Annotated in this window: 50 protein-coding genes and 1 pseudogene (2 of these 51 cut by a window edge); 28 read left to right on the forward strand and 23 right to left on the reverse strand. The window is 69.4% G+C overall.

The genetic code is table 11. The annotated features are described in order from the left end of the window. Positions 1-319 carry the end of an SIR2 family protein gene (locus ABDW61_RS11240; protein WP_343638676.1) on the forward strand. It extends 1,289 nt beyond the left edge of the window, so only the last 319 of its 1,608 coding nucleotides appear in the window; its start codon lies off the left edge, out of view; it ends in the stop codon at positions 317-319. A gap of 205 nt (positions 320-524) precedes the next feature. On the opposite strand, the gene ABDW61_RS11245 is transcribed toward ABDW61_RS11240, so the two are convergent. Together ABDW61_RS11245 and ABDW61_RS11250 are read right to left on the reverse strand one after the other, a co-directional pair. Continuing rightward, entirely contained in the window at positions 525-1,739 is a 1,215-nt protein-coding gene (locus tag ABDW61_RS11245; RefSeq protein WP_343638678.1) for an XRE family transcriptional regulator, read from the reverse strand. Beyond that, a complete protein-coding gene (locus ABDW61_RS11250; RefSeq protein ID WP_343638679.1) occupies positions 1,723-2,496 on the reverse strand; it encodes a hypothetical protein in 774 nt (257 codons plus the stop codon). The genes ABDW61_RS11245 and ABDW61_RS11250 overlap by 17 nt, the downstream gene beginning before the upstream one ends. A gap of 479 nt (positions 2,497-2,975) precedes the next feature. Here ABDW61_RS11250 and mraZ point away from each other — a divergent pair, with 479 nt between their 5' ends. The 19 genes from mraZ to ABDW61_RS11345 all read left to right on the forward strand — a co-directional run bounded on the left by mraZ (position 2,976) and on the right by ABDW61_RS11345 (position 25,304). After that, positions 2,976-3,404, forward strand: coding sequence for a division/cell wall cluster transcriptional repressor MraZ (mraZ, locus tag ABDW61_RS11255; protein WP_343638680.1), 429 nt, complete (start codon positions 2,976-2,978; stop codon positions 3,402-3,404). 5 nt (positions 3,405-3,409) lie between these two features. Next, complete coding sequence (gene rsmH / locus ABDW61_RS11260; RefSeq protein WP_343638681.1) at positions 3,410-4,405, forward strand: 16S rRNA (cytosine(1402)-N(4))-methyltransferase RsmH; 996 nt, start codon at positions 3,410-3,412, stop codon at positions 4,403-4,405. Further along, complete coding sequence (gene ftsL / locus ABDW61_RS11265; RefSeq protein ID WP_343638682.1) at positions 4,402-4,719, forward strand: cell division protein FtsL; 318 nt, start codon at positions 4,402-4,404, stop codon at positions 4,717-4,719. Before rsmH ends, ftsL begins: the two co-directional genes overlap by 4 nt. Continuing rightward, positions 4,716-6,500: a penicillin-binding protein 2 gene (locus tag ABDW61_RS11270; protein WP_343638684.1), complete on the forward strand. Its 1,785-nt coding sequence runs from the start codon at positions 4,716-4,718 to the stop codon at positions 6,498-6,500. The genes ftsL and ABDW61_RS11270 overlap by 4 nt, the downstream gene beginning before the upstream one ends. A 16-nt stretch (positions 6,501-6,516) precedes the next feature. Beyond that, positions 6,517-8,028, forward strand: coding sequence for a UDP-N-acetylmuramoyl-L-alanyl-D-glutamate--2,6-diaminopimelate ligase (locus tag ABDW61_RS11275; RefSeq protein ID WP_343638686.1), 1,512 nt, complete (start codon positions 6,517-6,519; stop codon positions 8,026-8,028). Next, positions 8,025-9,518 carry a UDP-N-acetylmuramoyl-tripeptide--D-alanyl-D-alanine ligase gene (gene murF / locus ABDW61_RS11280; protein WP_343638688.1) on the forward strand — a complete coding sequence of 498 codons (1,494 nt, stop codon included), beginning with the start codon at positions 8,025-8,027 and terminating at the stop codon, positions 9,516-9,518. The genes ABDW61_RS11275 and murF overlap by 4 nt, the downstream gene beginning before the upstream one ends. Then, positions 9,508-10,686, forward strand: coding sequence for a phospho-N-acetylmuramoyl-pentapeptide-transferase (mraY, locus tag ABDW61_RS11285; RefSeq protein WP_279759781.1), 1,179 nt, complete (start codon positions 9,508-9,510; stop codon positions 10,684-10,686). The genes murF and mraY overlap by 11 nt, the downstream gene beginning before the upstream one ends. A gap of 16 nt (positions 10,687-10,702) precedes the next feature. After that, on the forward strand, positions 10,703-12,670 hold the full coding sequence (gene murD / locus ABDW61_RS11290) for a UDP-N-acetylmuramoyl-L-alanine--D-glutamate ligase (protein WP_343638690.1): 1,968 nt from the start codon (positions 10,703-10,705) through the stop codon (positions 12,668-12,670). Then, the gene (ftsW, locus tag ABDW61_RS11295) at positions 12,667-13,941 is read left to right on the forward strand and encodes a putative lipid II flippase FtsW (protein ID WP_343638691.1); all 1,275 of its coding nucleotides are present in this window, start codon (positions 12,667-12,669) and stop codon (positions 13,939-13,941) included. The genes murD and ftsW overlap by 4 nt, the downstream gene beginning before the upstream one ends. A 79-nt stretch (positions 13,942-14,020) precedes the next feature. Next, positions 14,021-15,139 (forward strand): undecaprenyldiphospho-muramoylpentapeptide beta-N-acetylglucosaminyltransferase, encoded by a 1,119-nt coding sequence (gene murG / locus ABDW61_RS11300; RefSeq protein ID WP_343638693.1) that lies wholly within the window; start codon positions 14,021-14,023, stop codon positions 15,137-15,139. Then, complete coding sequence (gene murC, locus ABDW61_RS11305; protein ID WP_343638695.1) at positions 15,136-16,584, forward strand: UDP-N-acetylmuramate--L-alanine ligase; 1,449 nt, start codon at positions 15,136-15,138, stop codon at positions 16,582-16,584. Before murG ends, murC begins: the two co-directional genes overlap by 4 nt. Beyond that, positions 16,581-17,588, forward strand: coding sequence for a D-alanine--D-alanine ligase (locus ABDW61_RS11310; RefSeq protein WP_343638697.1), 1,008 nt, complete (start codon positions 16,581-16,583; stop codon positions 17,586-17,588). Before murC ends, ABDW61_RS11310 begins: the two co-directional genes overlap by 4 nt. Positions 17,589-17,620: 32 nt before the next feature. Beyond that, positions 17,621-18,457 (forward strand): cell division protein FtsQ/DivIB, encoded by an 837-nt coding sequence (locus tag ABDW61_RS11315; protein ID WP_343638699.1) that lies wholly within the window; start codon positions 17,621-17,623, stop codon positions 18,455-18,457. Positions 18,458-18,465: 8 nt separating this feature from the next. Beyond that, positions 18,466-19,695 (forward strand): cell division protein FtsA, encoded by a 1,230-nt coding sequence (gene ftsA, locus ABDW61_RS11320; protein ID WP_067276931.1) that lies wholly within the window; start codon positions 18,466-18,468, stop codon positions 19,693-19,695. A 123-nt stretch (positions 19,696-19,818) separates the two neighbouring features. Beyond that, positions 19,819-21,054, forward strand: coding sequence for a cell division protein FtsZ (gene ftsZ, locus ABDW61_RS11325; RefSeq protein WP_343638700.1), 1,236 nt, complete (start codon positions 19,819-19,821; stop codon positions 21,052-21,054). Positions 21,055-21,312: 258 nt separating this feature from the next. Then, positions 21,313-23,421 (forward strand): sensor histidine kinase, encoded by a 2,109-nt coding sequence (locus tag ABDW61_RS11330; RefSeq protein ID WP_343638701.1) that lies wholly within the window; start codon positions 21,313-21,315, stop codon positions 23,419-23,421. 24 nt (positions 23,422-23,445) lie between these two features. After that, complete coding sequence (gene lpxC, locus ABDW61_RS11335) at positions 23,446-24,381, forward strand: UDP-3-O-acyl-N-acetylglucosamine deacetylase (protein ID WP_343638702.1); 936 nt, start codon at positions 23,446-23,448, stop codon at positions 24,379-24,381. A 313-nt stretch (positions 24,382-24,694) separates the two neighbouring features. Continuing rightward, a complete protein-coding gene (locus ABDW61_RS11340; RefSeq protein ID WP_343638704.1) occupies positions 24,695-24,973 on the forward strand; it encodes a hypothetical protein in 279 nt (92 codons plus the stop codon). A gap of 145 nt (positions 24,974-25,118) precedes the next feature. Next, positions 25,119-25,304 (forward strand): hypothetical protein, encoded by a 186-nt coding sequence (locus ABDW61_RS11345; RefSeq protein WP_343638706.1) that lies wholly within the window; start codon positions 25,119-25,121, stop codon positions 25,302-25,304. A 209-nt stretch (positions 25,305-25,513) separates the two neighbouring features. Here the strand turns inward: ABDW61_RS11345 and ABDW61_RS11350 are convergent, their stop codons facing one another. The 5 genes from ABDW61_RS11350 to ABDW61_RS11370 form a co-directional block, all read right to left on the reverse strand. Next, the gene (locus tag ABDW61_RS11350) at positions 25,514-27,298 is read right to left on the reverse strand and encodes an ABC transporter ATP-binding protein (RefSeq protein ID WP_343638708.1); all 1,785 of its coding nucleotides are present in this window, start codon (positions 27,296-27,298) and stop codon (positions 25,514-25,516) included. Further along, a complete protein-coding gene (locus tag ABDW61_RS11355; RefSeq protein WP_343638711.1) occupies positions 27,285-29,036 on the reverse strand; it encodes an ABC transporter transmembrane domain-containing protein in 1,752 nt (583 codons plus the stop codon). Before ABDW61_RS11355 ends, ABDW61_RS11350 begins: the two co-directional genes overlap by 14 nt. A 235-nt stretch (positions 29,037-29,271) precedes the next feature. Continuing rightward, a complete protein-coding gene (locus ABDW61_RS11360; protein WP_343638712.1) occupies positions 29,272-30,180 on the reverse strand; it encodes an anti-sigma factor in 909 nt (302 codons plus the stop codon). A gap of 10 nt (positions 30,181-30,190) precedes the next feature. Then, complete coding sequence (locus tag ABDW61_RS11365; RefSeq protein ID WP_343638713.1) at positions 30,191-30,724, reverse strand: sigma-70 family RNA polymerase sigma factor; 534 nt, start codon at positions 30,722-30,724, stop codon at positions 30,191-30,193. A 128-nt stretch (positions 30,725-30,852) separates the two neighbouring features. Further along, positions 30,853-31,221, reverse strand: coding sequence for a hypothetical protein (locus ABDW61_RS11370; protein ID WP_343638859.1), 369 nt, complete (start codon positions 31,219-31,221; stop codon positions 30,853-30,855). Between the two features lie 193 nt (positions 31,222-31,414). On the opposite strand from ABDW61_RS11370, the gene ABDW61_RS11375 reads away from it, so the two are divergent. Then, a complete protein-coding gene (locus tag ABDW61_RS11375; protein ID WP_343638715.1) occupies positions 31,415-31,753 on the forward strand; it encodes a DUF805 domain-containing protein in 339 nt (112 codons plus the stop codon). Between the two features lie 82 nt (positions 31,754-31,835). Beyond that, positions 31,836-32,342, forward strand: coding sequence for a cupin domain-containing protein (locus ABDW61_RS11380; protein WP_343638716.1), 507 nt, complete (start codon positions 31,836-31,838; stop codon positions 32,340-32,342). Positions 32,343-32,352: 10 nt separating this feature from the next. On the opposite strand, the gene ruvC is transcribed toward ABDW61_RS11380, so the two are convergent. The 3 genes from ruvC to ABDW61_RS11395 are packed head-to-tail and all read right to left on the reverse strand — an operon-like array spanning position 32,353 to position 34,526. Continuing rightward, a complete protein-coding gene (gene ruvC / locus ABDW61_RS11385; protein ID WP_343638861.1) occupies positions 32,353-32,901 on the reverse strand; it encodes a crossover junction endodeoxyribonuclease RuvC in 549 nt (182 codons plus the stop codon). A 12-nt stretch (positions 32,902-32,913) separates the two neighbouring features. Next, complete coding sequence (locus ABDW61_RS11390; protein ID WP_343638718.1) at positions 32,914-33,900, reverse strand: phosphatidate cytidylyltransferase; 987 nt, start codon at positions 33,898-33,900, stop codon at positions 32,914-32,916. Then, positions 33,897-34,526: a lysophospholipid acyltransferase family protein gene (locus ABDW61_RS11395; protein ID WP_343638720.1), complete on the reverse strand. Its 630-nt coding sequence runs from the start codon at positions 34,524-34,526 to the stop codon at positions 33,897-33,899. Before ABDW61_RS11395 ends, ABDW61_RS11390 begins: the two co-directional genes overlap by 4 nt. Positions 34,527-34,807: 281 nt before the next feature. Between ABDW61_RS11395 and ABDW61_RS11400 the strand changes: the two genes are divergently transcribed. Beyond that, complete coding sequence (locus ABDW61_RS11400; protein ID WP_343638722.1) at positions 34,808-37,759, forward strand: hypothetical protein; 2,952 nt, start codon at positions 34,808-34,810, stop codon at positions 37,757-37,759. On the opposite strand, the pseudogene ABDW61_RS11405 reads toward ABDW61_RS11400, so the two are convergent. The 7 genes and pseudogenes from ABDW61_RS11405 to ABDW61_RS11435 all read right to left on the reverse strand — a co-directional run. Continuing rightward, positions 37,721-37,993 (reverse strand): annotated as a pseudogene (locus tag ABDW61_RS11405) (GMC oxidoreductase); the annotation flags it as partial. The gene ABDW61_RS11400 and the pseudogene ABDW61_RS11405 overlap by 39 nt on opposite strands. 57 nt (positions 37,994-38,050) lie before the next feature. Then, positions 38,051-39,460 carry a coniferyl aldehyde dehydrogenase gene (locus tag ABDW61_RS11410; protein ID WP_343638724.1) on the reverse strand — a complete coding sequence of 470 codons (1,410 nt, stop codon included), beginning with the start codon at positions 39,458-39,460 and terminating at the stop codon, positions 38,051-38,053. A gap of 198 nt (positions 39,461-39,658) precedes the next feature. After that, positions 39,659-40,183, reverse strand: coding sequence for a porin family protein (locus ABDW61_RS11415; protein ID WP_343638726.1), 525 nt, complete (start codon positions 40,181-40,183; stop codon positions 39,659-39,661). Between the two features lie 332 nt (positions 40,184-40,515). Beyond that, the gene (gene purH / locus ABDW61_RS11420) at positions 40,516-42,096 is read right to left on the reverse strand and encodes a bifunctional phosphoribosylaminoimidazolecarboxamide formyltransferase/IMP cyclohydrolase (protein WP_091731371.1); all 1,581 of its coding nucleotides are present in this window, start codon (positions 42,094-42,096) and stop codon (positions 40,516-40,518) included. A gap of 117 nt (positions 42,097-42,213) precedes the next feature. Next, positions 42,214-42,447, reverse strand: coding sequence for a helix-turn-helix domain-containing protein (locus tag ABDW61_RS11425; RefSeq protein WP_343638727.1), 234 nt, complete (start codon positions 42,445-42,447; stop codon positions 42,214-42,216). After that, complete coding sequence (dusB, locus tag ABDW61_RS11430) at positions 42,444-43,529, reverse strand: tRNA dihydrouridine synthase DusB (RefSeq protein WP_343638730.1); 1,086 nt, start codon at positions 43,527-43,529, stop codon at positions 42,444-42,446. The genes ABDW61_RS11425 and dusB overlap by 4 nt, the downstream gene beginning before the upstream one ends. 71 nt (positions 43,530-43,600) lie before the next feature. Continuing rightward, entirely contained in the window at positions 43,601-44,509 is a 909-nt protein-coding gene (locus ABDW61_RS11435) for a transporter substrate-binding domain-containing protein (RefSeq protein ID WP_343638731.1), read from the reverse strand. A gap of 21 nt (positions 44,510-44,530) precedes the next feature. Here ABDW61_RS11435 and ABDW61_RS11440 point away from each other — a divergent pair, with 21 nt between their 5' ends. Further along, entirely contained in the window at positions 44,531-45,046 is a 516-nt protein-coding gene (locus ABDW61_RS11440; RefSeq protein ID WP_343638732.1) for a YqaA family protein, read from the forward strand. A gap of 47 nt (positions 45,047-45,093) precedes the next feature. Further along, positions 45,094-46,590: a carboxypeptidase M32 gene (locus tag ABDW61_RS11445; RefSeq protein ID WP_343638733.1), complete on the forward strand. Its 1,497-nt coding sequence runs from the start codon at positions 45,094-45,096 to the stop codon at positions 46,588-46,590. 145 nt (positions 46,591-46,735) lie between these two features. Here the strand turns inward: ABDW61_RS11445 and ABDW61_RS11450 are convergent, their stop codons facing one another. Continuing rightward, positions 46,736-47,371: a DUF642 domain-containing protein gene (locus ABDW61_RS11450; protein ID WP_343638734.1), complete on the reverse strand. Its 636-nt coding sequence runs from the start codon at positions 47,369-47,371 to the stop codon at positions 46,736-46,738. 204 nt (positions 47,372-47,575) lie between these two features. Further along, entirely contained in the window at positions 47,576-48,208 is a 633-nt protein-coding gene (locus ABDW61_RS11455) for a phasin family protein (protein ID WP_343638735.1), read from the reverse strand. A 149-nt stretch (positions 48,209-48,357) separates the two neighbouring features. Between ABDW61_RS11455 and ABDW61_RS11460 the strand changes: the two genes are divergently transcribed. Further along, positions 48,358-49,452 (forward strand): zf-TFIIB domain-containing protein, encoded by a 1,095-nt coding sequence (locus tag ABDW61_RS11460; RefSeq protein WP_343638736.1) that lies wholly within the window; start codon positions 48,358-48,360, stop codon positions 49,450-49,452. 9 nt (positions 49,453-49,461) lie between these two features. Here ABDW61_RS11460 and ABDW61_RS11465 read toward each other — a convergent pair whose 3' ends face one another. After that, on the reverse strand, positions 49,462-50,442 hold the full coding sequence (locus ABDW61_RS11465) for a hypothetical protein (protein ID WP_343638737.1): 981 nt from the start codon (positions 50,440-50,442) through the stop codon (positions 49,462-49,464). Between the two features lie 272 nt (positions 50,443-50,714). Further along, entirely contained in the window at positions 50,715-51,755 is a 1,041-nt protein-coding gene (locus ABDW61_RS11470; RefSeq protein ID WP_343638738.1) for a zinc-binding alcohol dehydrogenase family protein, read from the reverse strand. 136 nt (positions 51,756-51,891) lie between these two features. On the opposite strand from ABDW61_RS11470, the gene ABDW61_RS11475 reads away from it, so the two are divergent. Continuing rightward, on the forward strand, positions 51,892-52,827 hold the full coding sequence (locus ABDW61_RS11475) for a LysR substrate-binding domain-containing protein (protein ID WP_343638739.1): 936 nt from the start codon (positions 51,892-51,894) through the stop codon (positions 52,825-52,827). Between the two features lie 21 nt (positions 52,828-52,848). Here ABDW61_RS11475 and blaOXA read toward each other — a convergent pair whose 3' ends face one another. Together blaOXA and ABDW61_RS11485 are read right to left on the reverse strand one after the other, a co-directional pair. Further along, positions 52,849-53,778, reverse strand: coding sequence for a class D beta-lactamase (gene blaOXA, locus ABDW61_RS11480; protein WP_343638740.1), 930 nt, complete (start codon positions 53,776-53,778; stop codon positions 52,849-52,851). A gap of 102 nt (positions 53,779-53,880) precedes the next feature. Next, positions 53,881-55,425, reverse strand: a complete 1,545-nt coding sequence (locus ABDW61_RS11485; protein ID WP_343638742.1) for a hypothetical protein — start codon at positions 55,423-55,425, stop codon at positions 53,881-53,883. 133 nt (positions 55,426-55,558) lie between these two features. On the opposite strand from ABDW61_RS11485, the gene ABDW61_RS11490 reads away from it, so the two are divergent. Further along, positions 55,559-56,027, forward strand: the 5' portion of a protein-coding gene (locus ABDW61_RS11490; protein WP_343638744.1) for a hypothetical protein. 233 nt of this gene lie beyond the right edge of the window; 469 of the gene's 702 nt are visible here — the first part of the coding sequence; the start codon lies at positions 55,559-55,561; its stop codon lies off the right edge, out of view.

Consider the following 56,027-nt stretch of genomic DNA (forward strand, 5'->3'; position numbering starts at 1 on the left):
CGCTCCAACGTTGGTCACGAAGAGCCAGGCAGCCTCGCTCGCCAGCTGGGACAACGGGTTGAAGGCGTTCATCGACAACAACGCGGTCCACGTCGTTCTGGCTCTCGCTGGGAGGCTTCCGCAAGACCAGATGGACGTTGCGGTGCTCGAGTCGTTCCTGAAGCAGAACATCGACCAGTTGACTTCCTCCCAGACGACGAACTATTGCAAGCTCATTTGCATCCTGGACTTCTTGAAGTACGCGCCCGGCTCCCTGTTCGGCCAGGCCCCGAAGGTGAGCCGACGCAAGACGAGGCAAGTCATCGCGGACATCGAGTAAGCGGGGCTCGACGGCATCGAGAGGGGATGTCGCAAGGTGGCTCGCCCTCGCTCGAGCCAGGGGGCCGTGGCCGGCCCGCGCAATGGGTCGCGGGTTTCGCACGGCCAAAATCGCCGAACGCGCGACGCGGGTACGAGCTATGTGGCGATGCGCTTCACAAAGTTGGCTGAGGGCGCCATCGCTTTGGCCTCCGTGTGAGTCCCACTTACCGACGGAAACGTCGGAAGTCGATGATGTCTCCGCCCCCAGAGGCGCTTTCGGCGCTACGGCCATCCCTGCCTCGTGAGTCTCTGAGCATAGCGAGGTCCATCACTTGGCCAGGCTGCTCAAAATAGCTCTCGCGCAGATGGCATAGGCGCTCAATGTCTAGCGTGGACATCCCAACGAAAAATGGGATGCGCTCTGCCGAGAGCACACCTTCGCTCACCAGTAGCTCGATAGTTCGACGAAGCAGGCGAGGCTTCTCAGGTGGCCAAGCTTGATCGCCAGGCTCAGCCTTCGCTCCCCAGCGAGCCGACCGTCGCTTGAAGAGCGCCAGCTTCTCGTCGTCGTTGAGGATGCGCAGGGCATGCAGGCGCATCAGCATGGCAGCCACAGAAGCGCCCCAGCGTTGCTTCAAGGTGAGCAGCCCATCAAGATTGACGGGGAGCCTGACCTCATCGGCAAATGACTGGGCCGGAAGTAGCAACGCACCAGCAAATTGGTGCGCCTGCCTCTCCATCAAGTTGTAGGTCTCTTTGTCTGGTGGTGGTGGAAGGTGCTTGTGAAGCACCAGGTGGCCAATCTCGTGAGCCAAGTCGAACCTACTCCGGAACGCGTTGGCCTTGTCAGCGGAGAGGTGCACCAGCGGCCGGTCACCCAGTTCCTCACTCCAGCAAGACAGGCCCTCGATCACAGGGATGTTCGTCTCCTCGCGAACCACCACCACGCCGGCGCCTTCGGCGGCCAGCAGGAGGTCCTGAATCGGGCCTCGTCCAAGCTGCCAGAGCGAGCGACATTCTTCTGCTGCAGACTCAATCTCCACACTGGTGATTTGGTCTGCCTTAATGAACGACCGCAGCGGCAGGTTCAGACGAGGGAAGTCGACATGCTCAGACATGAGCACTGCGATCTCCTGAAGCATCGTCGTGCGGGCCTCAAGCATCTCCCGGCCAGACTTCAACGCCGAAGCGTTGCTTCGGAAGAGAGGTGCCGACACGCGCTTCATAGGCGGCCGGGTCAGCCATTCCGGCTTGACCTTGAGTTCCGCAGCCAGGCGCTCGAACGTCTCAGCTTCAGGAGACTGATCCCCCTTGCACCACTTCGTCACCGTCGACGGGGCAACGCCGACTTGGGCAGCGAGCTGCCCTTTGGTCAAGCCACGCACCGCGAGCAACTGCTCGAGGCGCTCAGGCTGGAGGTCATCAATTCCCTTGGTCATTCCCAGTCTTCTTAATACGGGTGCTCTTGAGCACCGGCTTGACGTTGTCAGGCTGAACAACAGGCGCCGGCACGTCGTATAGCGCCAGAACCTTCGCAAGCGGCTCTTTGTAGAGCCAGGAGCGCAAATCCGGAGCGGGTAGCGCGACCAGAACGCTGGTCAGCTGGGCCATGCCGTTCTCGTCCTGGCCGTCCATCACTCCAAGGATGAACACGCTCGATTCGGAAATTGGCTCATCACCCAGGGCAAACATGTCTCCTTGCACATAGCGGCGAGCGACGGCGGTGTTGATCTTCGCCAACTGCCGACGAGTCTTCCCGCGGCGCAGGTCTGCCCACTTGTGGTCGGGCACGTTCAGCCGGGAGATGTTGCACTTGCCAAGCCGCCCAACGACCACGCGGTTACCGCAGAGCGGGGTAGGGCTTCCACCGTGCGCCTCCAGCGCAACAAAGAACGCCTCGTTCAGCGCGAAGTGCTTGGCTTGGCCTCCAGCGGAACGACGGTGTCCCGCGGAAAACTTCGCCCCTTCCTGCCGGCCTCGCCGGTCTCCATCGCGGTACGCATCCTCCAACGCCATGAAGACGTCCTTCGGGATGTTCTCGACGAGCATGCGCTCAATCTCGGCTTGACCTTTGAATGGGATCTGACTCATGGCATGGCAGAAGATTTCCGGTTCCGCGAATAGTAGCGGAAAAAGTTTCGTGTGGCGGTGGGGATCGCCGCTTTCTTGCGCAATGGCTGTAATTTTATCCAGCACTTGGCGGAGCGCAAGAGCTGCGTCAGAGCTGCGGGGAGCTGGGGTCGTACGAGCAAGGCACCGCGCAGCGCTGGCGAAATTTACTTTGGTATCGCGGCAAAATTTACTTTGGTATTGCCGGAATAGAGTCGAGAAAGTTGTTTAAAAACAATGGGTTGGAGCGCCAGCGCGTGAGCGTCAGGGCGTGTGGAGCTGAGGCTGGGGCGCCATTTCCAATGTCAACAGGCCACTTCCAAAGTCAAAGAGCCTTCGCCATCCCGGTTTCAGGGGGGTACGGCTGCCGATCCGAGTTGATCCATCACTTGCACAGCATTTGTTAAGTCCTTCATTTTGAACGTCTTTTTTTCGAACGGCTGACTTGAGAATGGAAGCTAAGTAGTTGATTTGATTGGGAAAAATCTCGAATTTCCTTGACCCGCCGCCACGCCGCCATTAAAGTGGGAGAAAGTGCAATTCGGTGGGGCAAAGTGGCGAATGTCGTGTTTCAGGGGGCGAGTGCCTTGGCGTTGGACGCCAAGGGGCGCTTGACCGTCCCCGCACGGCACCGCGAAGTCCTGCAGGCGCTGTGCGGCGGCCAGCTCACGCTGACCAAGCACCCGGAAGGCTGCCTGATGGTCTTCCCCCGCCCCGCCTGGGAACAGTTCCGCGACAAGGTCGCCGCGCTCCCGATGTCAGCCGCTGGCTGGAAGCGCGTCTTCCTGGGCAACGCCCAGGACGTCGAGATCGATTCCGCCGCCCGCGTGCTGATCGCGCCGGAACTGCGCGCGTCGGCCGGCCTGCAGAAGGACACCATGCTGCTGGGCATGGGCAGCCACTTCGAGCTCTGGGACGCCCAGGCCTACGCCGCCCATGAGGCCGCCATCATGCAGTCCGAGATGCCCGCGGCGCTCCAGGACTTCAGCTTCTGAGCGCCATGAGCACCGAGCAGTTCACCCACACCACCGTGCTGCTGCACGAGACGGTCGACGGCGCGTTCACCACGCCCGACGGCCTCTACGTCGACGGCACCTTCGGGCGCGGCGGCCACTCGCGGCTGCTGCTGTCCCGGCTGGGGGAGAAGGGACGGTTGATCGCGATCGACCGCGACCCCGAGGCGGTCGCGGCCGCGACCTCCGGACCAACGCGGGTCGACGACCCGCGTTTCCACATTTGCCACAGCGCGTTCGCCGACATGGCCGCGCAGCTCGACGCGCTGGGCATCGGCCAGGTCGACGGCATCCTGCTGGACCTGGGCGTCTCCAGCCCGCAGATCGACAACCCGGAGCGCGGCTTCAGCTTCCGCTTCGACGGCCCCCTGGACATGCGCATGGACACGACGCGGGGCGAGAGCGCCGCCGACTTCATCGCCCGCGCCGAGGTGTCCCAACTCGCACAAGTGATCCGCGACTATGGCGAAGAACGGTTTGCTCTCCCGATTGCAAAGGCGCTTGTGGCTCGCCGGGAAGGCGGGCGCCCTGTACGGACAACCGCCGAGCTTTCCCAAGTCGTGGCTGGTGCAGTCAAAACCCGCGAGCCGGGCAAGGACCCTTCAACGCGCACATTTCAGGCTCTACGGATATTCGTCAACGCCGAGCTTGAAGAACTCCAGCAGGGGCTGAACGCCGCGCTGGCGCGGCTCAAGCCGGGCGGGCGGCTGGCGGTGATCAGCTTCCATTCGCTGGAAGACCGCATCGTCAAGAACTTCATCGCCGCGCACAGCAAGGAGGTCTTCGACCGCCGCGCCCCGTTCGCCGCGGCGCAGCCCACGGCGCTGCGCGCCATCGCGCGGGTCAAGCCCAGCGATGCCGAAGTCGACGCCAACCCGCGCGCGCGCTCCGCGATCCTGCGCGTGGCCGAGCGCACCGACGCGCCGCTCCCGGCGCCGGCTGCTGAATCCACCGGCAAGCAGAAGAAGGGAGGCCGCCGATGATTGGCCGTCTCAATCTGCTGCTGATCGTCGCGGTGATGGTCTCCGGCATCTACATGGTCCGCAGCGCCTACGAGTCGCGCCGCCTGTTCACCGAGCTGGACCGCGCGCAGACCGAGGGCCGCCGGCTCGAGGCCGACTACCAGAAGCTGATGGCCGACCGCCAGGCGCAGGCGACCAACCTGCGCGTCGAGCAGGTCGCGCGCGAGCGCCTGAAGATGCGTCCGATCTCGCCGGCCATCACCTTCAATCCCGACGCGCCCGCCGTCGAGGCCAGCGCCGTGCGCGGCCGTCCGCAGCCGGGAGCGGCCCGATGATCGGCCGGCTCCGCAAGGGATCGCGTAACGCGCCCACGCGCGGCGTCAGCTATTCCAGCAGCCCGCTGCTGGCGTCCAAGACGCCCCCCTGGCGCTCGCGCTTCCTGGTTGCGCTGGTGGGCCTGGCCTTCACCGGGCTGCTGGCGCGCGCCGCCTACATCCAGCTGATCGGCGAGGACTTCTTCCAGCGCCAGGGCGAGGCCCGCTACGCCCACAAGATGGAGTTGCCGGCCAGCCGCGGCAAGATCAGCGACCGCACCGGCCAGGTGCTGGCCGCCAGCGTCGCGGTCCCGTCGATCTGGGCCTTCCCGAAAGAGGTCGACACCGACCCCGACAAGCGCCGCCAACTGGCCAAGCTGCTGGACATGTCCGCCGCCGAGCTCGACAAGCGCCTGGACCCGGCCAACCGCTTCGTCTTCCTGCGCCGCCAGGCCGACGACGAGACCGCCCGCAAGATCAAGGAACTCGGCCTGAAGGGCGTGTTCCAGGACCGCGAGTACAAGCGCCAGTACCCCGAAGGCGAGGCCGCCGCGCACATCGTCGGCTTCACCAACATCGAGGAGCAGGGCCAGGAGGGCATCGAGCTCGCGTTCCAGAAGGACCTGCAGGGCCGCGACGGCTCGCGCGCGGTGGTGCGCGACCGGCTGGGCCGCGTCGTCGAGGACATGGGCGAGCGCATCCCCGCCGCCAACGGCAAGGACATCGAGCTGTCGATCGACGCCAAGGTCCAGTTCTTCGCTTATCAGCGCGTGCGTGACGCGGTGGCCGAGAACAACGCCAAGGCCGGCTCGGTGGTGGTGCTGGACGCCCACACCGGCGAGGTGCTGGCGCTGGCCAACTACCCGAGCTACGACCCGGGCCACCGCCAGAACCTGTCGGGCGAGCAACTGCGCAACCGCGCGCTGACCGACGTGTTCGAGCCCGGCTCGACGATGAAGCCCTTCACGACGGCGCTGGCGCTGGAGACCGGCCGGGTGCGTCCCGACACGCTGCTGAGCACCGGCCCGCGCAGCGTCGTCATCGCCGGCTGGTCGCCGACGGACGCCCACCCGCACGGCGACCTGACCGTGCAGCAGGTGATCCAGAAGTCCAGCAACATCGGCGCCGCGCGGATGGCGCTGATGATGCAGCCGCGCGAGATGCACGAGATGTTCACCGCGATCGGCCTGGGCCAGCGCCCGCAGATCGACTTCCCCGGCGCGGTGACCGGCAAGCTGCGCCCGTGGAAGAGCTGGCGCCCGATCGAGCAGGCGACGATGAGCTATGGCTACGGGCTGTCGGCCTCGTTGCTGCAGCTGGCGCGCGCGTACACGGTGTTCGCGCGCGACGGCGACATCATCCCGATCACCATGACCAAGCGCCCGCCCGACCAGCCGGTGGCCGGCATCAAGGTCTTCAGCCCGAAGGTCGCCGCGGAGGTCCGCGCGATGCTGCAGATGGCCGCCGGTCCCGGCGGCACCGCGCCGCAGGCGATGGTCCCGGGCTACAGCGTCGGCGGCAAGTCCGGCACCGCGCACAAGCAGGAAGGCAAGGGCTATGCGAGCCACAAATACCGTTCCTGGTTCGTGGGCATCGCACCGATCTCCAAGCCGCGCATCATCGTGGCGGTGATGGTGGACGAGCCGAAGAACGGCCAGTACTTCGGCGGCGCCGTCGCGGGCCCGGTCTTCAGCCAGGTCGTGGCGCAGACGCTGCGCCTGATCGGCGAGCCGCCCGACCTGGAGGTCAAGCCGCAGATCGTGGCGCAGCAGAAGCTGCAGGCCGTGGACGAGAGTTTCTGAGCGGGCACGACGAATCATGCTGATGCACCTGAAATCCCCCGAGGCTGCCGCCCGCTGGCTGCTGGAATGGACCCCGAGCGGCCAGTTGCGCACGGACAGCCGCGCCGTCGGCGCCGGCGATGCCTTCATCGCCTGGCCCGGCTACGCGAAGGACGCGCGCCAGTTCGTCGCCGGCGCGCTGTCGGCCGGCGCGGCGACCGCGCTGGTCGAGCACGCGGGCGCGGCCGAGTACGGCTTCACCGACGCGCGCATCGCCTCGCTGCCCGATCTGAAGGCCAACTGCGGCCGCATCGCCTCGGCCTTCTACGGCGAGCCCAGCCAGCGGCTGAGCGTGCTGGCGGTGACCGGCACCAACGGCAAGACCTCCAGCGCCTGGTGGATCGCGCAGGCGCTGACGCTGCTGGGCGCGCGCTGCGGCGTGATCGGCACGCTGGGCGTGGGCCAGCCGCCGGTGCCCGGCGCGACGACCAATGCCTCGATCGAGGCCACCGGCCTGACGACGCCCGATCCGGTCCGTCTGCAGGAAGCCTTCAAGCGCATGGCCGACGACGGCTTCGGCGCCTGCGCGATCGAGGCCTCGTCGATCGGCATCGAGGAACACCGGCTGACCGGCACCGCCATCCAGGTCGCGCTGCTGACCAACTTCACGCAGGACCACCTGGACTACCACGGCGGCATGGAGGCCTACTGGGCCGCCAAGCGCAAGCTGTTCGACTGGGACGGGCTGAAGGCGGCGGTGCTCAACATCGACGATCCCAAGGGCGCGGCACTCGCGGCCGAACTGACGGCGGCCGGCAGGCTCGACGTCTGGACCTATGGCCTGAACCGCGCCGACGCGCGGCTGAGCGCGCAGGACCTGCGCCACGACGCGCATGGTCTCGCGTTCACGCTGCGCGAGGGCGCCGCGGCCGTCGCGGTGCAGACCGGCCTGATCGGCGACTACAACGTCTCCAACCTGCTCGGCGTGATCGCCGGACTGCGGGCGCTGGGCCACGGCCTCGAGGACATCGCGCGCGTCGCCGCGCTGGTGACGCCGGTGCCCGGCCGCATGCAGCGCGTGGGCAACGGCCGCGAGCTGCCGCAACTGGTCGTCGACTACGCCCACACGCCGGACGCGCTCGAGAAGGCGCTTGGCGCGCTGCAGCCGCTGGCCGCGGCGCGCGGCGGCGAGCTGCGCGTGGTCTTCGGCTGCGGCGGTGACCGCGATCCGGGCAAGCGCCCGCTGATGGGCGCGATCGCGGCGAAGCTCGCGGCGCATGTCGTGCTGACGAGCGACAACCCGCGCACCGAGGACCCGGCGAAGATCCTCGCCGACATCGAAGCCGGTCTGCCGGCCGGCGCCCCGCGCGAGGTCATCGCCGACCGTGCCGAAGCGATCGCTCGTGCCATCGATCAGGCGGGCGCGCGCGATGTCGTGCTCATCGCGGGCAAGGGCCACGAGGACTACCAGGAGATCCACGGCGAGCGCCGCGCGTTCTCCGACGTGCAGGCGGCGCGCGCCGCGCTGATCGACAGGGCAGGGCTGTGAGCGACACCACCCCGACCCCCTCGCAAGCCGCGGCGGCGCCTGGCGCGCCGCTGCTCACGCTGGGCCGCGCCCACGCGCTGCTGCAGCCGCTGCTGCCCGCCGTGGCGCTGGCCGGCGATCCGTCGACGCCGCTGCTGCGCGTGCACACCGACACGCGCTCGCTGCGCGCGGGCGACCTGTTCGTCGCGCTGCGCGGCGAGCGCTTCGACGCCAACGACTTCCTGGCGCAGGCGCGCGACGCCGGCGCGGCCGCCGCCATCGCCGAGCGCGGCCTGGCCGAGGCCGGGCTGCCCGGCCTGCTGGTGCCCGACGCGAAGGCGGCGCTGGGTCTGCTGTCGCAGGCCTGGCGCGAGCAGCACCACCTGCCGGTGATCGCGGTCACCGGCAGCAACGGCAAGACCACGGTGACGCAGATGATCGCGTCCATCCTGCGCGCCTGGCTGGGCGAGGCGGCGATGCTCGCGACCGAGGGCAATTTCAACAACGACATCGGCGTGCCGCTGACGCTGCTGCGGCTGCGCCAGGACGAGTCCGTCTGGCACCGCGCGGCGGTGGTCGAGCTCGGCATGAACCATCCGGGCGAGATCGCCCCGCTGGCCGCGATGACGCAGCCGACGGTGGCGCTGGTCAACAACGCGCAGCGCGAGCACCAGGAGTTCATGCACACCGTCGAGGCGGTGGCGCGCGAGAACGGCGCCGTGATCGGCGCGCTGGGCGCCGCGGGTGTCGCGGTGTTCCCGGCCGAGGATCCCTGCGCTCCGGTCTGGCAGGAACTGGCCGCCGGCCGCGCGACGCTGACGTTCGCGCTGCAGGGCCAGGCCGACGTGATGGCGCGCGCGCAATGGGTCGCGCCGACCGACGCGAGCGCGGCGCAGGGCGCCGCCGGCCACTGGGCGATCGAGGTGCTGACGCCGGCCGGGACCATCCCGGTCGCGCTGGCGATGGCCGGGCAGCACAACGTGCGCAATGCGCTGGCCGCCGCGGCCTGCACGCTGGCCGCGGGCGCGCCGCTGGCGGCGATCCGCGAGGGCCTGCAGGCCTTCAAGGCGGTCAAGGGCCGCTCGGCGCTGCAGACGGCGCTGTGGCAGGGCCGCCGCGTCACGCTGATCGACGACAGCTACAACGCCAATCCCGACAGCGTGCGCGCCGCCATCGACGTGCTGGCCGAGCTGCCCGGCCCGTCCTGGCTGGTGCTGGGCGACATGGGCGAGGTCGGCGAGCAGGGCCCGGAATTCCATCGCGAGGTCGGCGCGCACGCCGCCGGCCAGGGCCTGGCCGCGCTGTGGACGGCCGGTGCCGCGGCCCGCGAGGCCGCGTCGGCCTATGGCGCGGGCGCCCGGGCGTTCGACAGCGTCGGCGAGCTGATCGCCGCGCTGAAGGACGCGCCGCAAGTACAGAACATCCTCGTGAAGGGCTCGCGCTTCATGAAGATGGAACAGATCGTGGCCGCCTTGCAGTCCGGCGGCCCAGGAGACCCCCATGCTGCTTAGTCTGGCCCAGTGGCTGCAGACCTATTTCCCTGAACTGGGGTTCCTGCGCGTCTTCCAGTACATCACCTTCCGCGCGGTGATGGCGGCGCTGACCGCGCTGCTGATCGGCCTGGCCTTCGGCCCGTGGGTGATCCGCCGCCTGACCGAGCTCAAGATCGGCCAGCCGATCCGCGAGTACGGCGTGCAGCAGCACCTGGCCAAGAGCGGCACCCCGACCATGGGCGGCGTGCTGGTGCTGATCGGCATCGGCGTGTCGACGCTGCTGTGGTTCGACTGGTCCAACCGCTTCGTCTGGGTGGTGATGCTGGTGACCATGGGCTTCGGGCTGATCGGCTGGGTCGACGACTACCGCAAGGTCGTCAACAAGGACCCCGAGGGCATGCGCTCGCGCGAGAAGTTCCTGTGGCAGTCCATCATCGGCCTGATCGCGGCGATCTATCTGGCGTTCAGCGTCTCGGAGACCAGCTTCCTCGGGGTGGTGCAGCTGTTCTTCCGCTGGGTCACGAGCGGCTTCTCGACCGAGCTGCCGCCCAAGGCCGACCTGATGCTGCCGTTCTTCAAGTCGATCAGCTATCCGCTGGGCGTGTTCGGCTTCATCGGCCTGTCCTACCTCGTGATCGTGGGCACCAGCAACGCGGTGAACTTCACCGATGGCCTGGACGGCCTGGCGATCATGCCGGTGGTGATGGTGGGCTCGGCGCTGGGTGTCTTCGCCTACGTGACCGGCTCGTCGGTCTACAGCCGCTACCTGCTGTTCCCCTACATCCCTGGCGCCGGCGAGCTGCTGATCTTCTGTGCCGCGCTCGCGGGCGCGGGCCTGGCCTTCCTGTGGTTCAACGCGCATCCGGCCCAGGTCTTCATGGGCGACGTCGGCGCGCTGGCGCTGGGCGGCGGGCTGGGCACGCTGGCCGTGATCACGCGCCAGGAGATCGTGCTGGGCATCATGGGCGGCGTCTTCGTCGCCGAGGTGCTGTCGGTGATGCTGCAGGTGACCTGGTTCAAGTACACGAAGAAGAAGTACGGCGAGGGCCGGCGCATCTTCAAGATGGCGCCGCTGCACCACCACTTCGAGAAGTCGGGCTGGAAGGAGACGCAGGTCGTCATCCGCTTCTGGATCATCACGATGCTGCTGTGCCTGGTCGGCCTGGCCAGCCTGAAGCTGCGTTGAACGGGGCGAGACGGCGATGACCCCGATCCAGTTCCCCTCGCTCTACCAGGACCGGCACGCGCTCGTGCTGGGGCTGGGGGATTCCGGGCTCGCGATGGCGGCCTGGGCCGCGCGCCTGGGCGCGCGGGTGACCGTGTGGGACAGCCGCGAACAGCCGCCGCAGCTCGCCGCGCTGCGCGAGCGGCTGCCCGAGGCCGCGTTCGCGCATGGCGAGTTCACGCCGGAGCTGCTGGCCGCGATCGATCACAGCTGGGTGCTGCTCAAAAGCCCCGGCCTGTCGCCGCTGGATGCGCGGCTCAAGCCGCTGCTCGCGCGCGCCGAGGAGATCGGCCTGCGCGTGCGCGGCGAGCTGGAGCTGTTCGCGCAGGCGCTGGCCGAGCTCAAGACGCTGTACCGCTACGAGCCGGGCGTGCTCGCGATCACCGGCACCAACGGCAAGACGACGACCACCAGCATGACCGCGCTGCTGGTCGAGCGCGCCGGCCGCCGGGTCGCGATGGCCGGCAACATCGGCCCGACGCTGCTGGGCACCTTGAGCGACGCGCTCGACAAGGAGCCGATGCCGCAGCCGAAAGACGCGGAGATCGAGGCCGTCGTCGACCTCGCGGTCGAGGCGGTGACCGCGGCCGAGGGCGAGAAAGCGCCCGAGGTGCCGAATGCCGAGGCGCTGCTGGCGCCGGTCGACGCGTCCGCGGAGCTCGATGCGAACGCACCGGCTGAAGCCTCCGGCGACGCGCCGCTCGACGCGCCAAGCGAAGCCTCGACTGAAGCGTCGATTGAAGCGTCGATTGAAGCGCCGACCGACGCGTCGATGGCAGCGCCCGTCGAGGCCGCTGCCGGATCGCTCGCCGCGCGGGCGCCGGTGGACGACCGCAGCGCGCTCGAGACCGTGGCCGAGCTGCTCGACGAGCAGCCGCTGCCGATCAAGCCGCCACCGCCCAAGCCGGCGGAATTCGAGGTGCTGCCGCAGGTCTGGGTGCTGGAGCTGTCGAGCTTCCAGCTGGACGGCGTGAAGGGCTTCGAGCCCAGCGCCGGCGCGGTGCTCAACATCACGCAGGACCACCTGGACTGGCATGGCGACATGCCCGCCTATGCGCGCGCCAAGGGTCGCGTCTTCGGCGAGCACGGCGTGCTGGTGATCAACCGCGACGATCCGGAAGTCGAGGCGCTGGTGCCCGCGCCGATCACGGTGAAGCAAGGCCGCGGCCGGCCGGCCAAGCTGGTCGAGCGCGAGGTGGTCCGCTTCGGCCTGGACGCGCCGCGCCGCCCGGGCGATTTCGGCCTGCTGGTCGAGAACGGCATGGCCTGGCTGGTGCGCGCCCGCGAGCAGGAAGAAGAGCTCAAGGGCCTGAAGCGCCGCAAGGACGACGAGGACGAACTGCTGATCCAGCGCCTGATGCCGGCCGACGCGCTGCGCGTGCGCGGCCGTCACAACGCCGCGAACGCGCTGGCGGCGCTGGCGCTGGCCTCATCGATCGGCTGTCCGCTGGCGCCGATGCTGCACGGCCTGCGCGAATACCGCGGCGAGCCACACCGCGTCGAGTTCGTCACCTCGATCAAGGGCGTCGACTTCTACGACGACTCCAAGGGCACCAACGTCGGCGCGACCGTCGCGGCGGTGTCCGGCCTGGGCGCCGACCGCGCGCCGGCCAAGCTGGTCATGATCCTGGGCGGCGATGGCAAGGGACAGGATTTCTCGCCGCTGGCCACGCCGATCGCGCTGCATGCGCGCGCCGTCGCGCTGATCGGGCGCGATGCGCCGCAGATCGAGGCCGCGCTGCGCGACTGCGGCGTCCCGATGCATCGCCACGAGACGCTCGAGGCGGCGACGCATTGGGCGCTCGCTCAGGCGCAGCAGGGCGACAGCGTGCTGCTCAGCCCCGCCTGCGCCAGCCTGGACATGTTCCGCAACTACGCCCATCGCGCCGAGGTGTTCATCACCACCGTGCGCGAGCTGGCCGAAGACGAGGGGCTGATCGGATGAGCGCCGCATCGGTCATGGGCGGACTCGGCGAGCGCGCCCGCGCGCTGCTGTCGCGCCGCGCGGCGTCGCCGGCGGGCGGCGGCGTGGACGTGCCGGTGCGCGACTGGGTCTCCACCTCGGCCGGGCAGCCGACGCGGCTGCTGGGCTTCGACCTGACGCTGATCTGGGTCGTGCTGGCGCTGCTGGCGCTGGGCCTGCTGATGGTCTATTCGGCCTCGATCGCGCTGCCGGACAACCCCAAGTTCGCCAAGTACGCGCCGATGCATTTCTTCGTGCGCCAGAGCCTGTTCATCGGCATCGGCCTGCTGGCCGGCTGGATCACGGTGATGGTGCCGGTGAGCTTCTGGGAGCGGCATGCGCCCAAGCTCTTCGTCATCGCGCTGGCGCTGCTGATGGTGGTGCTGATTCCGCACGTGGGCAAGGGCGTCAACGGCGCGCGCCGCTGGCTGCCGCTGGGCGTCATGAACTTCCAGCCCTCGGAGCTGGCCAAGCTGGCCATCGCGATGTACGCCGCGAACTACATGGTCCGCAAGATGGAGGTCAAGGAGAACTTCGTGCGCGCCGTGTGGCCGATGGCGGCCGCGCTGGCCTTCACCGGCATGTTGCTGCTGGCCGAGCCGGACATGGGCGCCTTCATGGTCATCGCGGCGATCGCGATGGGCATCCTGTTCCTGGGCGGCGTCAACGGCCGCATGTTCTTCCTCAGCGTGGCGGTGCTGATCGGCGCCTTCGTGCTGATGATCACCTTCAGCGATTTCCGGCGCGAGCGGATCTTCGCCTACCTCAATCCGTGGGACGAGAAGTACGCGCAGGGCAAGGCCTACCAGCTGACGCACTCGCTGATCGCCTTCGGCCGCGGCGAGCTCTTCGGCCAGGGGCTGGGGTCCAGCCTGGAGAAGCTGCACTACCTGCCCGAGGCCCACACCGACTTCCTGCTCGCCGTCATCGGCGAGGAGCTGGGCTTCATCGGCGTGGCGGTCGTGATCTTCGCGTTCTTCTGGCTGTCGCGCCGGCTGTTCCACATCGGGCGCCAGGCCGTCGCGCTGGACCGCGTCTTCGCGGGCCTGTACGCGCAGGGCATCGGCATCTGGATGGGCGGCCAGGCCTTCATCAACATGGGCGTGAACCTGGGCGCGCTGCCGACCAAGGGCCTGACGCTGCCGCTGATGAGCTATGGCGGCTCGGCCACCGTCCTCAACTGCGTGGCGCTGGCGATCTGCCTGCGAATCGACATCGAGAACAGACAACTGATGCGAGGGGGCCGCGCATGAGCGCAGCGCAGGGCCGCCCCAAGCAAGCTCACGTCCCCTCGGGGGACCGGACGCGGCTGGCCGCGGACGAGGGGGCCACATGAGCACGCGTCACCTCGTCGTGATGGCGGCCGGAACGGGCGGTCACGTGATCCCCGGACTCGCCGTCGCGGCCGAGATGCAGCGCCGCGGCTGGACCGTGTCCTGGCTCGGCACCGAGGCCGGCATGGAGAACAAGCTGGTGCCGCCGTCGGGCCTGCCGATGGACCGGCTGTCCTTCGCCGGCCTGCGCGGCAAGGGCCTGAAGCACTCGCTGCTGGGCGTCGTGCGCCTGTTCAAGGCCTTCGCGCAGAGCGCCAACATCTTCGCCGCCCGCAAGGCCGACGCGGTGCTGGGCATGGGCGGCTACGTCTGCTTCCCCGGCGGCCTGATGGCCTGGGTGATGCGCAAGCCGCTGATGCTGGTCAACGCCGACGCGGCGCTGCTGCTGTCCAACAAGGCGCTGGCGCCGGTGGCGAAGAAGATCGCCTTCGGTTTCGACGGCCTGGCCGCGGCGCAGCAGCGAAGAAGCGTGGTCACCGGCAATCCGGTGCGCGTGGAGATCGAGGACCTGCCCGCGCCCGAGCTGCGCTTCGCCGGACGCAACGGCCCGCTGAAGGTGCTGGTGGTCGGCGGCTCGCTGGGCGCGCGCGCGATCAACGACGTGCTGCCACAGACGCTGGCGCTGTGGGATGCGCACCAGCGGCCGCTGGTGACGCATCAGACCGGCGAGGCCAACTTCCCGCTGGTGCAGGCCGCCTACGCCAAGGCCGGTGTCGAGGCTGAGGTCGTGCCCTTCATCACCGACATGGCCACGCGTCTGGCCGAAGCCGACGTGGTCATCTGCCGCGCGGGCGCGGTGACGGTGTCCGAGCTCTGCGCCGCCGGCGCCGCCAGCATCCTGGTGCCGCTGGTCGTGAGCACGACCTCGCACCAGCGCGACAACGCGCAGTACCTGGCGCAGCACGGCGCCGGCACGCATCTGCCGCAGGGCGAGCTGAGCGCGCAATCGCTGTTCGACCTGCTGCAGCAGCCGCGCGAGCACTGGCTGGCGATGGCGTCGAAAGCCCGCTCGCTGGCGCGTCCGCGTGCGGCCTCGCGCGTGGCCGATGAACTCGAGGCGCTGGTCGCCGCCCGGGACGCGAAGTCGGGCGGCTCCGGCACGGGAGCGCGCGCATGAAGCACGCCCTGCAGCGCATCCATTTCACCGGCATCGGCGGCGCCGGCATGAGCGGCATCGCCGAGCTGCTCGTGGCCCAGGGCTATCGCGTCAGCGGCTCCGACCAGGGCGAGGGCGACACCACGCGCCGGCTGCGCGCGCTCGGCGTCGACGTGAAGATCGGCCATGCGGCCGAGCACGTCGGCGACGCGCAGGTGCTGGTCAAGTCCAGCGCCATCAAGGCCGACAACCCCGAGCTGATGGCCGCGCACCAGCATGGCATCCCGGTGCTGCTGCGCGCGCAGATGCTGGCCGAGCTGATGCGCCCGCGCCTGGGCATCGCGGTGGCCGGCACGCATGGCAAGACGACGACGACCTCGCTGCTGACGACGGTGATGCTGGAAGCGGGGCTGGATCCGAGCTACGCGATCGGCGGCCAGCTGCTGTCGTCGGGCGCGAACGCGGCGCTGGGCGCCGGGGCGCACATGGTGGTCGAGGCCGACGAGTCGGACGCCTCCTTCCTGCATCTGCTGCCGCAACTGGCGATCGTCACCAACATCGACGCCGACCACATGGACACCTACGGGCATGACATGGCCCGTCTGCGTCAGGCCTTCGTCGATTTCCTGCATCGCATGCCGTTCTGGGGCGCCGCCGTGCTGTGCGGCGACGACCCCGGCGTGCGCAGCATCGTGCCGATGCTGTCGCGCCCGGTGATCCTGTACGGGCTGGACGAGGGCAACGCGGTGCGCGCGATCGACGTGTCGGCCGAGGCCGGCGGCGGCATGCGCTTCACCGCGCTGCGCCGCGACCGCCAGGGCCGCGAGCTGCCGGCGCTGCCCGTGCTGCTGCGCCTGAACGGCCGCCACAACGTGCTGAACGCGCTGTCCGTGATCGCGATGGCGATGGAACTGGGCATCGAGGACGCGGCGCTGCTGCGCGCGCTGGCCGGCTTCGGCGGCGTGGGCCGGCGCTTCCAGTCCTACGGCGAGCTGCCGGTCACCGCCCATGCCGAGGCCGGCGCGGGCGGCGCGGGCACGATGCTGCTCATCGACGACTACGGCCATCACCCGGTCGAGATGCAGGCGGTGCTGACGGCCGCGCGCGGCGCCTATCCGGGCCGCCGTCTGCTGCTGGCCTTCCAGCCGCACCGCTACACGCGTACCCGCGACTGCTTCGACGAGTTCGCCGCCGTGCTCGCGCAGGCCGACGGCGTGCTGCTGACCGAGATCTATGCCGCCAGCGAATCGCCGCTGCCTGGCATCAGCGGCGAGAGCCTGGCGCAGGCGGTGACGGCGCGCGGCACCGCGGCCGGCTACGTCGGCGACTGGCAGCAACTTCCGCAGGCGATCGCCCACCAGGCGCGCGCCGGCGACGTGGTGATCGTGATGGGGGCCGGCTCGATCGCCGCCGTCCCCGCGCGCACCGTGGCCCTCATGACGCAAGCGAAGGGAGTCCGGACATGAGCACGGACCTCAACACCCCATCCCCCCTCTTCGAGCACCTGGGCATCGCCCGCATCGACGCGCGCGCGCTCGGCAAGGTCGCGGTGCTGTTCGGCGGCGACTCGGCCGAGCGCGAGGTCTCGCTGATGTCGGGCCGCGGCGTGCTGGACGCGCTGCGCGCGGAAGGCGTCGACGCGCACGCCTTCGACCCGGGGGAGCGCAACCTGCTCGAGCTCAAGGCCGAGGGCTTCCAGCGCGCCTTCATCGCGCTGCATGGCCGCCATGGCGAGGACGGCACGGTGCAGGGCGCGCTCGAGCTGATGGGTATCCCCTACACCGGCTCCGGCGTGATGGCCTCGGCCATCGCGATGGACAAGATCACGACCAAGCGGGTCTGGCTGGCCGACCGGCTGTCGACGCCGCGCTGGGTCAGCCTCAAGCGCGACGAGCAGGTGCGCGAGCGCGTGCGCACCGTGCCCGACGAGCTGGGCCTGCCGATCTTCGTCAAGCCGCCGCACGAGGGCTCGTCCATCGGCGCGAGCAAGGTGATGGGCTATTCGGACATGCAGGCGGCCGTCGAGCTGGCCGCGAAGTACGACGCCGAGGTGCTGTGCGAAGAGTTCGTCGATGGCGCCGAGCTGACCTGCCCGGTGCTGGGCGAGGGCGCCGGCGCGATCGCGCTGCCGGTCATCGAGATCCGCGCCGAGGGCGGCAATTACGACTATCAGAACAAGTACTTCACCGACACCACGCAGTACCTCGTCGGTCAGTTGCCGCCTGACGAGCAGACGCGGGTGCAGGACCTGGTGCTGGCGGCCTACCGCTCGCTGGGCGCGCGCGGCTGGGGCCGCGTCGACCTGATGCGCCGCAAGAGCGACGGCCGGCTGTTCCTGCTGGAGATCAACACCTCGCCGGGCATGACCTCCCATTCGCTGGTGCCCAAGGCGGCCGCCGCCGCCGGCATCTCCTATCCCAAGCTGTGCCTGTACCTGCTGTCGCAGGCGCGGCTGGACAGCCAGGCCTGAGCCGCCGCCGACAGGACCTCCGAGCCATCGCCATGGGCGCCACCTTCACCCACACCGCCGCACCGCTGCCGCCGGACATCCGCGTGATGAACGGCGTCGCGGGCTTGCTGCTGGCCGCGTTCGCGCTGGCCGCGGCGGCGGTGGGGCTGCACTGGCTGGCGCGGCAGCCGGCGTTCTCGATCCGCTCGATCACGGTCGAGGGTGACGTCAGCCGCAACAGCAGCGCGTCGCTGCGCGCCAACGCGCTGCCGCGGCTGTCGGGCAACTTCCTGACGATGAACCTGCTGCAGGCGCGCGCCGCCTTCGAGGCCGTGCCCTGGGTGCGGCACGCCGCCGTGCGGCGCGTCTGGCCGCTGCACCTGGTCGTGACGCTCGAGGAACACCGCCCCGCCGCCTATTGGGAAACCAAGGCCGAGAACGCCGACGCCGATTCCGACGCCGTCGTCGATACCCGGCTGGTCAACAGTTTCGGCGAGGTTTTCGAGGCCAATCTGGGCGATGTCGAGGACGAGGACCTGCCGACGCTGGCCGGCCCGGCCAAATCGTCGGCGGCGATGCTGTCGATGTGGCGGCAACTCGATCCGATGACCCACCTGAAACTGGACGAGGGCGTGTCCCGGCTCGATTTGTCGGGGCGCGGGTCCTGGAAGGCCACGCTGGAAAAGGGAGCGGTCGTTGAACTCGGCCGGGGCAGCGAGGGCGAGGTCGTCGCCCGGTATGGGCAATTCATCGCCAGCGTGCCCCGGATCACCGCCCGGTACCGCAGCTCGCTGGTATCGGCCGACCTGCGGCATGAGGCCGGATATGCGGTCCGCCTGGCCGGCGTGACGACGGTTACCAACGCGCCCAAGGGCGCCAAGAAGAATTGAGGACTGGCATGGCCAAGGAATACAAGGATTTGGTCGTCGGGTTGGACATCGGCACCGCCAAGATCATGGCGGTGGTCGCCGAAGTGATGGGCGACGGGCAATTGCGCATCGCCGGCCTGGGCGTGGCGCCCAGCCACGGGCTCAAGCGCGGCGTGGTGGTCAATATCGATGCCACCGTCCAGTCCATCCAGCAGGCGCTGAAAGAGGCCGAAATGATGGCCGACTGCCGCATCTCCCGGGTTTATACGGGGATTACCGGCAGCCATATTCGCGGTCAGAACTCGACCGGCATGGTCATCGTGCGGGACAAGGAAGTCACGCCGGTGGATGTCGCTCGGGTGGTGGAAACCGCCAAGGCGATCAATATTCCGAATGACCAGCGCCTGTTGCTGGTGGAACCGCAGGAATTCGTCATCGACGGCCATGAGGTCAAGGAACCGATCGGCATGAGCGGCGGCCGCCTGGAAGTGAAGGTCCATATCGTGACCGGCGCCCAGAGCGCGGCGGAGAACATCGTCAAGTGCGTGCGCCGCTGCGGCCTGGAGGTCGAGCAACTGGTGCTCAACCCCAGCGCGTCCAGCCTGGCGGCGCTGACCTCGGACGAGCGCGACCTGGGCGTGGCGCTGGTCGATATCGGCGCCGGCACCACCGACGTGGCGATTTTCACCGGCGGCTCGATCCGTCATACCGCCGTGATTCCCATTGCCGGCGACCTGATTACCAGCGATATCGCGATGGCGCTGCGCACTCCGACCAAGGATGCGGAGGAAATTAAGGTCGAGCATGGCGTGGCCAAGCAATTGCTGGCCGATCCGGCCGACCAGGTCGAAGTGCCGGGTTTGGGCGACCGCGCGCCGCGGATGCTCTCGAAACAGGCGCTGGCGGGGGTCATCGAACCCCGCGTCGAGGAGATTTTCTCGCTCGTCCACCAGGTCATCCGGGAATCGGGCTACGAGGAACTGTTGTCCTCGGGAATCGTCCTGTCGGGCGGTTCGTCGGTCATGCCGGGCATGGTCGAGCTGGCCGAGGACATTTTCCTGAAACCGGTGCGCCGCGGGAATCCGACCTACAACGGCGCGCTCTTCGACATGGTCGCCAATCCCCGCTCGGCGACCGTCATGGGATTGTTGGAAGAAGCGCGGCTATCGCGCACGCGGGGATTCAAGGCGGCGCAGCAGGCGGGGTCGGTGAAGACCTTGTTCGGCCGCGCCAAGGACTGGTTCCTGGGGAATTTCTAAGAAGCTGGAACTCACCGGCTCGGCTTTTCTTTACGACGTTCGAGGGTTTTGCCCCCTAAAAAAGGGCCGATCCCACTTCTATTTTGCTGATGGCAACTGCACAATATGGACAGGAGGTTTGATATGGCGATCGAGATGATCGAAGAGTTTGATCAGGGCACCCAGATCAAGGTGATCGGCGTGGGCGGCGGCGGCGGCAACGCGGTCGAGCACATGATCAGCCAAGGTGTCCAGGGCGTGGAATTCATCGTGGCCAACACGGATGCCCAGGCCCTGAATCGCTCCAAGGCCGATCAACTCCTGCAACTGGGCCATACCGGCCTGGGCGCCGGCGCGAAACCCGAGGTCGGCAAGACCGCGGCCGAGGAAGCGGAAGCCCGCATCCGCGAATCCATCACCGGCGCGCACATGCTGTTCATCACGGCCGGCATGGGCGGCGGCACGGGCACCGGCGCGGCGCCGGTGATCGCGCGCGTGGCCAAGGAGATGGGCATCCTGACCGTCGGCGTGGTGACCAAGCCGTTCGAGTTCGAAGGCAACCGGCGCGGCAAGGCCGCGGACCTGGGCCTGCAGGAGCTCGAGGCCAATGTCGACTCGCTGATCGTGGTGCTGAACGACAAGCTGCTGGAAGTGCTGGGCGACGACGTCACGCAGGACCAGGCCTTCGCGCACGCCAATGACGTGCTGAAGAACGCGGTGGGCGGCATCTCCGACATCATCCACATGCCGGGTCTGGTCAACGTCGACTTCGAGGACGTGAAGACGGTGATGAGCGAGCCGGGCAAGGCGATGATGGGCACGGCCGTCGCGGCGGGTCCGGACCGCGCGACCAAGGCCGCCGAAGGTGCCGTGGCCTGCCCGCTGCTGGAAGGCATCGATCTGTCCGGCGCGCGTGGCGTGCTGGTGTTGATCGCGGCGAGCCGCAACAACTTCAAGCTGGCCGAGAGCCGCAACGCGATGACCGCGATCAAGCGCTATGCCGCTGAAGACGCGCACATCATCTACGGCACCGCCTACGACGAATCGCTGGGCGACCAGTTGCGCGTCACCGTGATCGCGACCGGCCTGAGCCAGCGCGCCGCGGCGCGCCAGCAGCCGCAGTTGGTGGTGCAGCAGCCGCAGCTGCGCACCGGCACCGACAACATGCCGGTGCTGACGCAGCCGGTGGTGATGCCGGGTTCTGCCGCCGCGCAGGGCTCGCCTGCCGCCGCGCCGATGACCGCGTCCGACTTCGGTGGCATGAGCGTGCCCAGCGTCTGGCGCCACGGCCGCACGGCCGCGGCGAAGGTCGAGGCGCTGTCGTCCAACGGCATGGACGAGATCGAGATCCCGGCCTTCCTGCGCAAGCAGGCGGACTGAGACCGAACGCTCACTCGAACGCCATCAGCTTCAAGGCCATGCCCCCGTGCGGGGGGCATGGCCTTTTTTCGTTGGCCCTGTGGGGAGCGCCCCCATCCGGGGGTGTCGCTGTTGCAAATGAACGCTCGTGCGTGTCTGTGAAGTTCGGCACACTGGCGCCCCATCACAAGACAGAGCGGATGCATGGTCCAGGGTGAGGTCGGGATGTCGGCGTCGAGTCGGCCGGCCGCGTGCGCGCGGCAGGCAGGGGAGACCTGTGTGCCGGCGCCGCGGCGGGCCTCGGTGCCGGTGGCGACACTGCTGAGGGCGCTGCTGGCGCTGCTCCTGACGCTGGGGCTGCTGCCGCTGGCGGCGGGGCAGGCGGTTCAGCCGGTTCAGGCCACGCAGGCCGCCACCCAGGCGGCGCCGCAGGCGCAGGTCTCGCGCGCGTCGCCGCTGGGCCCGGCGCGGCCGGTGCCCGATGCCGGCCCGGGCGGTGGCGCGCAGCGCGCGACCGAGGCGGAGGTCGCGACCAGCGACTGGACGCAGGATCAGCTCAAGGCCTGGTGGCGCGCGCTGCGCGTCATGGATGGGCGCGATGGCGCGTTGCCGCAGGCGCTGCTGCCGCCGTCGGACGATGCGGCCTGGCACCGCGTGAGCTTGCCCGAGGTGCAGCAGCGCGAGGCGACGGGCACGGCGGGTGACGCGCGTTTCCAGATGCGCTGGTACCGGGTGCGCTATGCCGCGCCGAACGGCCGCTGGCCGACCAGCGTCGCGCTCTACATGCCGCGGCTGGTGGCGCTGGCGGCGGCGGTGCTGGTGAAGACCGACGACGGCTGGCGGCCGGTCTTCGACAACCAGTCCGGCGCGCGCGAGCAATGGGTGCGGCCGCTGTGGGTGGTGCTGCCCTCGGCGCTGACGGAGATCCAGCAGGCGCGTGAGATCGAGGTCGTCATCGCGGTGCCGGTGATGCAGGCGGGCTACTACTCGGTGTCCAGCGTCTGGCTGGGCGCGCGCGAGGACCTGGAGCCGAAACATGACCGCCGCTGGGTGCTGCAGATCGGCGTGCCGCAGGCGACCGGGCTGACGCTGGTGACGCTGGGGCTGTTCGCGCTGGTGCTGTGGCTCAAGCGGCGCGAGGATCCGGCCTACCTGCTGTTCTCGCTGGCGACGGTGGCCTGGCTGGTGCGCAACCTGCATTACCACCTGGACCTGCCGCGCACGCGGGATGCGCTGGAGTGGTTCTGGTGGGTCACGCATGCGTCGATGGCGTGGGTGATGTTGCTGACCTTCCTCTTCGCGCTGCGTTTCGCGAGACAGCGCTTCGCGCGATTCGAGCGCGGCATGGGGCTGTTCGTGCTGGTGTCGAGCCTGGCGTCGATGCCGATGTGGGGCCGCGGGTTCGACGCGCTGGTGCTGCTGCACATCTGCAACGCGGTGGTGGGGCTGGCGGGGACGGCCTTCGTGGCGAGCATCGCGTGGCGGCAGGGCACGCGCGAGCTGCGCGTGATGGCGGCGGCGCTGGTGATCGGCGTGGTGCTGGGCGTGCACGACCTGGGGCTGCTGGCGGGCTGGTGGTGGCCGGAGCATGTCTACCTGATGCCGTTCGCGACGCTGGTGATCCTGGCGAGCTTCCTGTATGCGGTGCAGTACCGCTACATCGAGGCGCTGCGCGGCGTCGAGCGCGCCAACGAGGAGCTGGCGCAGCGGCTGGACGAGCAGAGCGTGGAGCTGCGCGCGCAGCACGACAAGCTGCGCGAGGCCGAGCGCCAGCAGGCGCTGCTGCTGGAGCGGCAGCGGATCATGCAGGACATGCACGACGGGCTGGGCTCGTCGCTGCTGTCGGCGATGGTGGCGGTGGAGCAGGGCTCGATGCCGCAGGAGCAGGTGGTGGGCGTGCTGCGGGAGTGCGTCGACGACCTGCGGCTGGTGATCGATTCGCTGGAGCCGGTCGGCCACGACCTGGTGTCGCTGTTGGCGACGATGCGCTACCGGCTGGGCAAGCGGCTGCAGCTGGGCGGGCTCAAGCTGGAGTGGGACGTGCACGACCTGCCGCCGCTGGACTGGCTGGAGCCGCCGGATGCGCTGCATGTGCTGCGGCTGATGCAGGAGGCGCTGACCAACGCCCTGAAGCATGCGCGGGCGACGCGGGTGCGGGTGGTCACGCGCGATCTGGGCCGGCGGGTGGAGATCCGGGTGGAGGACGATGGCGAGGGCTTCGACGTCGGGGCGATCTCGCAGGGGCGGGGGCTGCGCGGGCTGCAGCGGCGGGCCAAGGTGCTGGGCGGGCTGCTGCGGGTGGACAGCAGCCCGGGGCATGGCACGGTGGTGACGCTGCGGCTGCCGGTGGCGCGGGCGGACCGGGAGGCCGTGCTGCAGCAGGGTTGAGTCCGATTTGGGAGAATGCCGCCCATGCTCAAGCAACGCACCATCAAATCGCTGACCCGCGCGGTCGGGGTCGGCATCCACAGCGGCCAGAAGGTGGAGATCACGCTGCGCCCGGCCGCGCCAGGCACCGGCATCGTGTTCCGGCGGGTCGACCTGGCGCAGCCGGTCGACATTCCGGTGAACACGCACAGCGTCTGCGACACGCGCATGGCCACGACGATCAGCCCGAATGGCGATCCGGGCCAGCCCAAGGTGCAGACGATCGAGCATCTGCTGTCGGCCTGCGCGGGGCTGGGCATCGACAACCTGCTGATCGACATCAACGCCGACGAGGTGCCGGTGCTGGACGGCTCGGCGGCGAGCTATGTGTTCCTGCTGCAGAGCGCGGGCATCGAGCTGCAGAACGCGCCCAAGCAGTTCCTGCGGGTGAAGAAGCCGGTGGAGGTGCGCCGCGGCGAGGGCAAGAGCCTGATGTGGGCGAAGCTGGTGCCGCATCACGGCTACACGCTGAGCTTCCAGATCGAGTTCGACAATCCGGCGGTGTCGGCGACGGGGCAGCATTACGTGTTCGACATGGGCAGCGGCCAGTACAAGCGCGAGATCGCGCGGGCGCGCACCTTCGGCATGACCAAGGACATCGAGCTGATGCGTTCGCGCGGGCTGACGCTGGGTGGCAGCATGGACAACGCGATCGTGGTGGACGACTACCGGGTGCTGAACGCCGAGGGGCTGCGCTACGACGACGAGTTCGTGAAGCACAAGATCCTGGACGCGATCGGGGACATGCAGGTGGTGGGGCATCCGCTGCTGGCGGCGTACACGTCGTTCAAGGGCGGGCATGCGCTGAACAACCTGCTGCTGCGCGAGCTGCTGGCGGACGCGGAGGCTTACGAGATCGTGACCTTCGAGGATGAGCGCGACGCGCCGGCGGGGTTCGCCGAGCTGGCGCCGGCGTGGTGAGGCCGTCGGTCGGACCGACGTCTTCCAGCAAAACAAGCTAAAGGCCCACTCATTCGTTTGGAAGATGCACGCGTTCAGGTTTGCATCGGTCATCGAAGCCGGCGAGTGAAATGAGTGCAATGAAGTGGTCCCGTTGACGAACGCCGTCAGGGGACGGAGGCGGACCATGTGGGTTCGCCTCTCCATCAACTGGAGAACTTCATGACTGCATTCATTGCCTATCCGTCCTCTGTTCACGCGGTCGCGGGACGCGACATCGAGACCGAGGAGCCGGTCGGCATTCAAGAATTGACTTGACGAGCCGTTGATTCACATGGACCACGTGTCTCTTTCCATCGCCTTCAACAGCGGGATCGCTACCGTCCTGGCCATGAAGTATTGCGAGCACCTCTCCTCTCGAGCGGGGTTGTGGAAGCTCGTCGTGTTCATCGCGACCATCTTCATGGCGAACATGGCGCTCATGCTGGATCGCTTCTCGCTGGAAGAGGCGGCAATGAGGGCCAGCAGCGTCGCGGTCGGCTTCATTGCCGTCGTGTTCGTGATGGCGACCCTCCATGCCCGGCGCCGTGAGCGCCTGAAGGCATCGCGCTGAGCGCGCGATGAACGGTCGGCATGGCGCAAGCCATGCCGACCTTGCTTCAGCATGGTTTGGAGAGCATCCCGGGCTATCCTTCAAGCAATTGCTACACGCTCGAAGAAATCGTCGCCCAATTCGCGTCTCACGTGGCTGCCCACCCATGCTGATCGTCCGTACCGTCATCGCCCTGCTGCTGGTCGCAGGCCTGCTGTGCTTCGCCGTGTACATCGGCACGAGGCAGCCAGTCTGGCGCCGCAGGGGCATCCTGCTCATCAAGTGGACCGTCATCGCCGGCATCGGATTCTTCGCGGTGCTGATCCTGGAGCGGTTGATTCTGCTGGTGTGAGCGGGTCGCTCATCGAAGCAGGTCCGCCACTCAGATCAACGTCTTGATGGCGTTGAGTGCGACAAGCAGAATCCGTCCTGCCCTTTGTGGCCATTCCCAGCTTCCAGCCCTTCGGGGAACCTTCTGGAAACCCGCCCTTCGAGGCCTTTGGAAGCCCGGTCGAGAGACCGGGCTTCTGTCGTTTCAGCGCCGGTTTTCCGGAGACCCGCTCACTCCTCCAGCGCCTGCAACTGCACCAGCCGCTGATAGATCCCGCCCTCGATCGTCATCAGCTCCTCGTGCGTGCCGCGCTCGTCCAGATGTCCGTGGTTCAGCACCACGATCTGATCGGCCTCGCGGATCGTCGACAGCCGATGCGCGATCGCGATCACCGTCACCTGGCCTCGCAGCGCGCGCAGCGCCTCGCCGACCTGCGCCTCGGTCGCGCTGTCGATGTTGGCCGTGGCCTCGTCCAGCAGCAGGATCCGCGGATCTCCCGCCAGCGCCCGCGCCAGCGCGATCAGCTGCTTCTGCCCCGTCGACACCGCCAGCCCGCCATCGCCCAGCCGGCTGTCGTAGCCCTGCGGCAAGGAGGACAGGAACTCATGCGCACGCGCCGCCCTTGCCGCCTGCTCCAGCTTCTCGTCCGGAATCGCGCGGCCCATGCGGATGTTGTCCCGCACCGTGCCCGCGATCAGATACGGCTCCTGCGGCACCAGGCCCAGCGCGTCATGGAAGGTCTCGTCGGGCAGTTGCTCGAGCGGCTGGCCATCGATCAGGATGCGCCCCTGCTGCGGCTGGTAAAAGCGCAGCAGCAGCGCCAGCAGCGTCGACTTGCCCGAGCCCGTGTGCCCCGCGATGCCCACGAAGCTTCCGGCCGGAATGTCCAGGTCCAGGTCGCGCAGCACCGGCTGCTCCGGCTTGTAGGCGAACCGCAGATGCTCGAAACGGATCGCGCCCGCCCCGATGCGCAGCCCCGGCTGGACCGCGCGCGGCTCCGACGGCTCGCGCAGCAGCGCGCGCACCCGCGACGCGGCCACCAGCGCCTGCTGCAGCTGGCTGAACTGCATCGTGATCTGGATCAGCGGCTCCACCACGCGCGCGATGTACGCGAGGAACGCGTACAGCAGCCCCACCTCGAGCCCGGACAGTTCCCGCATCCCGAAGCCGTAGATCACCGTCACGATCAGCAGCACGTTGAGCAGGTCCAGCGCCGGCCGCAGCAGCCACGCATTGGCGCGCAGCTCCTGCACGCGCGCCTGCAACTGCGCCTGGTTGGCCGTCTCGTAGCGCGCCGCGAAGCGCCGTGCCGCGCCCGCCGACTGCAGCATCGCCATGCCGGCCATGCTCTCGGCCATCTGCGCGTTGAGCTCGGCGCGCAGCGCCCGGGCCCGCTGCACCGGGCCGCTGCTCGCGCGCTGGTAGAGCCAGATGATCCCGGAACTCGCCGGCACCAGCGCCAGCACGATCAGCATCAACCGCCAGTCCAGCCACGCCATCGCGACCAGCGCGCCAGCGACGACGATCGTTGAATCCAGCATCACGAACAGCACTTGCCGGTACAGGTTGTTGACCGCGTCCGTGTCGTTGGTGATGCGGCTCAGCAACTGGCCGGTGATGCTGCGGTCGAAGAAGGCCATCGGCTGCGCCAGCACATGCGCGTAGACCTGCTCGCGCAGACGCAGCACCGAGCGCTGCGCCACCGCCGCCATGCGCCGCAGCTGCGCGTAGCGCAGCAGGCTCGCGGACCAGCCCGCCAGCAGCATCGCGCCCAGCAGCAGTGCCATCGGGCCGAGCGAGAAGTCGCGCGGCAGCACGTGCGCATCGATGAAGTGCTTGCCGAGGATGGGCCCGACGGCCTCGAGTGCCGCGGCCACGACCAGCCAGCCCAGCCCCTTGATCAGGCCGCGGCGTTCGGGCGCGGCAGCCTGCGCGAGCAGCGCCAGCGCCTCGCGCGGCGAGTGCTCGCCGCTGTTCTTGCGGTCCGTGGCGGACGCGGTCTCAGGCGGCGTCAAGGCTGGCCTCCAGTTGTTGGTAGCGCCACTGGCCGGCATACCAGCCGCCCAGCGCGATCAGGTCCTCGTGGCGGCCGCGCTCGACGATGCGGCCCTGCTTCAGCACCACGATCTCGTCGGCCTCCATCACCGCCGACAGCCGGTGGCTCACCACCGCCAGACTGCGCTCCGGATGCCGCTGGCGCAGCTCGCGCCAGTGGTCGAGGATCTGCGTCTCGGTGCCGCTGTCGACGGCCGACAGCGCGTCGTCGAGCAGCAGCACCGGCGCCTCGGCCAGCAGCGCCCGCGCGATCGCCACGCGCTGGCGCTGCCCGCCCGACAGCGTCACGCCGCGCTCGCCGACCAGCGTGTCGTAGCCCTGCGGCAGGCGCGCGATGTCGTCGTGCACGGCGGCCAGCTCGGCCACCGCCAGGATCTGCTCGCGCGTCGCGTCGGGGCGCGCGAGGGCGATGTTGTCCGCCACCGAGGCCGAGAACAGGAAGGGCTCCTGCGGCACCCAGGCCAGCGCGCGGCGCAGCGCGTCCAGGCGGATCTCCGGCGCGGGCAGGCCGCCCAGCCGCACCGTGCCGGCGCTTGGCTCGTACTGGCGCAGCAGCAGCCGCAGCAGCGTCGACTTGCCCGAGCCCGTCGCGCCGACGATGCCCAGCGTGCGGCCCGGCGGCAGCGTCAGCACGATGTCCTGCAGCGCCGGGTGCGACATGCCGGGGTACTGGAAGCTCACCTGATCCCAGGCCAGATCGGCGTGCGCCGGCATCTCGCGGGTGCCGGTGTCGACGAGGCCCGCCGGCGCGTCCAGCACCGGCTGCAGCCGGGTCCAGGCGGCGCGGCCGCGCTCCAGCAGCGACAGCACCCAGCCGGCCGCGAACATCGGCCAGATCAACTGGCCCAGGTACATCGTGAACGCGGTGAGCTGGCCGATGCTGATGCGCTCCGTGCCCACGAGCCAGGCGCCGACGCCCAGCGCGATCACCGTCGCCGCGCCGAGCGACAGGCCGACGGCGGGTTCGAACATCGCCTCCCAGCGCTGCGCCTGATAGGCGGCGGCGCCGGCGTCGCGGGCCAGTTCGCCGAACTGCTCGCGGCTGCGGCGCACGAGGCCGAGCGCGCGCACGGTGCGCACGCCGGCCAGGCTGTCCTGCACCTGCTGGTTGAGCGCGGAGAAGCGCGACAGCGAATCGGACCAGGCCTTGTGGACCTGCGTCGAGATGCGCCAGAACGCATAGGCCATGAAGGGGAAGGGCACCAGCGCGGCCAGGCCGAGCCGCCAGTCCACGCCGATGGTCATCATCCCCAGCACCAGGATCAGCGTCAGCGAGCCGTCGAAGGCGGCGAGCAGGGCTTCGCCGGCGGCCATCTCGATGGCGTCGACGTCGTTGGTCGCCAGCGCCATCAGGTCGCCGGTGCGCTGGGCATGGAAGAAGGCCGGGCCCTGGCGCGTCAGCTGCGCGTAGAGGCGGGTGCGCAGCTGGCGGCCGAGTTCATAGGCGGTGCGGAACAGCGCCAGGCGCCAGCCCACGCGCAGCAGGTAGATGGCCAGGCCGGCCAGCACGAGCAGGCCGAGTTCGGTGATCAGGCCCCAGCCGGCAAGCCGGTGCGACACCAGCCCGTCGACCACATGGCCGACCTGCCGCGGGATCCAGACCGTCAGGACGGCGATGGTGCTGAGCATCAGCGCGCTGGCGGCATAAGGCCGCCAATGGCCGCGGATGTGGCCGGCGATCAGGCGTGTGAGGGACATGGCGGCGGATTGTGCCCGCCGGTTCTTGTACGGCTGGATGTCAGGGCCATGGCGCTGTGCGAAGACCCCTCACCCCTCCCTCTCCCCCTGACGGGGGCGAGGGTGCAAGAAAGACGCTCCTGCTTTCAGCTCCGTTGCCGGCACGAACTCCCTCGCCCCCCGCGAGGGGGGAGAGGGCAGGGGAGAGGGGGCTGGTCGCAGGGCGACGGTGGTGGTTTGTGACAGGGATGAACAGCTAAGACGCAGGCGGCTTGACTGGCAAGCGATCCGCCATGCCGATGCGTGCGTGGACCAGGTCAGCCAGGATGCGCAGCCGCTTCTCGTCGAAATTCCCGCTCAGCGCATAGGCGAGTGTCCCGTCGATCCAATAGAGGCTGCGCGTGGTCTGTCCCGCTTCGACGCGGCGCGTCAGGCGGAAGGCCACGGGCGCCTCGGGCGATCTCGCGCCGGTGCTGACGTAGAGCGTGAAGCGCTCGCCGGTCTCGTTCTCGTACATGAACTGCGCACGCGCCAGTGGCGCGCCGGGCGCCGCATCGTCGCCCGCCGGCAGCAGGCGGCCGCCGACCAGCTTCCATCCGTAGTCGCGCAACACTGGCGCGTGCAGCGGCTGGCCCAGGCGCTTGCTGAGCCACTGGATCAGGTGATCGGCTTGATCCGCGCCGACCTCGACGGGATGACGCTGCTCAGGCTGATAGACGGCATGGGCGATGGCCGCGTCGCGGACGTAATCGGGCACCGACGGATCGCGGCCCGCCGCGCGCGCGGCCGCCTCGGCGCTGGCGCGTTCCACGGCTTCCTGCTTGGCATGCCACCACGCATGGCCGCCCCAGCCGCCAGCGAGTCCAGCGCCCACGCCCACGGTCAGCAGCAGCGCCGCCGCCCAAGCGCGCGGCCAGCGCGGCGCGTTCGCCGCCTCGGGCCGTAGCGCGGCGGTCAGGCGCGGGGGAATCGGCTCATCGAGCCACTCGCGATGCAGCGCCTGCAGTGATTCGCGCTGCTCCCGCCAGGCCAGCACCTGTTGCGCGGCGCGCGGATGCCGCAGCAGCCGGTCGGCCACCGCGGCGGCGCGGGCGGGGTCGAGCTGACCGTCCACGTAGGCGTGAAGGGTGGCCTCGTCGAGGTCGTGATCGTCGTCGTGCGTCATGGCGTGGCGCTCATTTCACCACCCGCAGCGGGGCGCGGCCGGCCTCGCCGCCGGACATCGACTGACGCAGCCGTTCGCGCGCACGCGACAGCCGCGACATCACCGTGCCCACCGGCACGTCGAGCACGCGCGCCGCGTCCTGATAGCTGAGTTCCTCGACGCAGACCAGCAGCAGGATCTCGCGCGCCGCGGCGGGCAGCGCGGCCAGCGCTCGCTCCAGATCGAGCCGCAGGGCGACCTGCTGCTGCGGTTCGTGCACCAGCGGCTGGGCGGCGTCCTCCTCGTCCAGCGAGTCATGCAGCGCCTCGCGCGCGTCGCGCCGCTGGTTCAGATAGAGGCGGTGCATCAGCGTCAGCAGCCAGTTGCGCAGCGCGTCCTGGCGCGTGGGTCCGGGCTCGGCATGGAACAGCGCGCCCTTGCGGGCCGCGCGTTCGAGGGTGTCCTGGAGCAGGTCGTCCGCGCGCGCCGTGTCGCCGCACAGCAGCCGCGCGTGGCGGCGCAGGCGCGGCAGGAGCGGCAGCGCTTCCTCGAGGACCACAGTCATGGATGAAGATGGATGATGCAAAGTGATCGCGGTGTCGCTTTGGGTGCCTGGCTAGGCGCAAACCGCAGCCATAGCGGCGCTATGGCGAGGATTTGCAACGACGCCAGGTGCCCAAAGCGGCGCCGCGATCAGGGTTTGGCGGTGTGCCAGATCTGGTTGATGCCGTCACCGCCGCGGTCGCCGGGCTTGGCGTCCTTGGTCCAGAAGTACAGCGGCTTGCCCTTGTAGGCCCATTGCTTGGAGCCGTCGTCGCGCGTGATGATGGACCAGTCGCCGCTGGCCTTGTCCTCGGCGCGGGCCATCAGCGGCGGCCAGTTGGTCGCGCAGGGCCCGTTGCAGGCGCTCTTGCCGGATCCGGCCGTGTCCTTGTCGAAGGTATAGAGCGTCATGTCGTTGGCGCCGACCAGCGCGCCGTCCTTGGCCATCGCGGGAGCGGTCTGCGCGGCGGCGAAGCCGGCGGCGGCCATCAGGGCGGCGGCGGCGGCGAACTTGAACATCTGCTTCATGCGAGGTCTCCTGGGTTGGGAACAGGGTGGGGATATGGCATGAACACGGCGCGGGGGCCGTTTATTCCCGGGGACATTCCAACTGACTTTCGGCCATCCAGGGGGATCGCCACGATGGGGGAAGGTCCTTACCATCCGGCGGTCCCGATCCGGGGCGACATGTTCACATGAGAGGGAGAGTGTCATGACCTTCACCGAAGCGATCCAGACCTGCCTGCGCAAGTACGCCGATTTCAGCGGCACGGCCAGCCGGTCCGAGTACTGGTGGTTCGCGCTGTTCCTGGTGCTGGGCTCGCTGGTGCTGGGCATCGTCTCGAACACGCTGAGCCTGATCTTCACGCTGGCGATGCTGGTGCCTTCGCTCGCGGCGGCCTCGCGCCGGCTGCACGACATCGACCGCAGCGGCTGGTGGCAACTGGTCAGCCTGATCCCGGTCATCGGCTTCTTCGTCATCCTGTACTGGCTCGTCCAGCCGACCGCGCCGAATCGCTATGGCAGCGCGTCGGGTGTGCCGGTGGTGTGATGACGGACCGGTCGGCACGCGATAGCCTGCGGCTCGGAGTTCAAGTGAACTCCACACCCGTCGCCGCACAAGGAGACCCCGCATGACCGACCGTGCCAAGGCGCTCGCCGCCCAGCTGATCCGCAACTTCCACGAGGCCGAGCTCACCGAGTTCAAGCGCGAGCCGCTGTACGAGGCGCGCTCCGCGCGGCTCGCGCGCGGCACCGCGGCGCGCAAGCTCGGCGCTTCGTACGACATCGTCGAACCCGGCAAGACCACCTGCCCCTACCACCTGCATTACGCGCAGGAGGAGATGTTCATTGTCCTGGAGGGCACCGGCACGCTGCGCGTGGCCGGCGAGCTGCTGCCCATCAAGGCCGGCGACATGATCTTCATCCCCGCCGGCCCGGAGTACCCGCACCACATCATCAACACCTCCGGCGCGCCGCTGAAGTACCTCTCCATCAGCACGATGGAACAGCCCGAGATCTGCGTCTACCCCGACTCCAACAAGTTCATGGCGGAGCACGGCGCGTCCAAGGCCGAGCGCTCGTTCGAGGCGATCCGCGAACTCGGCGGCGACCTCGACTACTGGCACGGCGAGCCCTGAGCCGGCGCGCTCAGTACGTGCGCGAGCCCTTGAACTGCGCGTGCTGGCGCCGCTGCAGCGTCGTCTGACGGCTCATTGCGTCGAAGGACACGCGCGCATGCGCGTCCATGATCGCGATGCCCAGTGCGTCGGCCGCGTCCTTGCCCGGCTCGCCCGGCAGGCTCAGCAGCCGCGCCACCATCGCCTGCACCTGCGCCTTGGCCGCGCCGCCGTGCCCGGTGATGGCTTTCTTCATCTGCACCGCGGTGTACTCCGACACATGCAGGTCGCAGGACACCAGCGCCGTCAGCGCCGCGCCGCGCGCCTGTCCCAGCAGCAGCGTGGACTGCGGGTTCACGTTCACGAAGATGATCTCCACCGCCGCGCAGGTCGGCTGGTAGCGCGAGACCACCTCGCGGATGCCGTCGTACAGGATCTTGAGCCGGCCCGGCAGATCGCCCGTGGGCAGCCCGTTGGTCTTGATCGTGCCGCTGGCCACATAGGCCAGCCGCGGCCCGTCGGCGTCGATCACGCCAAAGCCGGTCGTCTGCAGACCGGGGTCGATGCCGAGGATGCGCATGGCCATGTCCCCTCAGGTCCCGGCGCGGAAATACCACCGCACCGCATGGAAGAACACCGGCGCCGCGAAGCACATCACCGCGATGCGGTCCAGCAGCCCCACCGCGCCGGTGATCGCGCTGCGGTTGCCCCAGGCGTTGATGCCGGCGTCGCGCTTGAGTGCCTGCATCACGAACGCGCCGAAGCTGCCGCAGCCCGCCGCGATGAACGCGGCGATCGCTGCCTGGCCGGCCTTGAACGGCGTGATCCAGTACAGCAGCGCGCCCGCCAGCGCCGCCGCGAACGCGCCGATCCACCACGCCTTCATCGTGAACGAGCGGCTGATGCGGCGCGCCACCGGCTTGGCGCGGAAGCGGCTGGTGGCGATCGCCTGCGCGATCTGGCCGCAGGCCACCACTGCCACCAGGAAGAACAGCAGGAAGGCGCCGCGGCCCTCGTACTTCGGGAACTCCAGCAGCAGCAGCGCCGGCGCATGCGACAGCCCGTACACGCAGACCATGATGCCCCACTGGATCTTGGCGTTGCGCTCCAGGAAACGGCCCGGATCGTCCGCCAGCGCGCTGGCCACCGGGATCGCCAGGAAGCCGTAGACCGGGATCAGCACCGAGAACAGGTCGAAGTGGCGCGTGCCCACCAGCACGTACTGCAGCGGCAGGATCACGAAGAACGCCATGATCAGCCCGCGATGGTCGGCGCGGCGCGTGTGCAGCAGCGTGATGAACTCGCGGAACGACAGGAACGAGAACACGCCGAACAGCAGCGTCGCGCCCACCGGCCCCGAGATCCACGCGGCCCAGAACAGGCAGGCGCCGACCCACACCATGTTGAGCTCATGGCGGAAGCTGGACCAGCGGCGCTGCCAGGCGTCCTGCTCCTGCTCGGGCCGCTCGCGCAGCGACCACAGCACCGAGCCGATGCTCACCAGCAGCAGCGCGCCGAACAGCACGACGAACAGGAAGGCGACCTGCTCGCTCGGGTTCAGGGACTTGAGCCACCTCATTCCTTCCACCCTCCCGGACGCAGCGCCATGACGGCGGCGCGGGCGCGTTCCAGGAACGCGCGCTTGTCCTCGCCGGGTTCGATCCGGATCGGCGCGCCGAAGGTCACCGTGCACAGGATGGGCACGGGCACGACCTCGCCCTTGGGCATGACGCGCTGGACGTTGTCGATCCAGGTGGGGATCAACTGCACGTCGGGGAACTGCTCGGACAGGTGGAAGAGGCCGGCCTTGAAGGCCTGCGGCGCGCCCTTGTTGGAGCGCGTGCCCTCCGGGAAGATGACCAGCGAGTCGCCCCCTTGCAGCGTCTCGACCAGCGGCTCGAGCGGATCCTCGTCGGGCGTGGCGCGGGTGCGGCTCACGTAGACCGCGTTGAACACGGCGGTGGTGATCCAGGTCTTCAGGCGCGAGCTGGTCCAGTAGTCGCGCGCGGCGATCGGACGGGTGCGCGAGCGCAGCTCTGCAGGCAGCGAGGCCCAGATCAGCACCCAGTCGAAGTGGCTCTGATGGTTGGCGAAATAGATGCGTTGTTCCGACGTCGGCGGACAGCCTTTCCAATGCCCCTGCGCGCCGGTGATCAGACGCGCCAGCCAGGACAGGAACAGGCCGGTGATTTCGGCAAGGACCATGGGGCGGGATTATCCCTGTCCGACGCGGTCAACTCGGCAAGCGAAAAATGCGGGTTGCGTTGATCAGTGTTGAGGGGCCACCCCTTTATTGGGGTCAGTCGTTGATCAATTTGGGTGGGGACACGGCAGAAGTAGGTTATCGATCTGCCGCACACGGACATTCAGACTCCGAACCTTTCTTCACTTCGGATCTACCTGTCATGCAACACCCGTCGCAAGCCGCAGCCCAGACCCCGCCGACCGGCGCGCCCCCGACGCCACGCTCTCCAGCGGAGCGCCCCATGAACCCTCGCAAGCGGCCGATTGACGGTGATCAAGCGGGCGACGATGCGGCAAGCGAAACCGTGCGCTGCGAGATGCGGGTCATGTCGGACGGTTCGACCGAGGACTGCGAGCACCCGGGCATCGCGCCCTGGCTGGTCAGTGGGGCTGGCGGGCTGACGCTGGCGATGATGGGCCTGGCGGGCGGGGGAGGCGGGAGCGGCGCGGGAGCGCCGGCTCCAAGCCCTGCCCCCGAACTGCCACCGCTGGCCGCGGCGCCGAAACTCTCCACGAGCACCGGCGGCGAGGCCGTCAATGGAACGGGGCATGTGCAGGTTCAACTGGCCGAGCCCGGCGGGCGCTGGTTGTACCGCGTCGACGCGGAGACGCGTTGGCGCGAGGGCACGGGCACCCGGATCGACGGATCGACGCTGACGGAAGGCCTTCACTCCGTGGTGGTGACCCAGGTCGATGCGCAAGGCCGCCACGGCGATCCCGCGACGCTGGCCGTGCGGATCGACAACGCGGTGGCGCCGCCCGCGCTGGCGCTCAAGCAGGACACGGGAACCTCGCCCGCGGATGGCCTGACACGGGACGGAACCGTGCGGGTGTCCGGACTCGAGGACGGCGCGGCCTGGTGGTATCGCGTGGACGGCATCGGTGAATGGCAGTCCGGGCAGGGGAGCGAGGTGCAGGTGGACGGCGGCCGGCAGGGCACGCGGACCGTCGAGGTCTATCAGATCGATGCCGCCGGCAATCGCAGCGAAGTGGGGCAGCTCTCCTTTGAACTCGACGCGCTGGCGCCGCAAGCGCCTGGCGTGACCACGTCGACGGGCACGGATCTGATTGGCGTGAACGACGCCGTCCGCATCGATGGCATCGAGCCCGGTTCGCATTGGGAATACAGCGTCAATGACGACGGCTCCTTCCATGCCGCGGAGGGCGGCGTGCTGCCGGCGGGGGTGCTCAAGGAAGGCGCCAACGTGCTGCGGGTCGTGCAGGTCGATGCCGCCGGCAATCGCAGCGAAGTGGTCGAGCGCACGATCCGCTACGACACCACCGCGCCCGACGGGCTGGTCCTGACGACCAGCACCTCGACCGGTGAGATCGGCGCCAGCGGCGAAGTCCGCGTCGCCGGCATCGATCCCGATGCCGCCTGGTTCTTCCGCGTCAACGGGGCGGAGACCTGGACGCGCGGCACGGGCAGCACGGTGCCCGCCTCGGCGCTGAAGGAAGGACCGAACACGATCGAGGCCTACCAGGTCGACGGCGTCGGCCTGAACAGCCCCCGCACCAACCTGGCCGTGACCCTGGATCTGACGCCGCCGCCCGCGCCGATGCTGCAGTCGAGCAACGGCACGGACCTGCTGAACGCCAACGGCTTCGTCAACGTGACCGCGCTGGAAGGCGGTGCGAGCTGGGCGTATCGCCTGAATGGACAGGGCGAGTGGATCGCGGGTGACGGCGGGCGCATTCCCGCGTCGGCGCTGCACAACGGCGACAACGCGATCGAGGTCCGGCAGACGGACAGCGCCGGCAATGTGGGCGCGGTGGCCACGCTGCAGGTGCGCGTCGACCTCGATGCGCCGGAGGCGCTGGCGGTGCAGGTGACGGGCGGCGCTCTGGACGCGCTGCCGATGTCAGGCGCGTTGACGCTGCAGCAACTGGAGCCGGGGGCGACCTGGCGCTATCGCCTCAATGGCGAGACGGTCTGGCGCGTCGGCACCGGGGATCGCCTGGACGCCTCGGCGCTGGCGGAAGGGTCGAACGACATCGAGTTCTTCCAGACGGATTCGAGCGGGCACGACAGCGGCATCACGCGCCTGACCGTGACGCGCGACTCGCTGGCGCCAGACCGGCCGGACCTCGTGACGAGCAACGGCCTGCCGGTGATCAACGCGTCCGGCAGCCTGCTCGTGAATCTGCTGGAGGACGAGCCCACGACCTGGGAGTACCGCGTCAACGGTGGCGCGTGGACGGCGGGGCAGGGGAAATCCATCAGCTCAGCGGTGCTCCAGGAGAACGACAACACCGTCGAAGTCCGGCAGACCGATGCGGCGGGGAATGTGAGCGGAATCGATTCACTGTCGGTGCGGCTGGATACGCAGGCGCCGGACGAACTGCAAACCACCGCTCGCGTGCGAGCCGGTACCGCGGCGCCCAACAAGCTCATCAACGCGACGGGTTATATCTCGCTGGATAACCTCGAAACTGACGCATCCTGGGAATTCAAGATCAATGGTGATCAGTATTGGCGCAAGGGTAGTGGGAAACAATTGAGTACGCGTGTCCTGGATGAAAACGTCAACACGATTGAATTTCGGCAGATCGATGCTGCAGGGAATATCGGCCTCACGCACACGGAAAGTTTCACACTGGACTCCATTGCGCCTTCTGCTCCGTCAATTACCACTTCCACGGGTGGCACGCAACTCGGCTCAAGTTCATACCTCAATTTCGGTGACGTCGAGCCTGGTAGCGTTCTGACGGTCAATATCAACGGAGTGACACACATCTTGCAGGGGAAGACGCCGCGTATCCAGGCGTACGGGCCGCCGGGTACGGGACCCGGAGACAGCGTCGTGACTGCCTTTCAAACTGACGCTGCAGGCAACGTCAGCGCGACACAGAGTCTCTCATTCAACGTCGATGTGGCCGATCCCGTTCAACTCAACTTGATAAAGCATTATGATGGTGATGGAGCGCTGAACTCAAACTTCGACTTGATTCTAATTGGAGGGCTCGAGCCGAACGCCACTTGGTGGTACAGGATCGACGGTGGTATGTGGAATCAGGGCACCGGAAGCAGTCTTGCTGGGGATGTTTTTAAACCTTCCGCAGGAGCTGTTCCTTCGGTTATCGACGCGTATGGGAGAGGCTATTCGCGGGACTTGGAAGCGTATCAAGTAGACCATGCCGGGAATGCCGGACTGCTAAACTTTTTGACGGTCACTTACTACGTTATGCCGTAGCTCTTTCGGCGTTCGCATCTCCCTATGTATCGCGCTTGGGATCGTGCCTTCTAAAAATGTGGTTCCAGCCCTTTCAGCCATCGCCACCACCGGCGTATTCGTATTCCCGCTGACGACGGCGGGCATGACTGACGCGTCGACCACTCTCAGGCCTTGAAAGCCTCGCACCCGGAGCGACGGATCGACGACCGCGAGGTCGTCGATCCCCATCCGGCAGGTGCCCATCGGGTGATCAGCCCAAACCCCAGCGCTGCTTGCGTGCGTGGTCCTCGCCGTCCCGCCCCGCCGCGCTCATGCGATCTTCTTCAGCAGGCCGAGCAGCCGCTCGAAGGTCTTGCCATACGGCGGATGGAACAGCTTCGTCCCCGCGAAGCGCGATTGCAGGAACACCGGCTTGAGCTTGCTGAAGGTGTTGAAGCCCCACACGCCGTGGTACGCCCCCATGCCGCTGGCACCGACGCCGCCAAACGGCTGCTCTTCCTGGCCGAGGTGCCAGATGCAGTCGTTGACGGTGACGCCGCCGGCCACCGTGCGCGCCAGCACGTCGTCGCGCGCGGTCTTGTCGTCGCCGAACCAGTACAGCGCCAGCGGCCGGTCGCCCGCGTTCACCTGCGCGATCGCCTCCGACGGATGGCCGTAGGGCACGATCGGCAGCAGCGGGCCGAAGATCTCCTCGCGCATCACCGCCATCTCGGGCGAGGTGCCCAGCAGCAGCGTCGGCACCAGGCGCCGGTCGGCCGGCTGGTCGTCGTGCGTCGGCCGCAGCGTCGCGCCGCGGGCGCGCGCGTCGTCGAGCAGCCCCTTCAGCCGCGCGTGGTGGCGCGCACTGACGATGGCCGTGTAGTCGGGGTTGCCGTCGATGCGCGGATACAGGCGCCGCATCGCGGCCACGATCGCATCCGCGAGCGGCGCCACCAGTTCCTTGGGGGCGAGCACGTAGTCCGGCGCGACGCAGGTCTGCCCCGCGTTGAGCAGCTTGCCGAAGGCGATGCGCTCCGCCGTGAGGGCGAGATCGGCGCTGCGATCCACGATCGCCGGCGACTTGCCGCCGAGCTCCAACGTCACCGGCGTCAGGTGCTTCGCGGCCGCCTGCGCGACCAGCCGCCCCACCGGCGTCGAGCCGGTGAAGAACAGGTGGTCGAAGGGCAGTTCGGTGAACGCCTTGCCCACGGCCGCGTCACCGGTGACGACGGTCATCTCCTCGGGCGAGAAGTGCTCGGCCACGAGCCTGGCCATCAACTCGGACGTCGCCGGCGTCAGCTCGGAGGGCTTGATCATCACGCGATTGCCGGCCGCCAGCGCTGCCAGCGCCGGCGCCATCGCGAGGAAGTAGGGATAGTTCCACGGCGACACGATGCCGACCACGCCCAGCGGCTGCGGCATCAGCCGGTTGCCCGCGGGCAGGAAGTGCAGCGCCGTCGGCGCGCGGCGCACGGCCATCCAGCGCTTGAGGTGTCGGATCGCATGGCGCGTGCCGCTCTGCACGGTGAAGAGATCGGCCAGCAGGCTCTCGTGCCGCGAGCGGTGGCCGAAGTCGCGCGACATCGCCTCGGCCAGGGCTTCGGCATGCGTCGACGTCATCGCGAGCAGCCGCTGCAGCCGGTCGCGGCGCTGCGCCAGCGTCGGCAGACGCTCGCGGTCGAAGGCGGCGCGCTGCTGCTCGAGCAGCAGATGCAGGCGCTCATGCGGGGCTTGGTCCATGGGGTGTCTCCGCCGTGTTCCATCAGTCGAGGGTTGCCGCAGGCTATGCGCATTCGCGCCAGCGGCCAAGCGCGCGGACCCTGGACTAGAGAGGCGCGACTAACGCGCCGCGCCAATGAAAAAACCCGGCCAGGGCCGGGCTTTTCGAGGCGGGCTCCAGGGAGCCCCCGCTGGACCGCCCTGAGGCGATCGCAACGATCAGAAGCGGTAGCCGACGCTCAGCGTGAAGCCGTCAGCCTTGATGCCGTCCTTCTTGTAATAGCGCATGTAGTCGACAGCGCCGTAGATCGACTTGTCGAAGTTGTACTTCGCGCCCAGGCCGTAGGCGAAGCTGCCGCCGCTTTCCGAAGCGGAGCCGTCTTCGTCAGAAGCCTTGATCTTGCTGTGGGCGTAGCCCAGGCGGCCGAAGACTTCGAACTGGTCGAAGGCGTACTTCGGGGTCACGAACAGGCCGTAGCTGTGCGGGATCTTGATCTTGGCGCCGGCGACGGTGTCGTCCGACACGCCGAAGGCCAGCATGCCTTCGATGGCGACGTTCGGGTGCACGTCGTAGCCGATGATGCCGCGGATGGCGCCCGGCTTGGCCGACAGGCCGCCGTCAGCCTTCACCTTGACGAAGGTGTAGCCCAGTTCGCCGTACAGCGGGGCTTGGGTCTGGGTCTGGGCTTGAGCGGCGCCGGCAGCCAGCAGAGCGGCAGCGACGATGACAGAAATCTTGGTCATTGGAATACTTCTCTCAAAGTGATAAGCATCGCAGCGATGCGGGGGCGAAAGGTATCAACGCCTGACACCCTTCGACAATGCAAGACGTCACAGACAGGTAAAAAAGTGCGTAAGACGTTGTCTGGCGACCACGCATGGCCCCGAACTTGCTGAGGACCCACCCCCTATCGGTGGGTATTGCCTCTCGTCCTTCGTACAAGTGTTGACGCCGTCTTCACACCTGTTCTTGTCATCCGCTGCAGGAGCAGCCGCCCACGAAAAAGCCCGGCGCAGGGCCGGGCTCGTGGCGATCAAGGAGCGGGGCCGGGTCTTGCCCCACCCCGTGCGCGCGGTCAGTGACGGAAGTGCCGCACGCCGGTGAACACCATCGCGATGCCGCGCTCGTTGGCCGCGGCGATGACTTCGTCGTCGCGCATCGAGCCGCCCGGCTGGATCACGCAGGACGCGCCCGCGTCGGCCAGCACGTCCAGGCCGTCGCGGAACGGGAAGAACGCATCGCTGGCCACCGCCGAGCCGGCCAGCGCCAGGCCGGCGTTCTCCGCCTTGATCGACGCGATGCGTGCCGAGTCGATGCGGCTCATCTGGCCCGCGCCCACGCCCAGCGTCATGCCGTTGCCGCAGAACACGATCGCATTGCTCTTGACGTACTGCGCGACGGTCCACGCGAACATCAGGTCATCGAGCTGCTGCGCCGTCGGCTGCAGCGTGGTGACGACCTTCAGGTCGGCCTTGGACAGGAAGTGGTTGTCGGCGGTCTGCACCAGCAGGCCCGAGCCGACGCGCTTGACGTCCTGCGCGTTGCGGCCCTGGTCCCAGGGGCGCGCGCCGCCCGGCGGCAGCGCGATCTCGAGCAGGCGCACGTTGACCTTGCCCTTGAAGATCTCGCGCGCCTCGGCGCTGAACGACGGCGCCATCAGCACCTCGACGAACTGCTTGGACACCAGCTCGGCCGCGGCGCGGTCCACCTCGCGGTTGAACGCGATGATGCCGCCGAAGGCGCTGGTCGGATCGGTCTTGAAGGCCTTCGCGTAGGCATCGGCGGCGCTCGCCGCGACGGCCACGCCGCAGGGATTCGCGTGCTTGACGATCACGCAGGCCGGCGTGTCGAAGCTCTTCACGCACTCCCAGGCGGCGTCCGCGTCGGCGATGTTGTTGTAGCTGAGCTCCTTGCCCTGCAACTGCTTGCCGGTCACCAGCGAGCCGGGCGCCGGATACAGGTCGCGGTAGAGCGCGGCGGTCTGGTGCGAGTTCTCGCCGTAGCGCAGGTCCTGCACCTTCACGAAGCTGCTGTTCATCTGCGCCGGGTACTCGGCCAGCGAGCCGTCGTCCAGGCGCGCGCTCAGGTAGTTGCTGATGGCCGCGTCGTACTGCGCGATGCGGTTGAAGGCCGCCACCGACGCGGCGAAGCGCGTCTTGTCGCTGGTCTTGCCGTGGGCCTTGAGCTCCTCGAGCACCTGCGCGTACTGCGACGCGTCGGTCAGCACCGTCACGTCCTTCCAGTTCTTGGCCGCGCTGCGGACCATGGCCGGGCCGCCGATGTCGATGTTCTCGATCGCGTCCTCCAGCGTGCAGCCGGGCTTGGCGACGGTGGACTCGAACGGATAGAGATTCACCGCCAGGATGTCGATCGTGTCGATGCCATGCTGCTGGATCGCGGCGACGTGCTCGGGCAGGTCGCGGCGCGCCAGCAGGCCGCCGTGGATCTTCGGATGCAGCGTCTTGACGCGGCCGTCCAGCATCTCGGGGAAGCCGGTGTGCTGGGCGACCTCGGTGACCGGCAGGCCGGCGTCGGCCAGCAGCTTGGCGGTGCCGCCGGTGGACAGCAGGCGCACGTTCAGCGCATGCAGCGCCTGCGCGAATTCAACGATGCCGGTCTTGTCGGAGACCGAGATCAGGGCGGTGAGTTGGGCCATGAACATTCCTTCGATGCGGGGGGATTCGGGTTCGACCAAGCGGAACGCGGAGATCCGGCTTTGCCGGGCTCGCGCGTTCGCCCCTTTGAGGGACCGGCGAAAGCCGGTAGGGGTGGTCTAAATCAACTTGTGTTCGACGAGCTTGCGGCGCAGGGTGTTGCGGTTGATGCCGAGCCATTCGGCGGCCTTGCTCTGGTTGCCGTCGCTGTGCTGCATCACGACTTCCAGCAGCGGCTTCTCGACCAGGCGGATCAGCATCTCGTGCATCGAATGCGGGGCCTCGCCGCCGAGGTCGCGGAAGTAGACCTCCAGGTTCTCGCGCACGCAGGTTTCGATCGGTTTGGGCGTCATGCCGTCAGCCTTCTTTCTTGGTCTTCGTCTTGTTCATCATTGGCCGCGTCCAGCGCGGCCATGTAGGGCAGCCGGTCGTGCTCGTCCGCCAGCGCGTCCAGCCAGCCGCCGAGCGCATCGACCTGCGCCTGGCAGCTCTCCAGCAGGTTCATGCGGCGCCGGAAGTCCTCGCCGCCGGGCAGCGCGCGCACGGCCCAGCCGATGTGCTTGCGCGCGCTGCGCATGCCGGTGAGTTCGCCGTAGAGCGCGTAGTGGTCGTGCAGGTGGTCGATCAGCCAGCGCTTGGCGTCGGCGACGCGCGGGGCGGGCAGTTCCTCGCCGGTGGCCAGGAAGTGCGCGATCTCCGCGAAGATCCACGGCCGGCCCTGCGCCGCGCGGCCGACCATGATGGCGTCGGCGTCGGTCGCGGCCAGCACCTCGCGGGCCTTGCGCGGGCTGTCGATGTCGCCGTTGGCGACGACCGGAATCCGCAGCGCGGCCTTGACCGCGGCGATGGTGTCGTACTCGGCGTGGCCGCTGTAGCCCTGCTCGCGCGTGCGGCCGTGCACGGTGACCATCGCGATGCCGGCCGATTCCGCCGCGCGCGCCAGCGCCACCGCGTTCTTCTCGGCCTGGCACCAGCCGGTGCGCATCTTCAGCGTCACCGGCACGCCGCGTGGCGCGCAGGCAGCAACGACGGCCTCGACGATCTCCAGTGCCAGCGCTTCGTCCTGCATCAGCGCCGAGCCGGCCCACTTGTTGCAGACCTTCTTGGCCGGGCAGCCCATGTTGATGTCGATGATCTGGGCGCCGCGATCGATGTTGTATGCGGCCGCCTCGGCCATCATGGCCGCCTCGGTGCCGGCGATCTGCACCGAGATCGGCGCCGGCTCGCCCTCGTGGTTGGCGCGGCGCGAGGTCTTCAGGCTGTTCCACAGCTCCTTGCGCGAGGTCACCATCTCGCTGACCGCATAGCCGGCGCCGAGCTTCTTGCACAGCACGCGGAAGGGCCGGTCGGTCACGCCCGCCATGGGGGCGACGAACAGGCGGTTCGGCAGGACGTGGGAACCCAGCGTGAGCGTGCCGGGCAGCGGCGTGGACATCGGGAACGGAGGCGAAGGCTGCACAAAAAAGAGGCAGGAGTATACCGCTGCCCCCACCGCCGACTCCCTCTTCAGAGCGAGGATTGCTTGCGCCAGAGCATGAAGCCCTGCTCGACGAAGCGGTTCATCACGCGGTCCTGCGACAGCTTGTAGACCGCGCGGGCCAGCCGGCCGCGCAGTTCCGGCGTGTTGCAGCGCGAGCGGTGCGAGAGCGTCACGTAGAGGCCTTCGCGCGCGATGGCCGGCAGCAGCGGCTGGATCGCCACGCCGCCGCCGCGCGCCGCGTAGGCCTCGGCGGGCGTGTCCTCGTAGATCAGGTAGTCGGCGCGGCCGCGCTGCAGCATCAGGATCGCCTGCTCGATGCTGGCGACCTGCGTGATCTTGAGCGACTGGCGGGCGTAGTTGTCGAACTCCACGCCGAAGCTGTTGTTGATCACCGTGACGCCCTGGCGGCCGGCGAGGTCCCCCCAGCGCTTGAACGGCACCGGCGCGGCGGTGCGCGTCCAGATCACGCTGCGCGTTTCGCGGAAGGCGGGGTGGAAGTAGTCCATGTACTCGGTGCGCGGCAGCGTGAAGAAGGCGCCGGCGATCAGGTCGATGCGGCCGGCGCGCATCTCCTCCTGCACGCGGCCCCAGGGGCCGACATAGCGGGTCTCGACCGGGATGCCGATCTCCGCCGCCAGCCACTGCATCAGGTCGGCGTTGGCGCCGACCAGCTTCTGCTCGTCCGACGGATCGCGCCACAGGTAGGGCGGGTACTGCGGGTTGCCGGAGGCCACCAGCAGCGGACAGCCGGCGATCGGACCCTGCGCGGGCGCCGCGGGCGCCGCACCAGGGCCGGGCGCCGCGCTTGCCTGGGGGGCGGGAGCGGTCTGCGCCATCGCGGCGCCGGCGCCGGGCATCGGCCCTGCGGGCCCCGGACCCGCGAGGGTCAGGCCGATCAGCGCGATTGACGATGCAGCGAGGCTGCGCAAGGACATGGTCTTCGGATAATCCCACGCATGGAAGCCTGGCTGCAACACATGGTTCACCTGATGCTGGAGACCCTTGCCCTGCCGCAAGTGGGGCTCGGCGCGGTATTCGTCATCGCCCTGGTCTCGGCCACGCTGCTGCCGATGGGGTCGGAGCCGGTGGTGCTGCTGCTCGTCTCCGCCAAGCCGGAGCTGTTCTGGCCCGCGATCCTGGTGGCGACCGCGGGCAACACCATCGGCGGCGCGATCACTTGGTGGATGGGCTACGGCGCCGAGCGCGCCTACGAGGCCGCCGTGCACCACTCGCCGCGCGACCAGCGCGTGCTGGGCTGGCTGCGGCGCTTCGGCGCCAGGACCTGCCTGCTGAGCTGGCTGCCCATCGTCGGCGACCCGCTGTGCGCGCTCGCGGGCTGGCTGCGGCTGCCGTTCTGGCCCTGCGTGCTGTACATGGCGATCGGCAAGTTCGCGCGCTACGTGCTGATGACCAGCATCGGGGTGTCGATGCTGCCGGCGCAGTGGAAGGCGATGCTGTCGATGGCGGGCTGAGCGCGCCGGCGCGCTTGCACAATGCGGGCTTCGACAGGAGACCCGCCATGAGCACCCCCAGCACCCCGGCGTACGACGCCTTGTGCCAGCGCCACCAGCGCATCCACCGGCTCGCCCATCTGCAGGCGATCGCATCCTGGGATCAATCCGCCTTCATGCCGGCGCGCGGCGCGCAGGCCCGCGCCGAGGCGCTGGCCGAGATGGGCGGCCTGCTGCACCAGATGGGCACCGATCCGGCGCTGCGCCAGCTGCTCGACGAGGCGGCCCAGGAGCCGCTGGACGACTTCCAGCGCGCCTCGCTGCGCGAGATGCGCCGCGTCTGGCGCGCCGCGAACGCGGTGCCGCAGCGCCTGGTCGAGGCGCGCTCGCTCGCGAACTCGCATTGCGAGCATGAATGGCGCCGCCAGCGCGCCGCCAACGACTGGACCGGCTATGTCGAGAACCTGCGGCCGGTCGTGCGCTACGCCCGCGAGGAGGCGCAATACCTCTCCGACGACAGCGGCCTGGGCCGCTATGACGCGCTGCTCGATCACTACGAGCCCGGCATGCGCTCGGCCGAGGTCGATCGCGTGTTCGGCGATCTGCGGCAGTGGCTGCCGGATCTGATCCGCCAGGTGATGGCGCGGCAGGCCGGCGATCGCGTCATCCATCCGCAAGGGCCGTTCCCGGCCGCCGCGCAGCGCGCGCTGGGCCTGGACGCGATGACGCTGCTGGGCTTCGACTTCGAGGCGGGCCGGCTCGACGAGAGCGCCCATCCGTTCTGCGGCGGCGTCCCCGAGGACGTGCGCATGACCACGCGCTACCGCGACGACAGCTTCCTGCAGAGCCTGACCGGCACCATCCACGAGACCGGCCATGGCCGCTACGAGCAGAACCTGCCGCGCGAGTGGCTGGGCCTGCCGGTGGCGCAGGCGCGCTCGATGGGCCTGCATGAGAGCCAGAGCCTGTCCTTCGAGATGCAGCTCGGGGCGCATCCCGGTTTCGCGGGCCTGCTCCAGCCGCTGGTGGAGCGCCACCTGGGCCGGCAGCCCGGCTTTGCCGCGGACAACCTGCACCGGCTCATGACGCGGGTCGCGCCGGGCTTCATCCGCGTCGACGCCGACGAGGTGACCTATCCGGCGCACGTGATCCTGCGCTACGAGATCGAGCGCCCGCTGATCGAGGGCGAGATCGAGGTCGAGGACATCCCCGCGCTGTGGGACGCCAAGATGCAGGAACTGCTCGGCCTGGACACGCGCGGCAACTACAAGGACGGCTGCATGCAGGACGTGCACTGGGGCTGTGGCCTCTACGGCTACTTCCCCTGCTACACGCTGGGCGCGATGTACGCGGCGCAGTGGTTCGCGGCGATGCGGCGCGAGCGCCCGGCGCTGGACGAGGAGATCGCGCGCGGCGAGCTGGCACCGGTCTTCGACTGGCTGAAGTCGCGCATCTGGTCGCAGGGCAGCCGCTGGGAAACGCCGGAGCTGGTGCGGCGCGCCAGCGGCGAGGCGCTCGATCCGGCGCATTTCCGGCGCCATCTGGAAGCGCGCTACCTGGGCTGATCGGCGCCGGCGCCATGAAACGCCGCGCCATGAAGCGCCGCACCATGAAGAAAGGGCACCTCTCGAGGTGCCCTTCCTGTCTGCGCCCGCGGTCTCTACCCCACGGCCGCTCCCAACGCGTCGTCGAAGACCTGGTGTTCTGGTGTCAGACCTTGCCCGCGCCCTTGCGGCGGCGCAGCACCAGGCCCATCGCGCCCAAGCCGGCCAGCATCAGGGCCAGGCTTTGCGGCTCCGGCACGGCGGCGGCGTTGCCGCCCGCGCCGGCGGCGGCGATCACGCTGATGTTGTCCAGCGAGGTACCGTAGGAGTCACTGCGGCCAACGGCGCCGAAGCGCAGCGTCATCGGGCTGCCGGTGCCGGTGAAGCTGGTGGTGAAGGATTGCCAGCTGGTGGCGGTGTCGGCCCCGACGGTGCCGGACAGGCTGCCGATGCTCCACGACAGGCCGTTGCTGACGGCACCCTGGTTGTCCGGGCGGTTCGCATAGGAGAAGGTCAGCGTGTAGGAGGCGCCCAGCACGGTGCTGAGCGACTGGCTGATCCAGCTGTTGGTGGTGGTGTCCAGCTCGGCGAAATTGCTGCCGTTGAGGGCGCTGCCGGCGACGTTGTTGCGCAGTTCCACGCCATGCGGGCCAACGGTCCAGCCGGGGATGCTGTCGAGGATGACGAAGCTGCCGTTGCTGACGGTGGTCGACTCGAAGCTGCCGTTGGTCAGCAGGTTCACGGGCGCGGCCAGGGCGAACAGCGGGGCGGCGAACAGGGAGGCTGCGATCAGGCGTTTCATGGGGGTGGACTCGGGAAGTTCGACAAGGAGGGCGCATGGGTCCGGCGCTTGTGTCGAATTGTTCGAGTCCGCCCTTCAGGTGCCATCCCCCTGTGCGCTGGGGGTGCTGTGGCCATTCGTGACGGATTGCACGCCGCCTCGGCGCGCGGGTGAGGGGTCAGGCCGTGCTCCGCTACGGGTTCTCACCGGATGTTCACCGAAGCCTCACCGGTCTTTCGCCGGTCTGGCCGGCTTGACTGGTTTGATCGGTTTGACCGCCTTGATCGGTTTGGGGGTCTTGACCGCTGTCGCCTTGGCTGAAGTCCTGGCGGCGGGTTTGCGGGCTGCGGGCTTGGGAGCGGCGGGCGCGCCCGCCGTGCGCAGCATCGCGACCTCGCGCTCCAGCGCTTCGATGCGCGCGGCCAGTCTCGCCACCGTCTCGGCCGTCGGCATGCCCAGCCTTGACAGCGCGCGCGCCACGCGGTCCTCGAAGATGGCTTCCAGCTTGTCCCAGTGCTGTCCGGCGCGGCCGCCGACCTCGCCGGCCATGTCGCTCATGCGGCGGGCGGCGGCGTCCAGCGCCGCCTCGGCCTCCCGGGCCTTGGCCTTCGCCTCGTCCAGGGCATTTCCCCGCGCCTTGCCCCGCAGCCGGGCGCCTTCCGTCGCGAGCGCGCCCAGCACCGCGCCGCCCTGGTCCTGCGCCTTCGCGAAGGCCGCCAGGCCCGCCGACCAGATCTGCTGCGCCGAGGCCCTCACCTGATCCGCGAACGGCGTGTCCGCGGCCGGCGCGGGCGTCGCGGCCTGGCGGCGGCCTTTCGCCTTCGTCGCGGCGGCCGTCTTCTGCTGCTTCTTGACCATGGGGCATTCCTTGTCGTCGCGGGGCGGCAGGCCTGACGCCCGCCGCTCACCGAGAACCGGACTATAGGGGCCGTGCCCGATGTCACGCTGACTCGCCGCTGACCTGTTTCCCCCATTGGGGCGAACGCCGCAGGGACCAGAATGCGCCCATGTCCTTGCCACGCCCCGCGACGGAACGCCGCCCCGGCGACGAGTTCCCCGACACCGTGCCCGATTTCGCCTGCGGTGCCGCGCCGGCCCTGCCGCCGCTGGCCTGGGTGGGCGAAGCGCCGCGCCGCGACGGCGCCCTCATCGCCTGTCCGCAATGCCGCGCGCCGATGCGGCATGTCGTCCTGGCGGGGCACCTCGCGCCGGCGACGGTGGACATCGACCACTGCGGCCCCTGCGGCCTGGTGTGGTTCGACGCCCGCGAGTCGGTGCACCTGTCGCCGCTGGCCTGGGTTCAACTGCTGCGCGACCTGAACCGGCTGCGCCGCCCGGACCGGCCGCACCAGCCGGACCGCGCCTGCCCCGTCTGCGCGCAGGCGCTGAAGGAAGTCCACAACCAGACCCGTTACGGCCGCTTCCCGGCGCTGGAATGCGGCGGCTGCGGCGGGCATCTGCACAGCCAGGCCGGCATGCTGGCCGAACGCGGTCTGCTGCGTCCGCTGCTGCCGGCGGAACGCGGCGCACTGCAGGCCGAGCGCCGTGAATTGCTCTGCCTGAGCTGCGGCGCGCCGGCCGACGGCAAGAGCGAGTGCTGCGCCTGGTGCAAGAGTCCGCTGCTGATGGCCGACATGCCGCGGCTCGCCAGCGCGCTGCGCAAGCGGGCGGCATCGGAGCCGCTGCTGATGCCCAATGGCGGCAAGCCGGTGGGCTGGTCCTGCCGCGGCTGCGGGGCGCCGATGGATCCGACGCGCGAGACGCGCTGCTCGACCTGCCAGCATGCGGTGGTGGCGCCGTCATTCGATGAACTCGACGGCTTGCTCGATGCCATCGAGAACGACTGGCATCTGCAGGATGAACTGAGCTCGCGCGAGCGCCGCGAGCGGGCCGCGGCCTACGGGGAGCTCGCGCCGCGCGATGCTGCCGGGGGCAAGCACGGCATCCTCTGGAAGGGCGAATACGAGCGGCGCTACGACGCCGAGAATGCGCGCCGAGAGGGCCGCGACTGGCCCGTGTCCGGATGGCCCGAGGGACGGGAGGGCCTGCCGCCCACGCTGATGGAGATCGCGCTGCGCCTGGCGGCGCTGCTCATCCGCTGAAGAACGCGCTCAGAGATCGAGCAGGCTGATCGGCTTGGCGCAGGCGGCCGGCGTGCCGCCGCCGCGCACGACGAAGGGCAGCGCGCCCCACGGTCCGGAGTCGCGCGGGCAGCCGTCGCGCAGCGTGCCGCCCGGGCAGGCGCAGCCCTTGGTCTTGACGAGCTGGTCCAGCGTCTGCGTCTGCTGCGGATTGAGTTTGGGCAAGTGCGGCGCGAAGACGAGTTGCAGCGCCGTCGCCGGCACCGGCGTGTCGGCCGCCGGCACCGGGCCGAGCAGCGTCGCCATCGACTGGGTCTCCTTCAGCGCCGCCGGGGCCTTCATGGCCTTGGCGCGGCGCAGGTAGTTCAGCGCGACCTCCATCGCCGCGTAGCCGCGCGCGGACGACGCGGTGAAGGGCTTGCGGAAGGCCGCGCCATAGGTGTTGGCGATCTGGTCCCAGCGGCCACGATCGACGGTCAGCACCGGGCACAGCACCGCGTCGACGCGCTCGGACAGCGTCGCTTCGAAGTCCATCCAGCACGAGGTGCGCGCGCTGATGCGCAGCCCCGTCTGGCGGCGCAGGTCGGCGGCGATCTTTTCGCCGGCATTGAGCTCGATGCGGCCCAGCTGCAGTTGCAGGTCCTGGTCCTTGACCCGCTCGGCGTTGCTGGAAACGAAAGGGATGCCCGCCGCGCGCAGCGCGTCGGCGCCGGCGCTGATCTCGCACCAGTTGCCCAGCACGACGTCGACCTTGGCCTTGATGAACTCCTGCGAGATCGCTTCCGCCTTGCGGGCATCGCAGCCGCTGTCCTTCACGATCAGCTTGGGCGCCGCGTCCCCGGGCCAGGTCTTGAGGGCCAGCGTCATGCCGAGCTGGAGCTGCTCCGACTGCTCGGCGCTGGGATAGCTGCCCGGCAGGATCACGCCGATGGTGGCGGCCGGCGCGGCACTGCCGGCGCACAGGAAGACGGCCGCCGGCAGAACGGCGGTCAGGACCTTGCGGATGTTCATGACGATCCCTCGCTGCATGGCCGTGGTCGGCCGTTTGTTGGACGCTTGTGACTCTTGTTGTCGCCTGGCGCGCTTCGTGGCGCGCCAGGGCGGAGGTATCGCCTGTGCGCGGCCTTCGCGCACTCAGGTTTTCCCGCGATCCGTCCCATGAAAAACGCCCCGGCGAGCCGGGGCGGTAAGACGTCACAACCGTCGCGGACGGTGCAGCGCGCGCGCAACGTGAGGGGAGCGTGAGGAGGCACGCCCGCCCCCAGCGAGGGAAGACCGGGGGCTCAGGCCGGCCAGCCTTGCAGCACCAGCTTGCCGCGCTGGCGCTGGCTTTCCTGGAGCGCATGGGCGCGCTTGAGCGTCTGCGCGGAGATGGGGCCCACCACCTCGGACAGCGTGGTGCGCACCGCGCCGGCGTCCACCAGCGCGGCCACCTCGGCCAGCAGTTGGCCCTGCGCGCCGATGTCGTGGGTCGCATGCATGCTGCGCGTGAACATCAGTTCCCAATGCAGCGACAGCGACTTGCCCTTCAAGGCCATCACGTCGAGGTCGGCGGGGCCGAAGTCGTCGATCATCGCCAGCTTGCCCTGCGGCTCGAGCGCGTCGATGAAGTCCTTGAAGTGCTGCGGCGTGTGCGTCAGGCTGGTGACGTAGCGCAGCGGCGGCAGGCCATCCCGCTGCAGCGCGGCGATCTGCGGCGCGAGCGGCTCGCGATGGTTGATCACATGATGGGCGCCGAGCGCGCGCAGCCACTGGCCGCCTTCGCCCTCGGGCTCGGAGCTGGTGCCGATGATGGTCAGGTGCTCATGCCGGCGCGCGAGCTGGACCAGGATCGAGCCGACGCCGCCGGCGGCGCCGGTGACCAGCAGGCTGACGGGGCGCTGCGGCGCCTGCTGCACCTGCAGGCGGTCGAACAGCAGCTCCCAGGCGGTGATGGCGGTCAGCGGCAGGGCGGCCGCTTCGGCATCGCCGAGCGAGGCCGGCGCCCGGGCCGCGATGCGGTGATCGACGCACTGGAACTGCGCGTTGCTGCCAGGCCGGGTGATGTCCCCGGCATACCAGACACGGTCGCCGACGGCGAAGCCGCGGACCTCCGGGCCGATCGCGCGCACCGTGCCGGCCGCGTCCCAGCCGAGGATCACCGGCGTGCTGCCGTCGGCGCTGGCGCGCCTGACGCGGACCTTGGTGTCCACCGGATTCACGGCGATCGCGGAGACCTCGACCAGCAGGTCCTTGGGCCCGGGCGAGGGCATGGGCAGGTCGAGGTCGAGCAGCGACTCGGCTTCGGTGATGGGCAGGGACTTGAAGTAGCCGACGGCTTTCATGGGAACTCCTGGAGCAAGGGTCAGACGGGATGAATGGGCGAGAGTGTGCGAGTCCCGGCAGAATCAATGAAGTCGGCTGAATTGCTATCAGTTTCAATGCTGCGTTGAAGATTGGCGCCGGGAGGGGGATCGCGCGATGGACATCGAGAACACCAGTGAACTGCGTCTGCTGATCGAGTGCGCCCGGGGCGGCAGCCTGACGGCGGCTTCGCGCGAGATGGGCATCACCCCCGCCGCGGCGAGCGCGATGCTCAAGAAGCTGGAGGCGCGGCTGGGCGTGCGCCTGGCCGAGCGCAGCACGCGGGCGCTGCGCCTGACCGCCGCCGGTGAGCGGCTGCGCGACTACGCGCAGCGCGCGCTGGAGCTGCTCGACGAGGGCGTGGCGCTGGTCTCCGAAGGCGGGGACGCCGCGGGCGGCAAGGGTCGCGACGGCACCGCGCTGCGCGGGCGCATCCGGGTCAGCGCCTCCAGCGACCTGACGCGGCGCATCGTGCTGCCGCTGCTGGACGGGTTCCTGGACCGCCATCCGGGCGTGGAGCTGCAGCTCAGCGTGGGTGACGCCCTCCAGGACGTGGTCCGGGACGAGGTCGATCTGGCGCTGCGCTATGGGGAACTGGCCGACTCGCGGCTGGTGGCGCGCAAGCTCCACGACGGGCGCCGGCTGCTGGTCGCGTCACCGGACTACCTGAAGCGGCATGGGTGGCCGGCGCATCCGTCGGACTTGGCGCAGCACGAATGCATCCGCTTCAAGATCGGCGACCGCCTGGAGCGCGAGTGGCGCTTCTGGCGCCGCGATGCCCTGCAGGCGCCGGCGCTGGACGTGCCGGTGCAGGGCCGGCGCAGCGCGGACGACGGCGGCATCGCCCACCAGTGGGCGCTCGAGGGGAGGGGACTCACCTACAAGAGTGAACTGGACGTCCGCGACACCCTCGCCAGCGGGGCGCTGGTGGAGGTGCTGCCGGAGTGGGTGGGGCGGACGATGCCGCTGCATGCGCTGATGCCCAGTCAGCGCTTCCTGCCGCAGCGGCTGAAGGCGCTGGTCGACCATCTGGCGCAAGCGCTGCGGCACTGAAGCGCCTGCCGCGCCCCGGCCTCAACCCTCCTGCGGGGGAAGGGCGCGCAAGCTGCGCAGCACGCGCTTGACGATCTCCTCCCGCTTTGGGCCGAAGGCGTCGCTCGTCATGTCCATGTTGAGCGCGAAGTAGACGGGGCGCGGGTCCTCGTCGCGCTCGACCCAGCCGACCAGCCAGCCGATCGCCGGCCGGGAGGCGTCCGTCCAGCCGGTCTTGGCGTACATGCGCCAGCCCGGGCCCTGCTCGCGCAGCAGGACTTTGCGCGCGATGTCGTAGCTGCGGTCGGACAGCGGCAGCGCGCGGTCATGGACGCGGCGCAGGAAGTCGATCTGCCCCACCGCCGAGATGCGCAGGTCACCATCGAGCCAGAAGCGGTCGCCGACCGGTCCGGCCGCGGCATTGCCATACCGGAAGTCGCGCACGTACTGCTGGACCGTCGGCTGCCCGATCTTCCTGGCCAGCGACTGGAACACCCAGACCGCCGACACCCGGTAGGCCGAGGCCAGCGTCTGGTCGCGGTTCCAGTCCGCGATCGCGCGCTGCTGGCCATCCCACTTGAAGGGCTGCGTCTCGTCGGCGGCGGCGCCGGTGTCCAGCGCGATCAGCGTCATCGGGATCTTGAAGGTCGAGGCCGGGAGGAAGGCTTCGAAGGCCCGCGCGCTGTCCGACGCGATCCAGCGATGGATGCGGGTGTCGAGCACCGTGATGACGCCTCGGGTGCCGAGTTCTTCGAAGTGACGTCCGAGCTCGGGACGGGTCTCCCAGCGCTCGCGCTGATCGGCGGGCACGGCCGGGGCGGGGGTGGCGTTCGGTGCAGTGTTCTGCGCGGCGTTCTGCGCGGCGTTCTGCGCCGGGGCGGGGACGGTCTGCGCGATCGAGGCGCGGCACGCGCTGAGGGCCAGGCTCGCGAGCAAGGCGCCGGCAAGCAGACGGTGGGAGAGGGCGGGCATCGGCATGGACTTGAAACGCGTGACGCGTCCTGGGAAGTGGTCGAGGCCGACAGTGTGCGAAGGGGCTGCGCGCTTCGGGCGCGCATTCGGCGTTACGGCCGTTCAGGCGCGCCGCGAATGCGGCATCAGGGCCTCGGCCTCGTCGAGATAGCGCTGGCGCGCCGCTTCGTCGCGGAGCTTGCGCGCCTGCAGCCGCGCCTGCCGCACGAGGTCGGTGGCGCTGAAGGCGTCGCCTTCGTCGAGCGCATGCCGCGCCCACAGCAGCAGGAAGGCGCAGCGCTGGTCCGCGGGAATCTGCGACTGGCGCGCGCGGCAGGAAGCCCAGCGCTGTGACGCGAGCTCACCGAAGGACGAGGCCGGCAGCGGCAGCCCCTGGACGGTGGCGAGCCGCTGCAGCGCGGCGAAGCTCAGCCGGCCCAGCGCGGCCAGCCGCAACAGGAAGATGGTGTTGAGCAGCGAGCTGCGGCCCAGCTGCCAGCGCGCGCACAGCGCGTCGCTGAGCAGCAGCCAGCGCACCGCGTCCTCGACGCCGGCGCCGCCCTCGGGCAGCAGGCCCGCCTCGACGAGCTGGCCGAGCGCGTTGGAGAGGTTGGCCGCGCAGACCTGCAGCGCGTCGGGCAGTCCGGCGAGCGAAGCGGCCCGCAGCGCGTCGCCAAGGCTGGCCAGCGACTGCATCGCCAGGGCCGCGTCGCCACGCGTGATGGCGAGCTCGCGCAGCACGATGCCGCGCAGGTTGCCGTGGTCGCAGCGCAGCATGGAGTCGCTGGCGAGGACCTCGGGATCGACCTCTTCAAGCTTGTCCAGGGCCGCCGCGGCCTGGCCAAGGCTGCCGTACCAGTGCCAGGCGGCGAGGATGGCGACGCGGGCGCGCAGCTGGCGCCGCTCGAGCCGGGGCAGGCGGCCATGGTTGAGGGTCTGGCCGAGCTCGCGCAGTTCGTCCTGGAGGGCCGCCCAGTCCCCCAGGCGGCGCGCGATCCGGGCGCGGCGCAGGCCGAGCGCCGCGGTGGCGCCGTCGTCGCCAGCGGGGATGTGCGGCGCGGCCTGCTGCAGCGCCAGGCGCGCGGGATAGAGCTCGCCGCGGTCGAGCAGATAGTCGGCGCGGGCGAGCGCCTCGGCGTAGGCCAGCGGCAGCAGCGCCGCGGCGGCCGGCGCGCGCACCGGCCGCTGCTGGCCCAGCCAGCGGGCGAGCGCCGCGCCAGCGGCGGGCTCGCCGTCGATCTCGACCTGGCAGCGCGCGAGCAGGGCCGCGTTGAGCCAGAACGGACCGCTGCTGCGGGCGCTGGCCTCGATCAGCGCCGCCAGCGGCCCGTCGTCCAGCAACGCGAGCGCGCGCCAGACCTGGGTCCGGTGGAGCTCGGCCATGCCGGCGATGCGCTCGCGCAGTTCGGCGCGGGAGCAGGGGCTGTCGACGCGCGCCAGGCCCTGCTCGTGAGCCTGGAGCAGCGCGGCGATCAGACGCGGCAGCAGCCGGTTGCGCAGCTCGGGCAGCCCGTCGATGCGCAGGCCTTGCGCGAGCAGCTGGATGCGGTGCATGGGCGCTGGGGCGCCGGCGCGCGCCACGCTGGGGAGGGGGGCGCCCACGACGGGCGCGGGCCCGGCGGCGCCGGGACTGGAGGCGCAGGGGCTGGCAGGGGAGGCGGCGGTCATTGGAGGCGCATTCTGCGCGGAGTGCGCCGGCGATGTGACGCCAGCGCCGTAACGCGCGTTACGCCGCCGGGTTACCAGGTGCTCCGGGTCTGTGTTTTGCCGAGACGATTCATCACAACTCGTGGGGACTGCGATGGTCGCGAATGAAGCCTGGTACGCGGGTGAGAGCGGTGTCGGGGCCGTCGGCCCGGCGCGCGGCAACGTGTCGGCGGTGTCGTGGGCGGCGGTGCTCGCCGGGGCCGCGGCGGCGGCGGCGCTCTCCTTGATCCTGCTGCTGCTCGGAGTCGGCCTGGGACTGAGCGTGGTGTCGCCCTGGGGCGGCGATGGCTCGAACGCCGGGGCGCTCGGCATGGCCAGCGTGGTGTGGCTGGCGTTCACGCAGTTGGCGGCGTCGGGGCTCGGCGGCTATCTGGCGGGCCGGCTGCGCGTGCGCTGGCGTGATACCGATGTCGACGAGGTCCACTTCCGCGACACCGCGCACGGTCTGCTGTCGTGGGCGGTGGCCACGCTGTTCACAGCGGCGGCGCTCACGGCCTCGGTCGGCGCGATCGCGGGCATCGGCGTGAAAGCGCCCGGCGTGGCCGCGACCGCGGCCAACGCGG

This window comes from Roseateles sp., from assembly GCF_039595595.1.
Lineage (GTDB): Bacteria > Pseudomonadota > Gammaproteobacteria > Burkholderiales > Burkholderiaceae_C > Roseateles.

Coding starts and splice junctions, on each gene's coding strand:
- ABDW61_RS11470 (WP_343638738.1), bottom strand. CDS start 51,755: ATGAAAGCCGTCGGCTACTTCAAGTCCCTGCCCATCACCGAAGCCGAG.
- ABDW61_RS11275 (WP_343638686.1), top strand. CDS start 6,517: ATGCTGATGCACCTGAAATCCCCCGAGGCTGCCGCCCGCTGGCTGCTG.
- ABDW61_RS11360 (WP_343638712.1), bottom strand. CDS start 30,180: ATGACGCACGACGACGATCACGACCTCGACGAGGCCACCCTTCACGCC.
- ABDW61_RS11345 (WP_343638706.1), top strand. CDS start 25,119: ATGCTGATCGTCCGTACCGTCATCGCCCTGCTGCTGGTCGCAGGCCTG.
- ABDW61_RS11465 (WP_343638737.1), bottom strand. CDS start 50,442: ATGAACATCCGCAAGGTCCTGACCGCCGTTCTGCCGGCGGCCGTCTTC.
- ABDW61_RS11370 (WP_343638859.1), bottom strand. CDS start 31,221: ATGTTCAAGTTCGCCGCCGCCGCCGCCCTGATGGCCGCCGCCGGCTTC.
- ABDW61_RS11245 (WP_343638678.1), bottom strand. CDS start 1,739: ATGACCAAGGGAATTGATGACCTCCAGCCTGAGCGCCTCGAGCAGTTG.
- ABDW61_RS11400 (WP_343638722.1), top strand. CDS start 34,808: ATGAACCCTCGCAAGCGGCCGATTGACGGTGATCAAGCGGGCGACGAT.
- ABDW61_RS11270 (WP_343638684.1), top strand. CDS start 4,716: ATGATCGGCCGGCTCCGCAAGGGATCGCGTAACGCGCCCACGCGCGGC.
- ABDW61_RS11390 (WP_343638718.1), bottom strand. CDS start 33,900: ATGAGGTGGCTCAAGTCCCTGAACCCGAGCGAGCAGGTCGCCTTCCTG.
- lpxC (WP_343638702.1), top strand. CDS start 23,446: ATGCTCAAGCAACGCACCATCAAATCGCTGACCCGCGCGGTCGGGGTC.
- dusB (WP_343638730.1), bottom strand. CDS start 43,529: ATGTCCACGCCGCTGCCCGGCACGCTCACGCTGGGTTCCCACGTCCTG.
- ABDW61_RS11450 (WP_343638734.1), bottom strand. CDS start 47,371: ATGAAACGCCTGATCGCAGCCTCCCTGTTCGCCGCCCCGCTGTTCGCC.
- ABDW61_RS11355 (WP_343638711.1), bottom strand. CDS start 29,036: ATGTCCCTCACACGCCTGATCGCCGGCCACATCCGCGGCCATTGGCGG.
- mraY (WP_279759781.1), top strand. CDS start 9,508: ATGCTGCTTAGTCTGGCCCAGTGGCTGCAGACCTATTTCCCTGAACTG.
- purH (WP_091731371.1), bottom strand. CDS start 42,096: ATGGCCCAACTCACCGCCCTGATCTCGGTCTCCGACAAGACCGGCATC.
- ftsZ (WP_343638700.1), top strand. CDS start 19,819: ATGGCGATCGAGATGATCGAAGAGTTTGATCAGGGCACCCAGATCAAG.
- ABDW61_RS11485 (WP_343638742.1), bottom strand. CDS start 55,425: ATGACCGCCGCCTCCCCTGCCAGCCCCTGCGCCTCCAGTCCCGGCGCC.
- ABDW61_RS11445 (WP_343638733.1), top strand. CDS start 45,094: ATGAGCACCCCCAGCACCCCGGCGTACGACGCCTTGTGCCAGCGCCAC.
- ftsW (WP_343638691.1), top strand. CDS start 12,667: ATGAGCGCCGCATCGGTCATGGGCGGACTCGGCGAGCGCGCCCGCGCG.
- ABDW61_RS11395 (WP_343638720.1), bottom strand. CDS start 34,526: ATGGTCCTTGCCGAAATCACCGGCCTGTTCCTGTCCTGGCTGGCGCGT.
- ABDW61_RS11365 (WP_343638713.1), bottom strand. CDS start 30,724: ATGACTGTGGTCCTCGAGGAAGCGCTGCCGCTCCTGCCGCGCCTGCGC.
- ABDW61_RS11310 (WP_343638697.1), top strand. CDS start 16,581: ATGAGCACGGACCTCAACACCCCATCCCCCCTCTTCGAGCACCTGGGC.
- murD (WP_343638690.1), top strand. CDS start 10,703: ATGACCCCGATCCAGTTCCCCTCGCTCTACCAGGACCGGCACGCGCTC.
- ABDW61_RS11435 (WP_343638731.1), bottom strand. CDS start 44,509: ATGTCCTTGCGCAGCCTCGCTGCATCGTCAATCGCGCTGATCGGCCTG.
- blaOXA (WP_343638740.1), bottom strand. CDS start 53,778: ATGCCCGCCCTCTCCCACCGTCTGCTTGCCGGCGCCTTGCTCGCGAGC.
- ABDW61_RS11315 (WP_343638699.1), top strand. CDS start 17,621: ATGGGCGCCACCTTCACCCACACCGCCGCACCGCTGCCGCCGGACATC.
- ABDW61_RS11340 (WP_343638704.1), top strand. CDS start 24,695: ATGGACCACGTGTCTCTTTCCATCGCCTTCAACAGCGGGATCGCTACC.
- ftsL (WP_343638682.1), top strand. CDS start 4,402: ATGATTGGCCGTCTCAATCTGCTGCTGATCGTCGCGGTGATGGTCTCC.
- ABDW61_RS11460 (WP_343638736.1), top strand. CDS start 48,358: ATGTCCTTGCCACGCCCCGCGACGGAACGCCGCCCCGGCGACGAGTTC.
- ABDW61_RS11455 (WP_343638735.1), bottom strand. CDS start 48,208: ATGGTCAAGAAGCAGCAGAAGACGGCCGCCGCGACGAAGGCGAAAGGC.
- rsmH (WP_343638681.1), top strand. CDS start 3,410: ATGAGCACCGAGCAGTTCACCCACACCACCGTGCTGCTGCACGAGACG.
- ABDW61_RS11375 (WP_343638715.1), top strand. CDS start 31,415: ATGACCTTCACCGAAGCGATCCAGACCTGCCTGCGCAAGTACGCCGAT.
- ABDW61_RS11380 (WP_343638716.1), top strand. CDS start 31,836: ATGACCGACCGTGCCAAGGCGCTCGCCGCCCAGCTGATCCGCAACTTC.
- ABDW61_RS11415 (WP_343638726.1), bottom strand. CDS start 40,183: ATGACCAAGATTTCTGTCATCGTCGCTGCCGCTCTGCTGGCTGCCGGC.
- ABDW61_RS11475 (WP_343638739.1), top strand. CDS start 51,892: ATGGACATCGAGAACACCAGTGAACTGCGTCTGCTGATCGAGTGCGCC.
- murC (WP_343638695.1), top strand. CDS start 15,136: ATGAAGCACGCCCTGCAGCGCATCCATTTCACCGGCATCGGCGGCGCC.
- murG (WP_343638693.1), top strand. CDS start 14,021: ATGAGCACGCGTCACCTCGTCGTGATGGCGGCCGGAACGGGCGGTCAC.
- ABDW61_RS11425 (WP_343638727.1), bottom strand. CDS start 42,447: ATGACGCCCAAACCGATCGAAACCTGCGTGCGCGAGAACCTGGAGGTC.
- ABDW61_RS11440 (WP_343638732.1), top strand. CDS start 44,531: ATGGAAGCCTGGCTGCAACACATGGTTCACCTGATGCTGGAGACCCTT.
- ruvC (WP_343638861.1), bottom strand. CDS start 32,901: ATGCGCATCCTCGGCATCGACCCCGGTCTGCAGACGACCGGCTTTGGC.
- ABDW61_RS11410 (WP_343638724.1), bottom strand. CDS start 39,460: ATGGACCAAGCCCCGCATGAGCGCCTGCATCTGCTGCTCGAGCAGCAG.
- ftsA (WP_067276931.1), top strand. CDS start 18,466: ATGGCCAAGGAATACAAGGATTTGGTCGTCGGGTTGGACATCGGCACC.